Origin of the sequence: Stenotrophomonas sp., from assembly GCF_032103445.1 — a bacterium.
Lineage (GTDB): Bacteria > Pseudomonadota > Gammaproteobacteria > Xanthomonadales > Xanthomonadaceae > Stenotrophomonas.
Genome location: NZ_DAMDFR010000024.1, coordinates 1 through 57,671, shown reverse-complemented (window position 1 = coordinate 57,671; position 57,671 = coordinate 1). Strand labels below are relative to the sequence as shown.

The following is a 57,671-nucleotide window of genomic DNA, read 5'->3' as shown; positions in this document are numbered from 1 at the left end:
TACTCGTACCTGTCCAGTCCGCTGACGCTGTTCCTGGATCCGGACACAGGCGGGGTCACCGCGCGCGCACTGTTCCGCGAGGTCTACGGCTACTGGCGCACGCTGCCGCCCGAGCGGCGGCCGAAGCTGTACCTGCACGGCCTGAGCCTGGGCGCGCTCAATTCGGAACGCTCGTTCGAGATGTTCGAGCTGCTCGGCGAACCATTCGATGGCGCGGTCTGGAGCGGACCTCCGTTCGCCGCCAGCAAGTGGGCCGGGCTGACCCGCTCGCGCAATCCCGGTTCGCCGGTGTGGCTGCCGCAGTTCCAGGACGGCTCGTTCGTCCGCTTCATGAACCAGGACGGCAGCTCCACCCCGCCCGGCACGCCGTGGGGCCCGATGCGCGTGGTCTACCTGCAGTACGGCAGCGACGCGGTGACGTTCTTCGACCGTCACGGCTTGTTCCGCGAACCGGAACTGCTCGATGCCCCGCGCCCGCCGGACGTATCCCCGGCGATGCGCTGGTATCCGGTCGTGACGATGATGCAGATGGCAATGGATACTTCGCTGTCGATGAGCGCACCAATGGGTTTCGGCCACGTCTACGCGCCATCGCACTACATCAACGCCTGGCTGGAAGTCACCGGCATCGACGACTGGTCGCCCGAAGACGTGGCCCGCCTGCAGCGCCACCTGGATGAGCGCCGGGCCGAAGAGCTGTCCAAGGATGGCGGCGAGGAGACCGTGGACGGCTGAACGTCGACGGTCTTGCGTGGACCGGCACCCTCAGTACATCCCGACCATGTTGAGGAACCAGCCCTCGTGGTCGTAGTCGAAGTCGGTCAGGTCGTCGCTGAACTCGGTGAAGTTGTAGCCGGCGCCGATGCGGAAGTTCTTGCCGATGTCGCGGTCCAGTCCGACCAGCCAGCCCTGCCGCGTGCCGCCGGCCTGCACGTCCAGCCAGCGGTATTCGGCCAGCGCGTGCCAGGCGTAGACCACCTCGTAGCGCAGCTGTAGCGCGGCGAAGTCGGTGGCCGAGTCGAACCACGGCCCGCTGCCGCGTCCGTAGCGCACCTCGCCCTCGCGCCGGGCGAGCTTGCCGGCCACTTCCCAATGCTGGTCGTGGCGGTAGACGCCTTCCACCGACAGCACCTGGGTTTTCTGGTCGTAGTCCTGCTCGCGCTGGCCCAGGCTGGAGAGGTCGTACAGGTAGGTGTAGCGGCCGAACATTTCCCAGCGCGCGCTATCCCACGGCCGCCAGGCGAAGCCGGCGTTGCCTTCGATGAAGCGCGCGTTCGCCAGGCGGTCGCGATGGTCGTCGGTGTCGGCGTAGTTCAGCCGGCCGGCGATGCGGAAGCGGGTATAGGAAGTTCAACCGCCCTTTTTTGCGAGTCTGGCGGGTAGGAAGCGGCCGCGCAAGCGCCGCTTTGGGCACAGATCGGGCACAGATCGGGGGTTCATGCGTGGGTTTTCGACATCGCGGGGCCGCGCAGCGGCTCAGTGCGTAGCCATTTCTCACCGAATCCCTAGGTAGCTGAAGCGATCGCCAGGCCGCTGAGCCTGAGGGAGCTTTTAGCGGCAGCAAGTCCTTCAGCGCGTGCTGGCTCAGCTTTGCTCCGCCCTCAGCATGCTACCTTTAGCGCCAGTCCCTTATGGGACGCCTATCTAAAACAGGCGGTGACTATGCCTCTAATGTTGCTGGACCCAGAACGCGGTGTGATGCTCGAGCTTCCGCTGGAAGCTGGTCTGCTGGAGTCGCTTCAGGAGCGACGCCCCCCCTCAATTGAGTAGCAAGCTGCTTTGGAGTCCAATCCCCAACGAGAAGGAGATTGGACGTGAAAAAGCGTTTCAGCGAAGAGCAGATCATCGGCTTCTTGCGTGAGGCCGAGGCCGGGCTGCCGGTCAAGGAGCTGTGCCGTCGGCACGGCTTCAGCGAGGCGTCGTACTACCTGTGGCGCAGCAAGTTCGGCGGCATGAATGTGTCGGAGGCCAAGCGCCTGAAGGAACTGGAGACCGAGAACGCGCGGTTGAAGAAGCTGTTGGCCGAGCAGGTCCTCGAGAACGAGGTGATCAAGGACGTGCTGCGAAAAAAATGGTGAGCGCACCCGCCCGACGCGAGCAGGTGCGCTACATGGCAAGAAAAGGACTCAGCGAGCGGCGCGCTCTGCGCGTGGTCGGCATGAGTGCCAGCGCACTGCGCTACACGCCTCGTCCGGACCGCAATGTAGAACTGCGGGCGCAGATCCAGGCCTTGGCGCATCGGCACAAGCGCTACGGGGTGGGCATGATCTACCTCAAGCTGCGGCAAGGCGGCCAGGTCGTGAACTACAAGCGCGTCGAGCGGCTGTATCAGCAGGCGAAACTGCAGGTGCGGCGGCGCAAGCGCAAGAAGGTGCCCCTGGGCGAACGGCAACCACTGATTCGTCCGGTTGCGGCCAACGAGGTGTGGTCGATGGACTTTATCTTCGATCGCACAGCCGACGGCCGTGTCATCAAGTGTCTGGTGATTGTGGATGACGCCAGCCACGAGGCGGTGGCAATCGAGGTCGAGCGTGCGATTTCGGGCCACGGCGTCAGCCGCGTGCTGGACCGCCTGGCACTCAGCCGTGGCCTGCCGAAGGTGATCCGGACCGATAACGGCAAGGAATTCTGCGGCAAGGCAATGGTGGCCTGGGCGCACGAACGTGGCGTGTCGCTGCGTCTGATCCAGCCGGGCAAGCCGAATCAGAACGCTTACGTTGAATCGTTCAACGGACGCCTGCGCGACGAATGCCTCAACGAACACTGGTTCCCGACACTGCTGCACGCGCGCACCGAGATCGAGCGCTGGCGGCGGGAGTACAACGAAGAGCGGCCGAAGAAATCGCTCGGCGGGCTAACGCCTGCCGCCTATGCCCAACAGCTGGCGGTGAAACCGCTACGATAAAGCCGGGCTCCAAACAGCTCCGCTACTGAAAGCGGGGGGACGTCGGGAGCAGTGTTCGAGAGCGGATCCGGTCAAGCTTCAGCGACTCGCCAATCGGGTTGCGCAGGCTGTCGGTCCGGTCGTTGACATGTACTTGGACTATGACTTGAGGCCACCGTCCCAGGCGCAGATCCAGTACGCGGTTGCCATTGCGCGACGAGAGGGGCTCGAGATCCCGGCCGACGTGCTGAAGAAAAAGGTTGCGATGGGCAAGTTCCTTGACCAGCACGCCAAAGGTGGTGCCCGAAGCGGTAAGTAAGCGCTTGCCTCTGCGCGCTGCTAGGATTGCTACCTATGTAGAAAAAGGCGGTCGCTTTCGGCTCGAAATCCGTCTTTTACAACAAAAACCTCTCTCAATGTATAAATGCGAGTTTCAATGATCAAGAAAAAGCCTTTAGATACAGGAACTTGCGATGGTTTCGCGTTGAGAGCGCTGCGATCTGTGGGTTCACAACCGTTCTGATCGCTGTAACGGAAGCTGTCTTCTGACGAAGCCCCGGATTGCCCTGTGCACTCCGGGGTTTTTTGCTTCATGGCTGCCGAACTTCCGGTGCTGCCAGTTGGGGTGAGACGTAACAGCTTGCAGGGTGTTGCTCATCAGGCAACGATTGTTGCCTGATGAGCAACATCATGCCCTGATCTTCTGCTCGGTGGCAGGCGGCGCAGAAGTGTCTGGCAGCGACATTGATCTGCTGGTACTCGGGGCCACGGGATTCGCTGATCTGGCGCGGGCTGTCCATCCGGTCCAGGAACTTCTGCGGCGCGACATCAATCCGGTCTTGTACGCTCGAGAAGAATTCTTGAGAAGGCTGCAGGCGGGCGACACGTTTGCACGCGAGTTGCTCTCCAAGCCCAAGCTTCTCGTCGTAGGGGACATGGATGACGTTGGAAAACTTGCTGGCAATCCGTCAGCTGCTGGAAGACCAGGCTGACGACAGCGCTACAACCAGGGGGCAGCGTGCCTATTAGGACCGTCGATGATTACAACCAGGCGATGCGGCGGCTGTCGGTCTGGTTCGATGATCCGCCAGAGCTAGGAAGCGATGAAGGCAACGCGTTCGAAGCGTTGCTGATACGGGTCACGGAGTACGAAAGCGAGCAATTTCCGATCTGAGGTGGCTGGCGGCGCAGCCACGCAGGGCGTGGCTCTACGAGGGGGATGCATTCCGAGGCCGAGGCATGGTGCCCCCCATGCATTTTTGTGCGCTGCGTCTTTCATTGGATCGATTTAGTGCCGTATGGTGCAATCGATTGCATTGCAGTGAATCGTTGCGTTTGATACCGGTTGGGAGGCCGGTGGGCGAATGTCCATTGATTCGAGCGGGCCAACAGCGACACCTGGGTTCACGCGGCGCGAGGCGCTGCGCATGGCGGTCGCCGGAGGTATAGGCCTTGCCGCTGCCAGAGTGCTGCCCGCGTCTGCGGCCGATGCCCCATTGAAGGGCAACCTGAAGCACTCGGTCGCCCGCTGGACCTTCCCGAAGCTGTCCGTTGCCGAGCTCTGCCAGACGGTCAAGGGCATCGGCTTCGCTGCCATCGATCTGGTCGGGCCGGAAGACTGGCCCACCCTGAACGCGCACGGCGTGGACAGCTCGATGTGCAACGGCGCGGAGCTGGGGCTGACCAAGGGCTTCGCCGGCCGCGAGTTCCACGACCAGCTGGTTGAGCGCTATACGCGGCACATTGATCTGGTGGCCGATGCCGGTTACCGGAACCTGATCTGCTTCTCCGGCAACCGCAACGGCATGGATCCCCAGCAAGGCTTGGCCAATGCCGAAGCCGGCCTGAAGCGCATCCTCGGCCATGCCGAGAAGCGCGGCGTGGTGTTAGTAATGGAGCTGCTGAACTCCCGCGTCGACCACCCCGACTATCTGTGCGACCACTCCGCGTGGGGCGTGGAGCTGTGCCAGCGGCTCGGCTCGAACAACTTCGGTCTGCTGTACGACATCTACCACATGCAGATCATGGAGGGCGACATCATCGCCACCATCGGCAGGCACCATGCCTGCTTCAAGCACTACCACACGGCGGGCGTGCCGGGCCGACATGAGATCGGCGACCAGCAGGAGCTCAACTATCCCGCCATCTGTCGCGCAATCCGCGACACCGGTTTCGATGGGTATCTGGCGCAGGAATTCATTCCTACGGCACCCGATCCCGTCGGTTCGCTGCGCGAGGCAATCCGCCTCTGCGATGTTTGAAATGATATCCACCCAGGTGAAGTAGACCCATGGCAGACAATCATTACGACGCCATCGTTGTTGGCTCGGGAATCAGTGGCGGTTGGGCGGCAAAGGAACTGACCGAAAAAGGTCTCAAAGTGTTGATGCTTGAACGTGGCCGCAACATCGAGCACGTCAAGGATTACGTCAATGCGATGAAGGAGGCGTGGGACTTCCCGCACCGTAATCGCCCCACCCAGGCGATGAAGGCCGACTTCCCGGTGCTGATGCGCGACTACGGCCTGGTCGAGAACCTTGAAGGCATGTGGGCCGATGAAAAAGACTCGCCCTACATCGAGACCAAGCGCTTCGACTGGTTCCGCGGCTATCACGTCGGTGGCCGCTCGCTGTTGTGGGGCCGGCAGAGCTATCGCTTCTCCGATCTGGACTTCGAGGCGAACAAGAAGGACGGCATCGCCACCGACTGGCCGATCCGTTACGCCGACATCTCGCCGTGGTATGACTACGTTGAGAAGTTCGCCGGCATCGCCGGTACCCGCGAAGGGCTGGACGTGCTGCCCGATGGCGAGTTCCTGCCGCCGATCCCGTTGAACATCGTCGAGAAAGACGTGGCCGCGCGGATCAAGAAAGCCTTTGGCGGCACCCGGCACATGATTCACTCGCGCACCGCCAACATCACCCAGCCGATGCCGGAGCAGGGGCGGGTCAACTGCCAGTACCGCAACAAGTGCATCCTCGGCTGCCCCTTCGGGGCCTACTTCTCGACCCAGGCGGCAACGCTGCCGGCGGCGATGAAGACCGGCAACCTGACCCTGCGGCCGTTCTCCATCGTCAAGGAAGTGCTGTACGACAAGGACCGCAAGCGCGCACGCGGCGTGGAAGTCATCGACGCCGAAACCGGCGAGACCTACCAGTACACCGCCAAGGTCATTTTCCTCAATGCCTCGTCGTTCAACTCGACCTGGATGCTGATGAACTCGGCCACCGATGTCTGGGAAGGCGGGTTGGGGTCTTCGTCCGGTGAGCTGGGCCACAACGTGATGGACCATCACTTCGGGGCCGGTGCCTCCGGTCGCGTCGAAGGCTACGACGACAAGTACTACTTTGGCCGTCGCCCCTGCGGGTTCTATGTTCCGCGCTTCCGCAACGTCACCGCGGATGACAAACGTGGCTATCGACGTGGCTTCGGTTACCAGGGCGGTGCCAGCCGCAACGGCTGGTCGCGCGAGATCGCCGAGATGAACATCGGTGCCGACCTGAAGGAAGCGCTGACCGTGCCGGGCGATTGGCGCATCGGCATGACCGGCTTCGGTGAAATGCTGCCGCACCACGACAACACCATCCGCCTGGACAAGGACAAGAAGGACAAATGGGGCCTGCCGGTGCTGGCGATGGATGTCTCGATGCGATCAAACGAGCTGGCGATGCGCAAGGACATGGCCACCGATGCCGCCGAGATGCTGGAGGCCGCTGGGGTAAAGGACGTGCAGACGTTCGACAACGACTACGCGCCGGGCAAGGGCATTCACGAGATGGGCACCGCACGCATGGGGCGTGATCGCAAGAGCTCCGTCCTGAACCAGCACAACCAGGTCTGGGATGCGCCAAATGTCTACGTGACCGACGGGGCGTGCATGACCTCCAGTGCCTGCGTGAATCCGTCACTGACCTACATGGCGTTGACCGCCCGCGCCGCCGATCACGCGGTGCGCGAACTGAAAGCGGGGAACCTGTAATGGACCGTCGCGAACTTCTGAAAATGATCGTCGCCGCCACCGGTGCGGCCATGATCGGTCTGCCGGCGCTGGCCAGCGGACAGGGTCCGGCGGCGGGTACAAAGGCCGCGTTCTCGGCCGCCGACATCGCCCTGATGGACGAGATCGCCGACACCATCCTGCCGCGGACCAAGACGCCCGGGGCCAAGGACACCGGCATCGGTGCCTTCATGGCGACCTTCGTGGCCGACTGCTACACCGCCCAGCAGCAGGCGACGTTCCGCGCTGGGCTGGCCGACATCGACAAACGGGCAGGCGGGCGGTTTGTCTCGCTCACCCCGCAGGCCCGCACTGAGTTACTGCGCGCCGTGGATGCGGACGCGAAGAAGCACGCCGCCAACGCCGCCAACGCCGGTCCACGCAATGCGGAATCGGCGGAAGCGAAGGCGCACTACTTCACCATGCTAAAACAGCTGACCATCTTCGGCTTCTTCACCTCGAAGATCGGTGCGACCGAAGTGCTGCAGTACGTCGCCGTGCCGGGCCGCTACGACGGCGATCTGGCATATGTGGCCGGCACGCCTGCATGGGGAACCAGCTGAGCGGTACCCGATTCGTCCATTGACTCGATCAGGAACACCATGACCCGACCCTTTCTGATGGCGGCCTGCCTGCTGGCGGCCGCCCCTGCTTTGGCTGCGACCAAAGGCGACCCCGCGCGCGATCCAGCGACGACCGAAGCCTGGACGCCCGAACCTGCCATCGTGGCCACGCCCCCGGGCGGTGCGCCGTCTGACGCGATTGTGCTGTTTGATGGCAAGGACACGTCCGCGTGGGAGGCGGAGCAGGGCGGTCGCGTGCCCTGGACAGTGGCCGATGGCGCGATGACCGTGGTGCCCGGCAGCAAGGGCATCCGCACCCGCGAGAAGTTCTGCGACATCCAGTTGCACGTCGAGTGGCGCAGCCCAACGGAAACGAAGGGCTTTGAAGGCCAGGACCGGGGCAACAGCGGCATCTTCCTGCAGGAGCTCTACGAGCTGCAGGTGCTCGACAGTTACAAGAATCCCACCTATGCCAACGGCCAAGCCGGGTCGATCTACAAGCAGGCCATGCCCCTGGCGAATGCCTCGCGCGCTCCGGGCGAGTGGCAGACCTACGACGTCATCTGGAAGGCCCCGCGCTTCTCGCCGGGCGGCGGCCTGATCTCACCGGCGCGCATCACCGTGCTGCACAACGGCGTGCTGGTACAGAACGACACCGTGGTGTCCGGCAAGACCGAGTACATTGGTGCCCCCTCGTACGCTCCTCACGACTGCGCGCCCCTGTACCTGCAGGAACACGCCTCCAAGGTCAGCTACCGCAACATCTGGCTCCGCAAGCTCTAACCCTGCCAACCCGGACAACGATCTCACCCAATTGCTGATCACCCGTAGAGCCACGCCCTGCGTGGCTTCGCGGTGCCAGAAGACTACTTCGCCAGATAGCTGGCGATATCGCTGACTTCCTGCTCGGAAAGCTGCGCAAACGGCGGCATCAACCCACCGCCCTTCTTGATCTTGTCCTTGATCTGCGCCGCATCCAGCCGCTTGGCAACATCCGTAAGCGCAGGAAACGTCGGCGGCACGCCCGCCCGATTCGCCCCATGGCAAGCCACGCAGTGCACGCTATATAGCTTCTGCCCCGCCGCCGGATCCTCCTTGGACCAAGCAGCCGGTGCCAACATCGAGCCACACAGCGCTACAGCAGACATCAGAATCACTTTCACAACACAAACTCCTTCGCTTGCTAGCGCTTTGCGCGGGCGGGCAGGGTGGTGGTCAGGTGTTCACGCAGGTACTCGGCCCCGGTGTTGATGATGGTGGCCGGGTCACGCGGCTGGTCATGCTCGACGATATACCACTGCACCCTGGCATCCGCTGCGGCCGGCAGGATCACGCTCCAGTCGAGCACGCCCTGGCCAACGGCAGCGAATCCGCCTTCGTCCTTGTTCTGCCCCTTGGGAGCGTTGTCCTTGGCGTGCACGGCGAACATGCGACCGTTGAACTTCTTCAGCATCACCGCCGGGTCATAGCCCGCGCGTGCCACCCAGGCCAGGTCCAGCTCGGTCTGCAGGTCAGGCCCGGCCGCGGCGAACAGCAGTTCCAGCCCAGTTTTGCCGTCATAGTCGACCAGCTCGAAGTCGTGGTTGTGGTAGGCCAGGTGCATGCCCTGGGCCTTCACCTTTGCGGCGAGCTGGCCGAGTTCCTTGCCCAGCGCGGTCCATCCGGCCGCATCCTTCGGGCGGTCATTCTCGTTCAGATACGGCACGACCAGGGTGGTATTGCCGATCGCGCGGTTGAAGGCGATTGCGCCGTCGAGGTCCTTACGCAGGTCGGCCAGTTGCGTATGCGATGAAATGGCCTTGATCGAATAGCGGTCCAGCAACTGCTTGAGTTCAGCGGCGCTGACGTTCTGCGTGCCCACGGTCTCCACCGCATGCACGCCGGCATCGTGGACGATCTTCAACTGCTGGTCGAGCGAGCCGGCATTGCGCAGCGTGTACATCTGCACCGCGATGGGTTTCTGCGCGCTGGTGACGTCGGCGGCGAAAACGGGCAGGGCGGCAAGCAACAGCAGCGCGAGGGTGGTGGTCCGGCGTGTACGGGTCTTCATCAAGCACTCCTGCAGGAATTCAGCTGATGGCGGTCCAGGCACGAGACCCGGCCGAGGCGATGACACGATCAACAATCAGCGCCGAACGCGCGCCGTCTTCAAAGGTGGGCAGGCCCTCGGGCCGTTCGCCTTCAATGGCGCGATACGTATCGGCTACGAACGCCTCGAAGCAGGTCCCGTAGCCCTGCGCGTGACCCGGCGGGAACACCGCCAGCCGGCGTTGCTCGGCACTGCCTGCGCCCGGCCCGCGCACGAAGGTCTCCTCGCGCTGGTCGGGGTGCCCGATCCACAGGCGCTCGGCGTCTTCCTGGTTGAAGGCCACACTGGCCTTGGCCCCATCGATCTCGAACCAGAGCCGGTTGTGGCGTCCGGCCGAGACCTGGCTGACAGTCAGCGAGGCCAGCGTGCCGGCGCCGGTTTTGAACATGGCGGCGGCGACGTCCTCGCTGGCGACCGCCTGTTTCGCGCCGCCCGCGGCAGGGGCGGTGAAACTCTGCCCGGAAATGGCACCGCGCTCGGCAATCACCGTGGCGAACGCCGCGCTGACGTCGACGAAGCGCTCGCCGCCGACCCATTCCACCAGGTCGCACCAGTGCGAACCGATGTCGGCGAACACGCGCGAGGTGCCGCCCAATGCGGGGTCCACCCGCCAGTTGTTACTGGCAGGGTCCAGCAACCAGTCCTGCAGGTAGCTGCCGTGAATCAGATGCAGTGGGCCCAGCTCGCCCTGCGCGATACGCGCACGGGCTTCGCGGACCACCGGGTGGTAGCGGTAGACGAAGGGTACGGTGGCCACCAACCCGGTCGAGCGGGCCAGCGCGGCCAATGCCTGGGCGTCGTCGAGGGTGGTGGCCAGCGGCTTCTCGCAGATCACATGCTTGCCCGCTTCCAGCGCGGCCTGGGCCATCGCGCGGTGCAGGTGATTGGGCGTGCACACGTGCACAACCTGGACCTGCGGATCGGCGATCACTTCCTCGATATCGCGATAACCGTGCGGCACATTCCACGCCTGCGCCACCTCGCGCGCGCGCTCCGGCGAGGAGGCGACCACGCCGCGCACCTCCGCTCCGGTCAGCAGCGCGGCGCGGCGATGCACCGCACCGATCATGCCGGTGCCGATGATGGCGATTCCAAGCTTGGGCATCGGGTTGCGTCCTCAGGGGGTGGTGGAGGTGGCGGCCACGACCGGGCGGTCGCGGAACAACAGCAGGAAGGCGATCAGCACCAGCAGCGCGACGCCGGCCGGGAACAGCCATATCTTTTCCCAGTCCGGACCGGCGGCGGTGGTGTAGTGCTCGACCACCGCGCCGGACAGGAAGGTGCCGATCAACATGCCGACGCCATACGTGGCCAGGGTGATGAAGCCCTGCGCACTGCTGCGCGCATCCGGACCGGCGTGCGCGTCGGTGTAGATCTGCCCGGTGACGAAGAAGAAGTCGTAGCAGATGCCGTGCAGCACGATGCCGATCACCAGCAGGGAGAACGCGCTGCCGGCATCGCCATAGGCAAACATCACATAGCGCACCACCCACGCGGCCATGCCGACGGCAAGCATGGTTTTCACGCCCAGCCGCACGAACAGGAAGGGCATTGCCAGCATCAGCAGCACTTCAGAGACCTGACCCAGCGACTGCAGGCCAGCCGCGCCGCGCACGCCCAGGTCGTTGAGATACGGATTGGTGAAGTTGTAGTAGAACGCCAGCGGAATGCAGATGGCGATGGAGGCCAGGAAGAACACCAGGTACGAGCGCGACTTCAGCAGCCGCAGCGAGTCCAGCCCGAGAATCTTGCCCAGCCCGGCATCGCGCTGCTGCGCCAGCGGCGGGGTGTGCGGCAGCGAGAACGCATACAGGCCCAGCAGCAGCGACGCCAGCGCGGCCATCTGGAAGGTCAGCTCCAGCCGATGCGCCTGCTCCCAGCCCAGCCAGCCGATCAGCACGCCGGCCACGATCCAGCCGACGCTGCCGGCCACCCGCACCAGCGGGAACTGCTTCTCCGGCGACTGCATATGCCGCATCGCCACGCTGTTGGCCAGCGCCAGCGTCGGCATGAACAGCAGCATGTAGCCCATGACACAGGCGAAGAACGTCTTGAAATCCGTCGCCGTGGATGCAAACCACATCAGCACGGCACCGGCCAGGTGCAGCACCCCGAGAATGCGCTGTGCAGCGAAGTAGCGATCCGCAATCAGGCCGACCAGGAACGGGGCCACGATCGCACCGATAGACTGGCTCAGAAACGCCGTGGCCACCTGACTGGCACTGGCCTGGAGGGGCCCCTGCACCAGATACGTACCCAGGGTGACGAACCAGGCTCCCCAGATGAAGAACTGCAGAAACATCATCGCGCCCAAGCGCGACATGGTGTGCGTCATGGCTACCCCTCCCAGGGCGGTAATGGCTCAGATTCCCAGCATGTGGCGCAGTGATTCACGGTCAGTGCCGCTGTCGGCGAAGTCGTCGAAGGCGCGTTCGGTGACCCGGATGAGATGGTCACGGATGAACGCAGCACCCTCGCGCGCGCCGTCTTCTGGATGCTTCAGGCAGCACTCCCACTCCAGCACTGCCCAGCCCGGGAAGTCGTACTGCGCGAACTTCGAGAAGATCGCCTTGAAGTCGATCTGGCCGTCGCCCAGCGAACGGAATCGCCCGGGACGATCAATCCAGTCCTGGTAGCCGCCATAGACGCCACTGCGCGCGCTGGGGCGATACTCCGCGTCCTTGACGTGGAAAATGCCGATGCGCGCGTGATAGCGGTCGATGAAGCCCAGATAGTCCATCTGCTGCAGCAGCAGATGGCTGGGGTCGTACAGAATCTTGGCGCGGGGATGGTGATCGACCACCTCGAGGAAGCGCTCGAAGGTGGCACCGTCATGCAGGTCCTCGCCCGGGTGGATCTCGAAGCAGAGGTCCACGCCGCACTCATCGAACGTGTCCAGAATCGGCCGCCAGCGCCGCCCCAGCTCGGCGAAGGCTTCGTCCACCAGACCGGGCGGGCGTTGCGGCCAGGGATAGAAGTAGGGCCAGGCCAACGCGCCGGAGAAAGTCGCGTGTGCGGTCAGGCCGAGGCGCTGGCTGGCCTTGGCAGCCAGTTTCAGCTGCTCCACTGCCCAGGCCTGACGCGCCGCTGGATCGCCACGCTTGTCTTCCGGCGCAAATCCGTCGAACAGACTGTCATAGGCGGGATGCACCGCGACCAGCTGGCCCTGCAGGTGGGTGGACAGTTCGGTGATCTGCACGCCATGCCCGGCCAGCATGCCGGCGATGTCGTCGCAGTACGTCTGGCTGCGTGCTGCTTCGGCCAGATCGAACAGGTGAGGGGCGCTGGTCGGCACTTGTACGCCAGAATAGCCCAGCCCCGCGGCCCATCCGGCCAGCGTGTCGAGCCGATCAAAAGGAGCTGTGTCGCCGATGAACTGTGCCAGGAACAGGGCCGGGCCCTTGAGCGTCTTCAACGTGTTTCGCCCTCGATGCAATCGATTGCATTATCCTAGCAGCGCCTTCCGCAAGACCTGTTGTGCACTGCACAGCGGGCCGACGAACTGACCGCATGGCCACCATCTACGACATTGCAAAGCACGTGGGCGTCTCGGCGGGCACTGTGTCGCGGGCGCTCTCCCGGCCAGACAAGGTGCTGCCGGCCACGCGCGCGCGCATCGAGCAGGCGGTCGCCGCGCTGGGCTACGTGCCCAACACGGTGGCCAGGAACCTCAAGACCCAACGCAGCGGCAAGATCCTGGTTACCGTGCCGGACATCGCCAACCCATTCTTCGCCCAGATCCTGCAGGGCGCGGAGGACGCCGCCCAGGCGGTGGGCTACGCGGTGCTGCTGGGGGATACCCAGCATCTGCCCGAGCGCGAAGAGCGCTACGCGCAGATGCTCCGGCGCAACGAGGCTGACGGCCTGATCGTGCTGGGGCACAGGCTGCCGCCGACGGCGCGCGAGATCGTGCAGCAGCTCGGGGACGCTGCGCCGGTGGTGAATGGCTGCGAGTTCGACCCTGCCGTGGGGATTCCCAGTGTGCATATCGACAATGCCGCTGCAGCAGGCGCTGTGATGGAGCACCTGTATGGACTGGGGCATGAGCGGATCGCCGTGGTTGGCGGGCCAACGGACAACCCTTTGCATCAGCAGCGTCTGGAAGGCGTGCGACGTGTCGCCAAGGCGCGCAAGCGTGTGCGCAGTCTGAGCATTGCACCGGGTGACTTTTCCCTTGAGTCGGGCCACGCGGCAACGCGTGCATTGCTGGACGGCGCACCCGCACCGACCGCGATCTTCTGTTTCAGCGACCAGATGGCGCTGGGGGCGATGGCGGCCTGCCGGGAACTCGGCATCCGTGTGCCGGATGACGTGTCCATTGTCGGCTTCGATGACCTGGCGTCGTCCCGTTACCTCACGCCGCCGCTGACGACGGTCCGGCAGCCCATGCGGGAGATCGGCGTCCGTGCGGTCAACCTGCTGCTCGCCCTCATTGATCGGGTGGACGTGCCGCTGCAGCAGACGCTGGATTTCAGCCTGATGGTGCGCGGATCAACAGGTGTTCCGCGCGCTGGGTGAAACGGCACGCCTGCTGAGCGCGGTTCTCCTGTGAGCGAGATGATGGAAGATGACATCATCTCGCTGAAATATTTGGCGTATGTTGGCGCGATCAGCTAACTCTAGCAATGCCCTAATTCGCATTAATCGAAAAACTCAAACGTACCAACCTCCTTGATATCTAGAACAAACTTTCCAGACATCACGTTGACAGTGCCAACTACATCAACTTCTGCCAGCGTGTTGCATAGATATGAGGCACCGCGATCGGAACAAATTCTTTTCCTTTCGGCGTAGAACCTTGCGACGGACTCTGAGTCTCCACGCCTTCCAATATCGATAATGCGTCTTCCCTGGCTACAGGTTGAATCTTCCAGAACCTCTTCATGTCTTCCATCTGAAACATAGCGGGCCCTGACTTCAACATCGGTTCCATTATAGGCATCAAGATCCGCGACAAGTTGGCAAAGAGAGATGCCCCTGCCGCTAGGACTCGTTGCACCGACATGCGCCGATGGTATGCAGCCAGACAAAACCAGTGCAGCAGAGAGAGCAGCCAGGCGAACGGTTCGCAATTTCATTTCTTTGGCTCCGGTGTCTTCTGACGATCCTCCCAGTTCTTGACTGAGCCGTCCACTCCTCTTGCCTGTTCCTTCTTGCTGATTTTGATATCAAGTCCCTTTCCGATCGTCGCTTCCATTTCATACGCATTGGTCTCAGTCGCGCGAACCTCGGCGCTCGTACCCGCCGGCCCGCCTCTCTCCATTGCATCGAGGTCATGGCGCGCTTCGTGCCCAATCGCCATCGCGCCCGTTGCGGAGCTATCCATCTTCTCGGTGTCAATCGTAGTCGTTCCGCTCTGATCTGTACGCGCAGCAGCGTCGCCCTCCAGTTTTCCAGGCTTGTAGTGCGGACCTTTTGACCCTTCCGTACCGATGTATCTCAATACTTGATCGACTTTGCGCTGCTCTGATCGATCGCGAAGATTAGATCTCGACTCCCGTAGCCTCTCTACGTAACCTTTTACTGCCCCGCAAATAGAGGCATCACAGCTGTATCTTCCATCTGGGTCACTGAATCGGTACGGATTACTGTTGGCGTAGCGATACCGATTGAACTGGCCCACCGGGCCGCTGTAGGCCGCCACCGGATCGACAGACAGAAACCTTCCAGTGTCCGGGTCGTAGTACCGCTGCTGCATATAGGTGAGTCCACTATGAGGGTCAGCCGTATGGCCGGCGTAACCAAGCCCAGGCGGTGTGGAGCCAGCCAGCACTTCGCCATACGCAGAATAGTCGGTACGTGAAATGATCTGGCCTGCCTGGTTGGTCACCACCACGGCGGATCCAAGCGCGTCGGAATGGAGATACTCCACTCGCTGTGCCGCATGCATCGGTGACGTTTGGCAAAAGGCCAGCAAGGCCGATGCAATAGATAGAAGTTGTTTGCGGTTCATGCAGACTCAGCCTCCACCATTGGCCATTACCCAGCTGGAGCAGCCCGATGGGCTGCACGCCCGAACGTAGTAGTAAGCAAGCACGATGGGATCGCCGCGCGTGTGATTCCATATCCTTACCAGCGTCATCGGCAGCGTCTCGAACTGCTCATGGTCCGAGCCGATGAAGACCATCTTGAGTTCGTAGGAGGTTGCGCCTTCAGAAGCGGTCCAGCGTAGTGCCGATATCTGATCCCAGTCCAGGCGCTCCACTTTGAGTGTGACGCTTGCGGGGGGCGGTGGCGGAGGCAGGGCGGAAACGGGTACGACAAACGGGCTGCTCGCCGGGCCGCACCCGGTTGCATTGCAGGCACTCACTCGATATTCGTAAGTTCCAACCGCCTTTCCCGTAGTGCCCCACGCGGTGGCGGCGGTCGACTGCACGACGCTCCAACCCAGTCCGGCATGTTCCTCCAGCTGATACCGGGTTGCACCTGCCACCGAGGTCCACGTCAGGTCGATCTGCCCTGTGCTGGAAACCGGCCCGGACAATACAGGTGCAGCCGAAGGTGCCGGCGTGGGCTCAGGATCGCCCCCGCTCGTATCGTCAATCACCCGCGCTATCGCCATGCCGTTGATCGCGATGTAGTTTCTCTGCGTGTTGTCGGCCAGGCTGCGCTGATATCTCAGTCGGCCATCTTGGCCATACAGGCTCAGCTCCGTTTCTCCGTTGTCGAGTTCGCTGGCGACACGACGCCCATAACCATCATAACGATAGGTCGCACCTGCCGACGTACGCAGGCGATTGCCGTAGTCGAACTCGAACGTCTCGCCGCTGCGCTGGGTGAGGTTGCCCTGGGGGTCATAGACGAACGCTGCAATCGTTCCGCCGTCGGGGCCGCGAACATTGGTCAGCCGATTGTGATCGTCGTAAAGATAGGTTTGATCGTTCCATTCGCCAGCAACCAAGCGCCCGGAAGCGGTGCGGTTGTCCAGCGCATCGTAGGTGAATCGCTCTTGCAGCCGTCCATGCACGTTCACGTGGACGAGCCGATCCAGCCCGTCGTACTGCATGTCTCGATCGTTCTGGAAGGTGCCCGTTCCCGGGATGCCGTCCCTGAACGAGATGGGATTGCCAGCACCGTCATAGGTCGCTGTCACGTCGAGTACGCCGGCGTCCAATGTCCGCGAGCGTAGTCCCCGTGCATTCACTTCCAATGTGCGAACGATGCCGTTTCCGTACGTGAACTGTTTGATGCTGCCGTCAGGGTGATAGGTGACATTGGTGGCGAAACTGCCGGCGCGACTCGCCTGGCCCATGGCGTTGGGGGCGTAGTCCACTTCCAGTCCTCCTGGAAACCGCTCTGTGGCCAGGTGCCCGTTCGGAGTGTACGCATAGGCCATGCTCCAACTGACGCCTTGGGGGGCATCCAATTGTTCCCGGGAGACGAGGCGGCGCGAATTGTACTCGTACGTATTGGTGACGTGGGTGGTTCCCCCGTCGTTGGCGGTGACGATGGTCTGTGGCAGTCCGTCCGGCGTGTAGTCGAATGTCTGATCGCCATTGCCGTCCGGGAAAAGCAACGTCCTAAGCCTTCCAAGCGTGTCGTAGGTGCGGGTGATTGCACGACCGGAAGCGGCGGCAACGTCGCGATTGCAGTCTGTGGATGATGGTGCATCCACGCCCGAGGCGCTTCGGACGAGGTTTCCCGCACCGTCGTACTCTGTAACGGTTGCGCCCGATTCGGGTTCAATCTGCTTGCATAACAGCTGGTATGCGTCATAGACGTAGAAGCGCTGCAGCGCCACCGTTCCATCGCTGCTGGAACGCCCAATGGCGAGTGTCTTGCCGAAAACATCACGGCTGATGTGGGTCGCAGTTCCCTCGGGAAGCTCCATTGAAATGGGATATTCGTAGGTGGGCTCCCCAAACTGCTGGAAGCGGGAAAGCGTCACCTGTCCCCGCGGATCAGTCGTTCTCACGATGCCGGTCTGCAGATAATCAACGACGGTAACGAGGGCGCCAAGCTCGCTGTCCTGCACGGTGCCGGTAGCGCGCCCGAGCACGTCGAAGCTTTTGCCAATCCCAAGAGGCGCGGCGGGGTTGCTGCTTGGATAGGACGAGAAGATCTCCCTGCCGTCATGGTCATAGCCGCGACGAGTGAAGCGCTGCGTTGTGGATTGATCTGCCGCGTCAAACTCCTGCGTCACAACTGGCCGCCAGAGTGCGTCGAAATAGGTCACTCTGCGTGCGTCGCCACGGGAGACGGTCTGCCGCCAATGACCGGGTGCGAGCGTCATCTCCTCGGCGGCTACCTGCTCGAACTGCGAATGCAGCGAACTCCAGGTGGTCGTACTGTCAGCGGGATAATCTACTCGGGTGAGGCGCCCCATTGCGTCATGCCCATAGGTGGTTGTGAATCCACTCTGGTCTGTGACTGCGACGATTCTTCCGTTGTCGTCAACCTGTGCTGATGTTGTCGTTCCGTCGGGATATCCGATCTGCTGCGGAATGCCGCGCTTCCATTCGCCCAGGATGGTGGCATTGCCATTGCCATCTCGGGCGATCATCAAGGTTCCATCGGCCCGGTATTCCAACTGTTGCACCAAGCGTCCAAAAATGCGCAGCTGAACGAGTCGTCCGCGGTCAAAGGTGCGGTTCTCCGAAGTTACGCCATTGATCGTGACAGAGTCCGCATGCCCGAGGATCCAGTTCTCGAAGTCATCTTGGTAGTGGGTAACCTCATGGCGACTGGTGGACTGCGCGCACACTGGGCCGGCAGACAGGAGGCCTACCGCTACGGCCAAACTGGAAAATGCCAAGCATGTGCTCTTCATGACATCCATCCTGGATTCAAATGGGGGATTGCGCATGGCAGCCGCTGCGGGTCCATCAGGGAACGCGTTCCTTTGTTACATCGACGGGTCTTGCAAACACATCAAATGCATTGACGCGTTGGATGTAGGTGTTCCCGTCCTGCTCGATGGTTGTCTGTCGAAGCGGGCGGGGGTACGTATTGGCGATACTGTCGCCTTGATACTGAAGGCTCTTTCCCACGGGGGTCGGGAATGGCTGGCCGGACGTGGCCAGCTCGTATGTGTACCGCTCGGTTCTGATGGGCTGCCCAGGCGTAGCGCCAACTTCGACTTTGAGCAGCTTGCCTTCGTTGTACCTGTGGCTGTTTCCATGGGTGTAGCGCGCCCATCTTTCACCCGGTCCGGTCACATCGGTGGAGACGGTTCCTGCGCAGTCGTCGGCTACGCAGACGGGGTCGCCGGTGGATGAGAGCGCTGTGGCCCAGGAGCCGACGGGCACAGGCTGCGGCGCAAGTGCGGCCAGTGAGGGCAGCTGTGCCTTTGTAAAGGCGTTGTTGTAGTTGTATGTCCACGCAAGCGTTGGCAGGCCTGGACCGCTGATCTGCTTGTTGACAAGACTAATGGTCCAGTACATCCGGACGAAATCCGAGTACGTGCCAACTTCATCGACCCCAATCAGTTCTTCCCCGGTTGAAACGCAGCGCTTGGGAACGTTGCTGCGACCATGCAGGCGATAGTCCACCCAAAATTGGGCGGTGGCACCGGAGGGGTGTGTCATGGTCGCCGTGGCGGGCTCGGAGGCATCGGCAACCGGAGCGTACATGGGGTAGCTGCATGTTGCATCCGATGCCATCAGTGGCGGCCACATGGCGCGGAACTGCGCCATGTCGAGGTTCCACCTTGAGCCGTCCGGAAGCTCCACGGAGGAAAGTCCGGTTGCCGGTCCTACGCCAGGGAGGTAGGTGTACGTCCACGTCCGATTGTTGACGGTGGCTGCGATGATTCGCCCGCCTGCGTCGCTTGCGACGTCAATCCTGCGGCCATCATTGCTCTCAATGCGTTCCAGTCTGACGCGGTCTTCTGGCCCGTTACTGTAGGTGTAAGTGACCCAGTTGCCGAACCGGTCCTCGACACGGGTGGCATACAGCGAATGGCGCCGGCGACTGAGTGAGGTGGCTATCACGAGCTCCGGCTGCCCACCGACATACCAAGGTACGTATTTCTCCAGTTGGGTTTCCGGCTCCACCGCCATCCAATCAAACCAATAGCGGTTGCCATCAGGCGTGACTGCCTGGAAGCCTTCGCCGCTGGCATTCTTGATGCTGGGCAGGCAAGAAAACCAGCTGAAGTTGCTTGTGACCCATGTATATGGGCCGCCGGTGCTGGGTCGTGCCGTGGCTGCCGACGGTTCCAGCAACTCTCCGCCGCCGGGCATGTCTGCATTGATGCCGTACCAGAAGTCACCGGGAAAGTAGGTCAAGTCGATGGGCTCCGGCTCGCGCGGACCTGAGCATCGTTGGTTCGCCCACCCATGCATTGAATGTGTTAGCGGCCCCCAATACTCCTGGCCAAGGACGGCGCTCACCCGGGGCGTATCAAGCGTCCAGTCCGCAAACGGCGCTTCACCTTGCAGCTGGGGATCGCGCATTTCAAAGCGGCGTGATAATGCAACAGGTAGAGGCGAATTACCCTTGAGTTCGATGTCGGTAACGGAGAACGAGAGTCTGCCCGTGTAGAGGTCGACGGTGTCTCCAAACAGATCGGTGCCTAGGGACGAGAATGTCTCTGCGCCCTTGATGTGGACCGAGTAGTCGTCCCAGGGAGCCTGCTGTGCCTGCGCCGGGCAGGCCGCAATCAGAAGTGTCCACAACGAGGTTGCCAGAAAACGTCGGCTCGCAATCGTGCCGCATCCAACACCTGATTCGTCCATGAGTCGCGCATTCCCTGCGTTGCTGTTGGCCACGAAGGTAGCGGGCAAATGGACGGTGGAACGTGGAGTGGGTCACAGATTCAGCATGGTGCAATGCAGTGGCTCGACGCTGTCCCGGCGTGTCTCGGGGGCAAAGCCATTCCTCAGCAGTGGTCAAGGTCAATCCCACGTCCGAGTCGGTGCAAGCGCGGTACACCTGCTGCTCGCTCTCATTGATCGGGTGGACGTGCCGCTGCAGCAGACGCTGGAATATGAGTTGATGCTACGAGGCTCGACAGCGGGCCCAGCATCGGCAGGAACAACGCTGAAATCCCCACGTTGAAGAGAAGGTGAGCCAACGCCACGGCCATGCCCGGGTCGTTGGCGAATGCCACCACCGCGCGCGAGAATGGTGCCAGGAATGGAAGCAGTATCAGGGCGCCCACGGTGTTGAACAGCAGGTTTGCCAACGCAGTGGCGCGTGCCACCGCCCCCATGGTCAGGCTGACGATCAACGCCGTGGTGGTCGAACCGACATTGGCCCCGACCACCATCGGAATGGCGGCTTCTGCGGGCAGCACGCCCTGCTGCACCAGCATGATGGCTACGCCGGTGGTCACACTGCTGGATTGCACCAGTGCGGTGATCAGAACACCGCTCAGCACGCCCAGCCACGGCGCAGTGGCAGCGGACAGTCCGTTGCTGAGCCATGGTTGGTCGCGTAGCGGCTGGACCTGAGCGGCCATCAGGTCGAGCGCGAACAGAATCAGGCCCAGATAGAACACAGGCTTGCCCGCCGCGCGCAGCCGCAGTGGCAGCGCGGATGCCAGTGCGCCCAGCACGATCAGCAAGGGACCCAGTCCGCCGAGCTTGAACGACACCAGCCAGGCCGTGGCGGTGGTGCCCACGTTGGCCCCCAGCAGTACGGCGAGGCTCGCCCGGAACGACAGCAGCGACGCATCCACCAGTGCCACGGTCAACGCGGTGACCGCGCTGCTGGATTGCACCACGGCGGTGGCCAGTGCGCCCACAATGAAGCCGCTCCAGCGATGGGCAGTAAGCCGCTGCAACGACGTGCGCAGCACTGATTCGCCACCGCTGCGCAGCTGCAGGGTGAAGCCTTGCAGTCCATACAGAAACAACACCACGGCGGCCACGAGGGCGACGACTGCAGAGAGGCTGCTCATACGGAACCGGGCTGAGGGCGGACTTGTGATCGTGGCGCAGCGCCGTCGTGAATTGCCAATTGCGACTGAAAGTACGGCGTTTCGGCACGTCTCAGCGTGCCGATTGCGACATTCGAAAGGCCCCGGCCGGTGCTGGAGATCATTCGCGGGCGCTGTTGCGTTATGGTGGGGCGCGTAGACCGTCAGATCGAAATGGATGTCACCCATCATGTCCAAATCTCACAATGGACGCCGTCGTCGCCTGTTGCTGGCGGCGGTATCCGGCACCGTGCTGCTGGCTGCCTGCGCGCCGCGCAGATCAGTGCAGGAGCCTGAGCGGGCACCGGCTCCTTCGTTGCAGCCGGTCAGCACCTCTGCTGCGGCAACAGTGTTTCTGACCCTGAGCAGTCCCTCGCGCACCCCTGAGGCGCTGGAACACATGGTCAACGCCATTCTGTTGCCGGCCTCGGCACCGGCACGCATTGCGCGCGCCTATGGTCCGGTCGAAATGGTGGTGCAGCTGTGGTGCGCGCTTGAGCCGGATTCGCTTGCGCACTACGGACTATCGCCGGAGCAGGGCGTGGCACTGCTGGCCGACGCTGTCGGCGGTACCGTCGCGCCGATGCCCGGACGCCACGCGCTCCCAGCCTGGGCGTTGCATCGTCCGGATGCCATCCGCATGGTTGAAGCAGGCACGATCTCGATTGCGCTTCCCGGCCATCCGTACGCGCCTTTGTTTGCACTGGGCAGCTTTGAGTACGCGAAGGGGCCACCGGCGTGGGCGAATCAGGCCAGTATCACCGTGCTGCTGCAATCGCAGCGCCGCTTGTATCCGGGTTTCGAAGCGGAATGCACGCGTCTGCTGCAGACTTCCTGCGCGTCCCTGCCAGAAGACGTCGAGGTCCAGATCGGTACAGTGGTCGGGGCAATGGCAGATGCGTCAAGTGTTTATGTGCAGCTCGGACCTTTCCAACCAGGAGAGTAGGAATCGGCAGTGCCCTTATGCAGCGCTTATGATGTGCGACATTGTGAGCATCAAAGGATAGGACATCCCGTGCGTTTTACTGTTTCTGTAGTCCTGGCAACCGCCCTGGTGGGGAGTCCTGTAATGGCCGTTGCGGCCGATTCGGTGTACGCATCGCTGCAGCGGATCCAGCATGACGATGCGCCGCAGTCCGGCGTGGAATCGGTGACGTTTCACCGGGTCAAGGCGGATGCCGCTGCGAACGGCGGTCGCTCCGTTACGGTCCGCCCGTTGTGGGCCGAGTATCAGGTGATGGGCCATGGCAAGCATCGGGTCACCGACCTCGATCAGCGCGAGCCGGGCGCGCAGCCCATGCTGGACGCTTTGGCGTCCGGATTCCGCACCACGGTGTCGGCCAAGGACGAAGCCAGTGTGTTGGAGCCAGTGAACACGCGCCTCTGGGAGCAGGCGCTGACGGAGATGCCGGACGCAACGCAGTGGCAGCTTTCCGGCGAACATGTGCTGGCCATGCTGCCGCAGCACGTGCCGGAACAGTGGCAGGTCGGCCAGACCCATCGTCGTACCGCACAGTCGCATGCGCATGGCACCGTGGCGGTGGAGCAGAAGGTGGTTTCATTGACCCCGACGGTGGCGGTGCTGGAGTTCACCGTGAGTGGCAAGGCGCTGAAGGGAACCGGGCGACAGGCGGTGCGTCGCAGCGACGGCATGCCGGTGGAAACTCGTACAACGCTGCATCGTGATGCGGCGCGGGGTTTTCCGGCGACCACCGAAACCAGCCACGTCGCCGATCTGGCCTACGAACCGTTCCTGGAGCCGGTGACCGCCGAGCAGTATCGCCAGCAGGTGGCGTCGGTCACCGACGAGCTCGCGCGGCCGCCGTACAGTGCACCCAGCGGACGTCCTGAGGACTACTCGGCCTCCAAAGAAGTGGAGGGCCAGCTGGATGCCTGGATGGTGTCGGCGGACGCGCTGCCAGCCTTCGAGAAAAGCCTGCGCTTTGCGCTGCTGCCGGATCGGGATTCCGCTCGCACCCAGCTGGCGATCGGTGCGGAGGCTCGGTTGGGCCCGCCTTCTCCCGTGTCCTCCGTACTCGAACCCACCCTGACCGTGCGCCCGCGCTCGGTGACCCTGCTCGGGCGCGACGGCAAGCCGCTGCCGGAGCTGGAGGCGGTGCGGATCCTGTCTTCGATGCAGATGGAAGGGCGCCACAAGGTCGCCGAAACCTCGCCGTCCTTCCCGTTCCGCCTGCCGTTGAACACCACCGAGCAGCAGCGACAAGCGCTGGATCGCATCCGAATGACCGTGGATGTCGAGGTCCACCACTGGGTGGGCACGGAGGTCATCAAACCCGGCGAGGCATCCAAGGTGAACCCCGCAGTGCGCGTGTCCATGCCGGCACCGCATCGGATCACGCTGCAGAATGAGCGCGTCCAGCCTGCAGCACCGGACGGCATCTGGACCAGCGTGGTGCCGCTGGATGCGGAGGGGAAGGAGATTCCGACCCGACATCTGGGCGTGGGCCCGTTCCAGAAGAAGGTGGGCGACAGCGAACTTCCGCTGGTCTGGGAGTTCCGCACCCAGCCGTACTGGAATGAGATCGCCGCTGAGCGGCCTGTTGCCGCGCTGCAGTTGCGGCACTATGGTTGGGAAACGCTGCGCCGGGAGTGGGAGTTCCGGCGGGTGGGGAAGGATGGGAAGCTGCTGGAGTGAAGGCTGGCGTAACAGTAAGCTGAGTCTGGCAAACGGAGGAGGCAGGCATGGATACCCCGGTAAAGGTCATTCTCGTGGTCACTTACGCGCTCAGCGCGTACTTCCTGTTTCGCCTGCACACGCGCCCGGGCCACTGGCTGGAGAAAGGCGCGCTCACCGTGGTGGTGCTGGTGCCGTTCCTGGGCTGGATCGCGTATCTGTTCCTCTCGGAGAATGTGCCGCCGCAGCACGAAGACCTGAAGAACACCGGGCCACGCGGGTTCTACACTGATCGTATGATCACGCGCACACGCCCAGGGCCGGAAGAGCAGGACGCTGACACGGACAATCGACGATGAAGCACTTTTCAAATGCCTGGGGGCCCGGATTCGATCCGGCGTCGCGGGATGAGCGCATCTTATAAGCGTGGCGCATAAGTGCATTCAGGTTGAGTGCCCTTATCGCCGGGCGGCGATGGGCGCAGACTGGTGGTCTTCCCCACACCAGGAGCATGAACCATGAAGACACGCACACTCGGCCGCAATGGTCCGCAGGTATCAGCGCTGGGCTTTGGCTGCATGGGCCTGAGCTTTGCCTACGGCCAAGGTCTGGAACGACCTGCTGCGGTCAGTTTGATCCGCGACGCCATCGAGCGCGGCGTCACCCTGTTCGACACCGCTGAAGCCTACGGCACCCTCAACGAGCAGATGCTGGGCGAAGCTGTGGCGCCGTTCCGCGACAAGGTGGTGATTGCCACCAAGTTCGGTTTCAAGGACGGCAATGCACAGGCCGGCGTGGACAGCAGCCCGGCCAACATCCGCAAGGTCGCCGAGCAGTCGCTGCGCAACCTTGGTACGGAGCGCATCGACCTGTTCTACCAGCACCGCGTGGATCCGACGGTGCCGATGGAAGATGTTGCTGGCACCGTGCGTGACCTGATTGCCGAGGGCAAGGTCGGGCACTTCGGACTTTCGGAAGCCGGTGTGGATTCCATCCGCCGTGCGCACGCGGTGCAGCCGGTGGCGGCGCTGCAGAGCGAGTACTCGCTGTGGTGGCGTGCGCCGGAGCAGGACGTGCTGCCGGTCTGCGAGGAGCTGGGCATTGGCTTTGTGCCGTTCAGCCCCTTGGGGCGCGGCTTCCTCACGGGCAAGATCGATGCCAGCACCACGTTTGAGCGCGGTGATTTCCGCGCCAACAATCCGCGATTCTCGGTGGAGGCGCGTACTGCGAACCAGCAGCTGGTGGATGCAATTGCGCAGATTGCGGAAACGCGCAAGGCGACGCCGGCGCAGATTGCCCTGGCGTGGTTGCTGTCGCGCAAGCCGTGGATCGTGCCGATTCCGGGAACGACCAAGCTGCATCGGCTGGAGGAGAACCTGGGGGCGGTGGAAGTGGATCTGAGCGCGGATGAGTTGGCGCGCATTGGTGTGGCGCTGGAGCAGATCCAGATCGTGGGCGATCGATATCCGGCGGATCTGGCGGCGCGCGTGGGCCGTTGATCCAGGATCCCGTAGAGCCACGCCCTGCGTGGCTTCGCGGTCTGTGGCACGGTCGAAGCCACGCAGGGCGTGGCTCTACGGGGTTTCGCGGATGTCCCGTGGTTGAATTGTTATGGTGGTCAGGTCCCTCGCACCGCAGGAGCCCCACGATCATGCCCGTCCGCATCACCGCACTGACCGCCGCCCTCCTTGCTTCGGGCTGCGCGCAGCAGCCCGCCGCAACCGCTGCAACGCCGTCTCCACCCAACCCGGCCACCCACGCCTTCGACCTCATCCACGAAGCGCCGTCGAAGTACTTCACCGACGCCACCGCCACCCACGTGCCGATGGCTCCACAACTGCACGCCACCGATTCGGTGTTCGTCGACGTGGACAACGACGGCCATCTGGATGTGGTGGTTTCAGTGGAGCACGGCGTCAACCGACTGTACCGCAATGACGGCACCGGCAAGCTGACCTACATCCCCGATGCCTTCGGCACCACCGCGCGCGACAACGAACACGTGCGCGCGGCCGACTTCAACGGCGACGGCAACATCGACGTGGTCTTCGTCGCCGAAGCCGACAAACAGCACCAGCTGTTCTTCGGCGACGGCAAAGGCGGCTTCACCGATGTCAGCGACCGCCTGCCGGCGCACAGCCAGGGCAATGGGTTGGCGGTGGGTGACCTCAACGGTGACGGTCATCCGGACATCTTCATCGGCAGCACCGGTGAGAGTCCGCAGGGACCGCAACCAGCACGCAACCTGCTGTTCCTCAATGATCCCGCCCGCCCGGGTCACTTCATCGATGCCAGCGCGACCCATCTGCCGGCAGGCGATGACCAGACCGAGGGCGTCGCACTGGCCGACATGAACGATGACGGCCATCTGGACGTGCTGCTGGCCAGCCCAAGCCATCCCAACCGCTTGTTGCTCAACGATGGGACCGGCCGCTTTACCAATGCCTCTGACCGTCTGGATCTTCGCGTGCCGATGGAGACGCGCGAGGTGCACGTGGCCGACATGACCGGCGACGGCAAGCCCGACATCCTGTTCTTCAACATCACCAGCAACAACGGTGGCTGGGAAAAGGATCCGCAGACCCGCCTGCTGGTCAACGACGGCAATGGACGCTTCGTGGATGAAACTGAAAAACGCCTGCCCAAGCATACGTTCTCAAGCTGGGCTGGCATGGTGGTCGATTTCAACGACGATGGCGCTCCAGACCTTCTTGTCGGCGCAATCCAGGTGCCGGGCTTCGTGCCGCTGCAACTGCGCGCGTGGCAGAACGACGGTGCCGGCAACTTCACCGACGTGACGCTGGACGCGGTGCCGGGCATCACCGTCGGCCGCAGCTGGAGCATGGGGCAGGGAGATCTGAACGGCGACGGCCGGACCGACGTGCTGGTGGGCGGCTGGGGCACCCAGGCCCGGCTGCTGCTGTCGCGCTGACCAGTACAAATACTGGAAGTGGCTGCGTAGAACCTACCTTGGCCCGAGTACGGTGCGGGGCGATGCTGTCCAGACCGCACGGATCGGAGGTAGGTGTCATGCGCCAGTGGATACTGCTGTTGCTGTGTACCGGCCTGGTTGCCGGCTGTGGTTCGCGGGATGAGGCGCAGGCACCCGCGGTAACGCCAGAGCCCGCGGCGCAGACACCGCCGCCTGCGACCCCGGCTGCGACGCCTGCACCGGCAGCACCTGCGGTTGCACCCAAGCCGGCACCGCCGGTCCTCACCGCCGATGGGGCCCAGGTGGTGTCGCCAGACAACTTCATCCGCGCCGAATCCGACCGCTACATCGCCGATTTCGCCAAGGAATCAGGCGGACTCGGCAAGCTGCTGCATCGGCGCGAGCCCGCATCGATCGACAAGCAGACCGTCATCCGCCTCAACCGCGACACGTTGTACAGCTCGGCGGCGTTCGATCTGGACGCCGGCCCGGTGACCATCACGCTGCCCGACGCAGGTGATCGCTTCCAGTCACTGATGGTGGTCAATCAGGATCACTACACCTGGACCGAGTACGGGGCCGGCCCGCATACCTTTGACCGGCAGAAGGCCGGCACGCGCTATGTGATCGCCGGCATCCGCACGCTGGTCAATCCGGCAGATCCGGCGGATGTCGAGGCCGTGCACAAGCTGCAGGACGCCATTACCGTGTCCCAGCCCGTCGGGCCGGGCACCTTGGATCTTCCCCGCTGGGACAAGGCGAGCCAGGACAAGGTGCGTGACGCGCTGCTGGCACTGGCGGCAACTTCGTCGGCCTTCACGCATGCGTTCGGGCAGAAGGACCAGGTCGATCCGGTGGCGCATCTGATGGCGACGGCGGCCGGGTGGGGTGGCAATCCGGACAAGGACGCCACCTACGTTGGGGTGGCCCCAGCCAGGAACGACGGCAAGACCGTGTATCGGCTGCGGGTGAAAGATGTGCCGGTGGATGCGTTCTGGTCGGTGAGCGTCTACAACGCCAAGGGCTACTTCGAGAAGAACGCGCTGAACGCGTACTCGCTGAACAACCTCACTGCGGTGAAGGATCCCGATGGGGCGGTGACGATCCAGTTCGGCGGCTGCGACGGGAAGATTCCGAACTGCCTGCCGACGGTGCCGGGCTGGAACTACACCGTGCGGATGTACCGGCCGCAGCAGGCGATTCTGGATGGCAGCTGGACGTTCCCGGCGGCAGAACCCGTGTAGGGACACGCCATGCGTGTCCTCTTGGTGCCGGCGATTGCGTGGACACGCATGGCGTGTCCCTACGAACGTTTTCTGTCGTAATACCGCGCCACGCTCTGCTGCAGATCTTCCAGCGCGCCCTCCGGCAGCCACAGCTGGCGTGAGCCACGGGTCATCGCGGTATACGCCGCACGTACCGGGTTGTGCGCATAGCGGCGCGCAAACCCGGTGCGGAAGCAGCACGGGGCCATGGCGACCTGGGCGAACTCGGTGTTCTTGCTGTGCTCGACCAGCATCAACAGCAACGCTGCCTGCGAATGCGGCTGCAGGCGTTCGCACAGCGCATCGAAATGCGCACGGTTGTAGCCGCGCATGAACAGACGCGGCAGCTGGGGCAGCTGCTGCTCGTCCCACTCGGCCAGCAGCTCCTCCCAACGCCGGCTGCTGCCACCGTGGGTGGTCAGTTCACGGTAAGCATCTGCGGCGCGGTCCACCTCGCGCGCGAGCTGACGCAGGGATTCGGGATGAATACCGAACGCGGCTCCGGCAGCGGAAAGCCGCTGTGCTTCTTCCAGCAGCCGCCAGGTGCTGCCGTATACCTGCGTGCCTTCAGTGGGCACCTCGTCCCAGCGCGTGTAGGTGGCTGCCACGGTGGCATGTGCGCTGGCCCCACTGAACGGCTGCTGGTACACGCCGGTCGCGTCCAGGGCGAGCGTGTCGTTGACGAGTTGCTCGATATAGCGACCCTGGCGCACGGACTGGTTGATCTCCAATGCCATGCCGGTGGCAAATCGCGGTGCGCGCCCGATCAGGCGCTGATTGGGATCGCCGAGGCTGATCACCGCGCCTTCGTAACCCGACAGCAACTGCTTCCAGGCCGGGCTGAGGTCGTGGGCTTCGTCGATCAACAGCGTGCCCCAGCGGGCGGGAATACGGGCATCGTGCTGCGCCAGCCACTTGCCGATATGGTCCGGGGTCAGGCTGAGCAGGCCACCCTTCTGCAGGGTTGGGTTGAACATGCAGCGCCAGACGTGCTCGGCAGCAGCGATGAAGGGCGAAGCATCCAGCATGGCGTAGGGCACCGCGCGCAGGAAATGGCGCGCTTCGAGCTGCGCGGAGGTGGAACGGCACCAGCTGGCGATGCCGTCGAAGGCGATGCGCAGCACGCTGCTGGCGGGGGTGCGGCCAATCGGCTGCAGCCCGATGCGGCTCACGATCTCGGCAAACGACAAGCGACTGACCTGATAGGCCGGTGCGAAGTCGGTGCTGAGCACGCCACGACGATGCGCATCGGCCGCTACCTGGTTGGCGAACGCGATCTGCGACAGCAGCGCTACCGATGCCTGCGTGCCCAGCCGCTCACGGAACGCCTGCACCTGGCTGGGACGCGGTGCCAGATAGGTGAAATGTCGGGTCGCTCCGGCCAGCAGCTGCAGCACCAGATGCGTCTTGCCGGCACCGGCATAGGCATCCAGGTCGATATGCTCGTCATCGTTGGCCACGATGGCGCGCAAGGCGCGGGCCTGGTCGTCGGTGTAGTCGTGGTCGCGCTCGATGTAGATCGGCGCATGCTCGCCGCTGGCGATCGTCTCGCTGGTTTCCTCATAGGCCGCTTCGGTATAGAAGCGCACCGTGTGCGGCGTCAGGGTGCTGTCGCATGCCTGTTGGAACGCCACGGCATCGAACACGTCGACTGCCGCATGCTGATCGAGCACGGAGGCCGGAGCCAGCACGCGGTCCTGCGCGGCCAATGCCTGCTGCCACGCCTGCAGCGTGGAAGGCAGGCCGGCGCGCAGCCCGGCCAGTTGCGCCGGCACCGCGTCGGGCTGTGCGGCGAACAACGCGCAGGCCTGCTCCAGCATCGTGCTCAACGCCCCTTCCGGCTGGCGGCTGCGCAGGCACAGCGCTGCGGCGAACAACCCGGCACGTTCCAGTGCACTGGCCGGAATCGACCCGTCTTCCAGATACGACGCCACCGCCTCCTGTGAGAGCGGCAGCACGTAGGCAACAGACGGAAATGCAGACATCAGCAGGGCGGATTCCATCGTGCAGGGAAGCACGTTGCGTGACCCCGCATGATAACGCAGCGCCAGCAGGCCCTCCGGCGCTGCCAGTGCTTCAGAATCGGGACGCTCAGCGTTGGCCCACGGTCTCGAGCGGGGCGGACGCCGTCGCCTTCATCGTGCGCCACCACGGACGCCCAGGGTGCGGTGCGTCCAGGTCCAGTCGCTCACCCATTTCCGGCGTGGACAGCGCGATGCCGCGCTGCGCCGCCAGCGCACTGACCTGTTCGAAGGGGTCATCCCAGGTGTGCATGGCCAGGTCGAACGTGCCGTTGTGGATCGGCACCAGCCAGCGCGCCCGCAGGTCCTGGTGGGCCTGCACGGTCTGGCTGGGCTGCATGTGCACGTAGGGCCACTTGGCGTCATACGCACCGGTTTCAATGAAGGCGACATCGAACGGTCCGTAGCGTTCGCCGATGTCCTTGAAGCCGGCGAAGTAGCCGGTGTCACCGCTGAAATACACGCGCAGCGCGTCATCAATGATCACCCACGAGCCCCACAGGGTGCGGTTGCTGTCGCGCAGGCCGCGTCCGGAGAAGTGCTGGGTTGGAGTGAAGGCCAGGCGCAGGCCATCCACCTCGGTTTCCTGCCACCAGTCAAACTGGCGCACCTTGTCTGCCGGCACGCCCCAGTGGGTGAGGCGGTCGCCGACACCCAGCGGCACCAGAAACACGTCGGCCCGGTTGGCCAGGTATTTCACCGTGGCGCGGTCCAGATGGTCGTAATGGTCGTGCGAGAGCAGCACGCCGCGGATCGGCGGAAGATCCTTCAGCGCGATCGGCGGCGCATGGAAGCGCTTCGGCCCGATCCACTGGAACGGCGAGGCACGCTCGGAGAACACCGGATCGGTCAGCCACCAGCCGCCGCGCAGCTTGATCAGCAGAGTGGAGTGACCCAGCCGGTACACGCTGCGGTCCGGGGCCTTGGCCAGCGCCTCCGGGGTCAGCACGCGCACCGGTGGCGAACTGACCGGCACGGTGCCGTCCGGGCGGTTGAAGAAGAAGTCCCAGAACAGCTTCAGCGTGGTGCCCAGCGATTCTTTCGGCTTGGGCGCGGCATTGTGGAACTGGTCGTCGAACTGCTGCGGCGACTGCGGGTAGGAGGTGATAGGCACGGTAACGGTCATCCCGATCAGAACGGTGAGGGCGGAGACAACAACAAGCACACGAACGGTGCGGCTCTTGAGATGAGTGCGTAGGCGCTCATTTATGCGGGCAAATAACGTCATCGCTGGATGCCTTTCCAGAACAGGTCGAAGCCGGCCTGCTGCAGCGACTGCCGCTGCTCAGGCTGGGCGGTGATGGCATCCAGAGTGGTGTCCAGCAGGTTGACCAGTACCCGGCCGAGGTAGAACGGGAGCCGGTCCGGGTCGATGTGCGCGGCCAACTTGCGCTGCAGCGCCTGCAGCATGCCGCCGAACAAGCCTTCGCAGTGCAGGCGGGTGCTGTCGCTGATGCGGTCGGAGACTTTCAGCTGGCGCAAAGCCTTGGCGTCATCCGGGTACTGCAGGCCCCAGCGAACGAGCGCATCCCACACGTGCTGAAGCTGTTCCTGCGCACTGGCCTCGGCCGGAAACGCATCCCCGATGTTGGCCGCCAGCCGCATCTCCAGGCGCACGAACAGGGCGTTGAGCAGCACGTCCTTGTTCTCGAAATAGGTGAACACGGTGCCCTCGGCGACCTTGGCTGCCTTGGCGATCTGCGCGGTCGACGCGGCCACGCCCTGTGCCGCCACCAGGCGGCCGGCGGCGGTCAGGATCGCATCGCGTTTTTCGTCGCTGAGGGGGCGGGCCATACCGGATCATTGAATGAGTGGTTGCTCATTTATAGGCCCGGTGCCGGCCCGGCGCAAGGGGCCGGACCGGGGTGCCCGGGCTGCCGTTCAGCCAGCCCGGGACGGTGCGCCTCAGTTGGTGCGCAGGGTTTCCAGCTCCTTCAGCCGCTTCAGGGCGTCCTGCTGCTGCAGCAGGCTGTAGTTGATGCCGCTGGGGTTGAGCGAGCTGCCAGCCTGGTAGGGGTAGTCGGTGAAGTCGGAGAAGAACGCCTTGATCTGCGCCTGGATGGGGACCAGCAGCCACATCTGCTGGGCCAGGAAGCCGGTGGCCCCACCGCCTTCCTCCATGCCGCGCTCATACGGGTCCATGCGCAGGTTGGAGATGGTCGCCCACGAGGTCACCTTGCGCGAGGCGGTGGCGATGTTGCCGTGGCTGGCCACCGCGAAGCTGACCTTCCAGTCCGCATAGCGCACCGCATTGAGGTTGCCGCCCTGGTCGAAGTAGTACAGCGCCTGGCGCGGGCCAGCATCGACCTTGCCCTTGAAATAGGGGCCGAAGTCGTAGCCGTCCAGGTGCACCTTGAAGGTCTTCTTGCCGACTTTGTAGCCCTTCTTCATCTTGCCAACCACATCGTCCACGCCGGCGGCGGCGCACAGGGTAGGGAACCAGTCGATCAGCGAGATGATGTCGTTGTAGGCCGTACCCGGCTCAATCACCCCGGGCCAGCGCGCCATCATCGGAATGCGCATGCCGCCTTCCCAGGTGGTGCCTTTCTCACCGCGGAACGGGGTCATCGCACCGTCCGGCCACAGGGCGATTTCCGCGCCGTTGTCGGTGGTGTAGACCACGATGGTGTTGTCGGCAATGCCCAGTTCGTCCAGCTGATCGAGCAGCTGCCCGACATGGCCATCATGTTCGACCATGCCGTCCGCATGCAGTCCCTTACCGCTGATCCCGTCAGATTCCGGCTTGAGGTGGGTGAACACGTGCATGCGGGTGGTGTTGAACCAGACGAAGAACGGCTTGTCGTCCTCCACCGCGTCGCTGATGAAGGTCTGCGCAGCCTCCAGGAACTCCTCGTCCACGGTCGGCATGCGTTCCTTGTTCAGCGGTCCCGTGTCCTGGATCTTGCCGCCGGCTTTGGAGTGGATAACCCCGCGCGGGCCAAACTTCTTTTTGAACGCCGGATCCTTCGGATAGAAGTAGCCCTCGGGTTCCTCTTCGGCGTTGAGGTGATACAGGTTGCCGAAGAACTCGTCGAAGCCGTGGTTGGTCGGCAGGTGCTGGTCCTGGTCGCCCAGGTGGTTCTTGCCGAACTGGCCGGTCGCATAGCCTTCGGCTCCCAGCACGTCGGCAATGGTCGGCATCCAGTCGGCAATCCCGTGCGGGTCGCCGGGCATGCCAATGGTGAGCAGGCCGGTGCGGAACGGTTCCTGGCCCAGAATGAACGAGGCGCGGCCGGCGGTGCAGCTTTGCTGCCCGTAGGAATCGGTGAAAAGGGCGCCTTCGTTGGCAATACGGTCGATGTTGGGGGTCTGGTACCCCATCAGGCCGCGGGTGTAGGCGCTGATCTGCGGAATGCCGATGTCATCGCCGAAGATCACCAGAATGTTGGGGCGGGGGGCCTTCGCCGGCTTTGCAGGCTTGGCGGTTTTGGCCGCTTTGGTTGCCATGAGGGGTCTGCCTTCTTCGCGGGGTGAGTGCCGCCCATGCTGGCGGCCCCGCAGCGGGGGCGCATCGGTAAACCCCGGTGTTTTTCCCAGTATTTTTTCGGTGTCGCGAAGGGGGCGCCGAGTTGTGTTCGGCGGCTGGGCGGTCTATAACGCCAACGGACTTCCATGGTGGAAAAGACATGGCAACGAGCGGCACCCGCAAGGCCTCGCGTTCATCAAGTTCTGCGCCCGCTGCGGGCAAGGTACGCCTGCTGACGGGCGACAATCCGCAGATCGCCAAGGGGGAGGGCGATGGTCCTGTCCAAGCGTATCTAAACGCCATCCCCGGTTGGAAGCAGGCGCGTGCCCGGCAACTGGATGCGCTGATCACGGCCAACGTGCCGAAGGTGCGCAAGGCAGTGAAGTGGAACTCACCGTGGTATGGCGTCGAGGGGCAGGGCTGGTTCCTGTCCTTTCACTGCATCAGCAAGTATTTGAAGGTGGCGTTCTTCAAGGGCACGTCGCTGGATCCCTTGCCGCCGGTGGAATCGAAACAGCAGGAGGTGCGCTACCTGCATGTGTTCGAGGATGAACCGTTGGACGAGGCGCAGTTCGTTGCCTGGGTGAAGCAGGCCAGCAAACTACCCGGCGCGTAGAGCCACGCCCTGCGTGGCTTCGACCCTATCTGGCACCGCGATGACACGCATGGCGTGTCACTACGAGGAGCAGCTGATGAGTACACGAATCCCCGAGATCACCAACAAGATCGAAAGTCTGGACGACTGGCGCGGCACCACCCTGGCTCACGTGCGTGACCTCATCCACGCCGCCGTCCCCGACGTGCTGGAAGAGGTCAAATGGCGCGGCGTTCCTGTGTGGTCGCACGGCGGCATCCTGTGCACCGGCGAGTCGTACAAGAAGGCCGTGAAACTGACGTTCGCCAAAGGCGCGTCGCTGCCGGACCCCAAGGGCCTGTTCAACGCCAGCCTGGACGGCAATACCCGTCGCGCCATCGACCTGCATGAAGGCGACACGCTGGATGCCACCGCGTTCAAGGCCCTGATCCGAGCAGCAGCGAAGCACAACCAGAAATGATGGGTTGTTCGGATGCCGCGTTGACACGCATGGCGTGTCACTACAGGTCGCCCGACCCCCCAAATCCGGGCGACCAAGGGTCGTAGTGACACGCCATGCGTGTCAAAGCCATGATCCTGCGCACGTACCCACGCCCAAGGTAGCGCCAACGACCAGATTCCGCTAAACATGCACGCTGGCCCATTCATCGGCCATCCTCCCCCCGGATCTGGAACTGCCTGTGCTGAGTGTTGTCGGTTTGCTGCTTGCGTTGTACGTGGTGTGGCGTGTCATCTGGCCCCTGAAGCTGTCCCTGTCACTGCGCGGCCCGTTGGGGCTGCTGGTCATCGCCCTGGCGCTGCACCACCGGATCGTGGCCCGCTTCGCCGGCACCATGGCCTCGCCGGAAATCCCCAAAGCCGTCATCGCCGTACTGGCTACCGGCTTCACTGCGCTGTTGCTGCTGGCACTGTTCCTGATCGTGCTGGACGTCGCCCTGCTGGTGGCGCGCCTGCTGCGCGCTCCGCGTGCGGTAAACGCGCTGCGACGCCCGTGGCTGCGCCCCTCGGTCGGCCTGTTTGCCCTGCTGCTGTCGGCCTATGGCATCAGCCAGGGCATGGCGGTACCGAAGGTGCGCCACATCGATGTGGCCATTGAAGATCTGCCCACCGCGTTCGATGGTTACCGCGTGCTGCAGCTCACCGACATCCACGCCAGCCGCCTGCTCACTGGCGAGTGGGTGGCGAAGGTGGTCGCTGAAAGCAACGCGCAGCAACCTGATCTGGTGGTGATCACCGGTGATCTGGTGGATGGCAGTGTGGCCGCACGCGCCAACGACGTGCGCCCACTGGGTGAGTTGAAAGCACCCGACGGCGTCATCGCCATCACCGGCAACCATGAGTACTACGGCCAGTACGCGCAGTGGATGCCGGCCCTCCGCACGCTGGGCATGCAGGTGCTGGAAAACAGCCACACCGTGATCCGTCGCGACGGTGCGCAGCTCACCATCGCCGGCGTCACCGACCCGGTCGCCGCACGCTATGGCTTGCCCATGCCCGATCTGGACAAGGCCCTGGCCGGTGCCGATCCGACCGCGCCGGTGATCCTGCTCGACCACCGTCCGACCCTGGCGCGTGCCAATGCCGCCAAGGGCGTCGCGCTGCAGTTGTCCGGGCATACCCACGGCGGGCACATCGTCGGCATGGACCAGCTGGTGAAGCGCGCCAATGGGGGCTTCGTGTCCGGGGGGTATGCGGTGGACGGCATGTCCCTGTATGTGAGCAACGGGGCCGGGTTGTGGCCGGGCTTTGCAGCGCGTATTGGCGTGCCGTCGGAGATCACCGTGTTCACCCTGCGGCGGCGGGTGGCCCCCGCAGGCGAGTGACGGTTACCGCGCAGCCACGCAGGGCGTGGCTCTACGGAATCCCGACCATCCTGCGTGGCCGCAGGAACTCAGCCCACCACGCGTAGAGCCACGCCCTGCGTGGCTGCACCGGACGCCCCGGTCAACTCCGGTGCCAGCGCATGCGCCACGGCCATGCGCAGCAGGGCGGGGCTGATATAGCGGCGGTGGGTGCGGTCGATCATCGCCATGTAGAAGCGCCCGAACGCATTGTGCGTGCGCACCCGGGTGCCCAGCGAAACCCGCACCTGGCCATCATCCAGCCGCTCCACCCGCACGCAGGAACGGAACCGCAGGTGGCGATCGTCCGCGCCCAGCAGCACTTCCGCACTGCGGTCTTCGCTGTCCACCTGCTGGCCCAGCACCGGGAAACGGCCGGCAAACACCTGGCTGCGGTCTTCCGACAGAAGCGACGACACCGGGCATCCCAGCGGCGACGTGCGCAGCCGCAATGGGGCCACCAGCACGTTGCGCACGGCCATCAGCTGGCCCACGCCCGCCGGCGGATTGAGCATGAATCCGTCCAGCACCGTTTCCAGCGTACGACGCGCCGAGCGGCCCGCCAGCGCGTTGGCGGGCAGGGTCAGCGATACGTAGTCCTGATGGTGCCAGCCTTCGGACAGCTGCGGCTGCAGCAGCGAATCCGGCGGTGCGCTGCGGTGGTGGGTGATCGGGTGATGCTGCGGCTGGCGACTGACATAGCCGCGGATCGGGCGCAGCCCATGCAGCGCGGTACGCAGGCGGCCGATCGGGTCACGGGTGGCGGCGCACAGCCGGCCGGCCCAGGAACGCGCCGGTGCATGCAGCGACAGGCTCACGCTGGGCACGCGGTGCGGGTCGGTCTGCGCCAGCAGCGCCTGCAGGTGCGGCGGTAGCGTGTCGGTCAGGCTGGGAATGTCGGCGTTGTCGGCTTCCACCCGCGCGCGCTGCGCCGCGCTGAGCGGGCCGGTGTGATCGTTGGCATGGCACGACAAGGCGAACAGAGCCGGATGCGGCGCGCGCTTTGAGACGAACTGATGCCAGGTACCGCTGCCGAAGCGCACCGTGAACAGGCAGTCCGGCGGAACATCGATGAAGCGCAGGGCATGCAGGAACGCGGCGGGGTCAGCGTCCAGCTGCGCATCCGATGCAGTGGAAAAGCGCAGCTGCGCGCCGCCGCTGCCGGACACCGCGGTGAACATGCGCGGACCGGCGTGGCGGTGGAACGGATGGCCCTGCGGCCCCACCGCGAATGAGTACAGCGAGGACGGATCCTGCTGCGCCATGTGCATGCCGCCCAGCCGCGCCGATGGCTCGTCGAGCGCGTCGATGAAACTCGGATGCGCGGATTGGCGCACGCCCGCGTCGCGCACAAGCTGGTCGCCGGCTCCGATCCCCAGCTGGGTGATCAGGGTGACTTCGACCGGGCTGCCGCCGCCCTGGGAGGGCAGGCTGATGCCAGGGAATGAACGGTCCATGCGGGTCACTCCGGGCATGCTGGCCTCCTCAGCCTTCGGCAGGGGTCTTGCGGGAACGGGCGCGGGCGCGGCTTTCGCGCTGCAGGGGGCCGCCCACCGGGCACACTTCTGCGGCCCAGCTGAACAGCGTGTTGGTCAGGCGCTCGGGCACCTGGCGGAAGTAGACGAACTGGCCACGCTTCTCGCGCTCGATCAGCCCGGCTTCCTCGAGGATGCGCAGGTGGCTGGACAGCGCCGGCTTGCTGAAATCAAAGCGTTCGCCCAGCTCGCCCGCGCTCAGCTCGCCCCCACTGAGGTAGGCCAGGATCTGGCGGCGGGCACTGGAGGCAAGGGCTTCGAAGATACGGTCCACGGCTGTCTGTTAACTAATTCGTTAATTAACTATGAGCCGGTCTGCGCCGCGTTGTCAAGTGCCGCGCCGGCCGCCTGCACCTCCCGCTCGACCACCTCGAAGTGCGCCTCGGGAAAGCGTGCGCGCAGGCTGCCGACCGAGATGTGGCACGAAGCGCAGATCCGCCGTGAAGAGAACAGGCGCAGAGAGGTCACCCGGGCCGGGTCCAGCGTGCCTTCGTTGATGTGGCGCTCGATGCGGTAGTAGAGATTGCGCTCGGCGTCCAGGTGGCGGGCATTGCGTTCATGGAACAACTGTCCATCCAGATCCTCGACATGCAACGAGTGATTCGGCACCACGCTGCTGACGTCGCCCTGGGCGATGGAGGTCACACTGGGCTGCGCATCGATGTAGCGCGCACGCGGTGTGGTCACGGTCCTGCCGTCGACCTGCCAGCCGGCCGGCGCGTGCCTGCGCTCGAGATTCGCCAGCGGCAGCAGGCTGCGGCCCTTGCGTTGGCCCGACGTGGCATGGAACAGCAGCGGCACAGGATCGTCTTTCAGGGTTACTTCCGCGATGGCCAGCGTCTTGGCCGCGCCGCGTCGCGGCGTAAGAAAGCGTGCTTCCAGGGTGTCATCCAGCGTGGCGAACACCGCCGCCGGGGCCGCGCCCGGTGGATTCAGCAGATCGCGCAGTGCATCAACAATCCAGGTGTCGTCGGCACGGGGGGCACGCCAGTGCGCCGGGCCGATCTGTTCACGCAGCGCCTGCACATAGCGGCAATTGGATTGGGCGCACGACATCACCGCCTGCGCCGGCAGGTTGTGGAAGGTGTAAGGACTGTTGGCGCGAACCTCCTGCAGCAGGCGTCCCAGATCATCCAGCTGTTCCAGCTGCCGCTGCAGTTGACTGCCGAACCGGTCGACCAGCGCCGCACCGCTGAGCTGGCATTGCTGGCTGTAGTGGAATGCCCCCCACCAGGCGGTCTTGACGGCATCGTTCTGTGCCGGCGGGAAGCCCCGCTGTTCCAGTGGCCAGAACTCCAGCGCCATTCCGGCGCTGGCGTCCGCATCGGTGGGCAATCCGGCCAGATAGAAGCGACCGGGCGCGACCCGGGTGATGAGCACGCGGCTGCCGTCGCCGGCGCGCCCGATCACCGCGCCCTGGGTGATGCGCAGCAGGTGATCCGGGTAGGGATTGTGCAGCTCTATCCGCACCAGCTGTGATTCGCCGCCGAGGATGGTCGCGCGGATGCGTGCGCGCAGCGCTGGCGCAGTGCGGCTGCTGTCGCGCGCAAACCGGTAGGCGGACCCGCTGACGGTCTGCTGCCAGTACTCGCCATCCACGATGAAGCGCCGCCCGGCAGCGGTGATCGGCTCGTCCGATGCGATCTGCATGCCGGCAAACCAGGTCACTTCGCCGGGGGTGTCGTAGGCGGGTGAGGGCGTGAACTCAAACAGCGTGATGGTCTCGCCGGTGCAGCGCCCGGGATTCACCTGGCGGCGCACCCGGGTGCAGCGGCCCGCCACATCCGTCCAGGTGAACGTTTCGCCTTCCAGCAGACTCCGGTCCAGCGCAAAGGTGGACCGGAGGGCCTCGGCCAGCTGTGGGGTGTGCGCCAACCGGGACTCCAGGGCCGGCACATGCTCAAGCAACCACAGTGCGCTGCGGCGACCCAGCTGCACTACGCCGTGCCCCAGGTCATGCAGCAGCCGCAGCCCACTCTGGGTCGCGAGGTCTTCGCCCAGATGCAGCAGCGCCACACCTGCGTCCTGCAGCAACGCACGCACGCTCAGCTCACCGGCGCGTGCCACCAGTTCGCTGGAGCTGCGCAGGAAACGCGCGACACCGGCTTCCGGCAGCAGCAGTGAGACGGCATCGAGCGTGCAGTCGACGACAGCGGCGGCGGTGTCATCGGTCGCCAGGTCGCGGGCGCAGCCATAGAAGGGCACCGCAAACCGGGCCAACGCATCGGCCACCGCCGCCTCCAGCTGGTCGAGCCTTTCTTCTCCAGTGAGGCGGGCCAATTCGGCGTCGCGGGTGCGGGTGAAGAAGTCGCCGTACATCAGCTCGGCCATCGCCTGCAGCAACCCGCTGTCGATGTCGCTGCTGTTCGCGCTGTGGTGATGCGGGCTTCCGACGACGCAGGACGGCACATCCAGAAACCGCAGCTGTTCCGGAGCGATCCGATCCGGTACCGCACCTGAGGCGAAACTGTGGTGTGGATACAGCACGCCACTGTGCCACTGTCCGTCGATGCGCCGGTCACCACGCTGCAGGCATGCCGCATATCCCGACGCGGGAATGACAGCGAAATAGACCGGCATGACGGCCGTGCCGTCGGTGTCGTTGTGCATGCAGCGCAGCAGCACACCATGGGAAGCACCGGGAACCAGTAATGGGGTCACGGTGCCGCGCTCAAGGCGCTGCCGGTCTAGCGAGGGCAGACCGTCCATCGCCCGCGCCAGCAGCACGGCCAGAGCATCGGTCATCTGCTGCCGGTAGAGCGCGTAGCGCTGGTCGAACAGCTGCGCGATGGAGGGGTGCCCCGCCAACTCCACCGCACCGCCGACCAGCAGGTCCTGCAGCGAGTCCGCCACCAGCGACTCCCTCACCGAGCGCAGCGCCGCACCGAACACCAGCGAAATGCCGTCGAGGCCGGCATCCCGCGCCGTGCGACGGATCACCCCGCCTGCGCTCAGCACCGCATCGGGAATCTGATCAAGCGTCTGGTTCCAATACCGTTCCGGGATACCGGCGTCGCGCAGCTGGCGAGCCGCCAGCGGTCGCCGTTGCGGTGCTGGCTGCAACAGTTGCGTGGCGGCAGCTGCCAGCATGGCCTGTCGCTCGCGCAGGAAATCCAGTGCATCGCGCGTCTGCTCGGCGGTTGCCGCCGAAGGGCCGTCCAGCAGCCGCACGCGATGATGGGTCGCGGCATACAGCAGTGCCGGACGCACCATCGCCCGCAGCAGCGCGGTGCGGTGCGCCTCGTCGGGACCGACGTGGGCGGACAACCGGCCTGGCAGCTCGGCCAAGGTCGCGACGCCCATTGCTGCTGCCGAATCCGGTGCGGCCGCTTCGCACAGCGCCGTGGCCTGCAGAAAAGACACGCTGCGCAGCGAACGGCCGTAGTCCAGATCGTCCGGCAGATCCGGAACCACCCACTCGGGCCGACCCGCGTGGCGTGCCAGCAGCCACCACAGCATCGCGCGCGCCAGTGCTGACGGCACTGCCGGCAGGTGCTGCTGCAGTTGTTCACGCGTGGTCTGCATGAGCTGGCCGCGCGAACGTTCATCATCCAGGCCTGTCACGATGCGCGACACCGCGTTCTGGCCGATGCCATGGTCGAGCATCCAGCGTGCCACCACCTGCTGTGCCTTCGCCGCAGCGGTGCCGTTGCCGTGCAGCTGGCGGGCCGCCCGCTGGAAGCTGCCGGTGCTGGCGAGCAGGTCCCATGCCTGCCAGGGTGGAAGCGCCGGGTCGAGCTGTTCGATCAGCTCGATACCCGCGTCGCGCAGCACCGCGCTCAGTGACAGGTCGGTCGCGTTGCCCTGCAACCGGGGCAACGGGAACTGCAGCGGCAACGGCACGGCGGGCTCCACGGGTGCGGCAGGAGCCAGCAGCACCGCTGCATGCGACAGACAGGCCTGCGCTGTCAGCAGCGGATATCCCAGCCGCAGCTTGACCGCCAGTGACAGCACCGGCGACGGGGCCTGGCGCGCCTGCTCAAGCCGCGTATCGCGTGCAACATCGCCTACGTGGTGCTGCACCGCGCGGTGCAGCAGGGTCAGCGCCAGCGAGGCGGGGAGTCCATCACTGTCGAACAGGAAACGATTGCCAGCAGCCGCTGGGCCAAGTATGTCGGCCATGCGCTGCTGCCCGGTCGTGCTTTCCAGCCACGCGATAAGCCGCTGCGGAGCCTGGTGCCAGAGCCGCCAACGCGCCGCGCCCTCGGCGGGGATCTGCAAGGCCGCTTCCAGCAGCGCCTGCAGCCCGGGCCGTTCGTCGCGTTCGAACAACGCGGCTGCCTGGGCCGGCGACAGCCGCGTGATCCACTCGCCACGCAGCATGCCTGGCACCGTGCGCAGGCCCAGCTCCCGCTGCCACGCCAGCAGCGCCGATGTGCGCGCGTCGTCTGGCAACGGGGCCTCGGCCAGGCGGATGAAGAACAACCGGTTGACCACGTTGTCGACCCGTGTGCGGGGCAACGCCAGCACGCGCGCGATCAGGGCCTGTGTGGTGTTGCTGTTATACAACCGCTCGATGGTGATCTCCAGATCGTCCTGATCGGGAAAGCCGGAGTGCGGCAGTACGTGCTGCAGCACTGCTGCCAGTGCGGTGTGGTTGCCGGGCAGGGCTGCACAGACGGAAGCAGCCAGGGTGGTGGCATTGCGCTGCTGCACCTGCCGGTGCAGACGGACCATGCGCAGAAACTGCTGCATGCTGCGGCGTGCACGCGTGTGCAGGCCGAGGGGCTCGCAGGGGCTTTCCAGCTGCTCGACAGCACGGTGCAGCGGCAGGATCAGGCCGCGCAGCTGCATGCGCAGGTTGAGGCTGTCGTCGGTGGCATCGACCAGCGCACCTCGTTGCATGAACTGCGCCAGCTGACGGGCGAGCCGGTGCCAGGCCACCTGCAGACAGGTGGTGGCATCCAGTACCGCGTTTTCCTGCGCGAACTGCGCACAGTGCTGCTGCCAATGGGTTGCGTTGACGGGAGGCAGCGCCTGCGGGTCGTAGTCCGGCTGGATCCTCTCGAGCATGGGATTGGCCAGGCTGAACACCACGCCGGCCAAGGTCAGGGTCGGGCGATCAGCCGCCGGTGCAGGGTGGGCGAACCAGCCGCTGCTGCGGAACTGCGGGCTGCCATACGGCCACGCCACCACGTCGTCGGGGCGGAAGTCCGGATCCCAGGCCTCCGCAATGGCCTGCGCGCAGGTCAGCGGGGGCGCGTACGTAGTGGTGGAGGGCGTTGCCAACCATCGGGCGGTGTCTCCGATACTGACACTGGCCCGCACGGAATCACTTGATACAACGGAACGGAAGTAGCTGTCCATGCTGCTCATCCAACGTGCCGCCTGACGCAGATCCGGGTCGCCGGGCGTGCGCGGTTGGATGCGCGCGTACACCCTGCTCAGCGCAAGCGTCAGCAGGTAGACACGGGTCGTGGCACTGGCGCGGTCCACCAGCCGCCGTGCCAGCAGGGGCAGCTCGACGTCCTGCAACGCTGCGGCCAGCTGTGCATCGCCGCGTTCGAACAGCGCACTGACGGCGACATCCGGGTCCCGACGCTCGCTCGCCGTGACCCCCGCCTTGCGCAGCAGCGCATCCATGGCGACGTTGAAGTCCGACGCACCGCGTCCGCAGACCCCGAGCCAACGCGCGCTGACCACCGCGGTGAAGCGCGAGGCGACGGTAGTGCGGGCTTCCTCCGGGCGCAGACCGCTGCTGCGGTCGGCCACAAAGGGAGGGCCAGCCGGGATGGCAACCACACCGCCACCGATGGGAATACTGAAGCCGCGAGCGGGCGAGCCCTCGCAGGTGAGCGCACCTGCGCGACTGCCCGCTGGCAGTGGCCACGGTGCAGCGCTCGCATTGGCGGATGAAGCAAGCGCGCGCGGTGCAGGTCGGCTGCTGGCCGGCTGCGCCCCCTGCACCGGAACAGCGGGCAGCACGAGCAGGCTGCTCAGCAGCAGGGCACGCCGAGGTGCAGGTGCTGCAATCTGTGGTGGACCGGGCGAGTAGTCGTAACCTGCCTGATCGGCCACCCGCAGCAACTGATGGACCAAAGGATCTGCATCGATGCGGAGGCTGACAGGTGAGCGAAGGTGGGTCTGTTCCAGCACGGCCTCCAATCCGCCGCTGCCATGCCGATGTGCACGGACGACGTCGAGGGCCACCAGCGGTTCCCACAGCCCGGGCTCCTGTCGATTCAGTCGCCGTGCCCGCGCGAGGCAGTCGCTGAGCATCGGCCCGGTCAGTGGCAGCGCCCAGGTGTCGCGCCATAGCCGCTGCAGGTCCGCGCACGCGTCGCGGCGGTGTACCGGCCCGGATTCGCCGCGTGCCGCTCGAAGCGACGGCCAGCACAGGCCAGCCTCCACCGGCAGATCGGACAGGCGCTGACGCCAGCAGGACGGCGGCAGCGACCAGGGCCGCAGCAGGGTAAGGTACAACCCGCGCAACAGCGGCCCGGGGTGGTTGTGCAGATGCGCGCGCAACCGGGCGCGCTCGCCGATGTAGGCGGTCTCCCAGACCTCGCGTGGGTCGCGCAGCGCCTGCAGCACCAGTGCGCTCCATTCGGCGGGCACCGGTTCGGTGCGCTGCAGCTGGGCCAGCAGGGGGGCTGCCAGGCACTGCGCCAGGTCGGTGCCGCCAAACCCACCGGTAATGAGCGCGAGCACCAGCGTCTGGTCGATGTGCGCGGCGGCCAGCGCGTCCTGGAGTTGCGGCCACACGGACGCCGGTACGCCGAGGCTGGGCACGTGCAGGCCCGACGCATGGTTGTGCAGGTGCTGCAGGTGCATGGCTGACGATGCCGCCATACGAGGGCTGAGGCTGTGCGGTGCGGTGGCGAACGGCGGGGACGGGATGACGGACCGGAGTGGCTGCATGGTCCAAGACACTGCCCGCGCAGGTGAGGGCGGTCGAGAGCCGGAACCGTCACCGTCCCGTCATCTGCATCGCCTACCGTGCTGCACACTTCAGGGGCGAGGCGACACAGGTGGCCGAACAGGCAAGACGGCGCCTGGCACGCATGTTCGAGGATCACGCGCCGGTGCTGCGCGGATTCTTCGTGCGCCGTGGCGCGCGCCAGGACGCGGAAGACCTGGTGCAGGAAACCTACCTGCGCCTGCTGCGTGCGCATGAGGGCGCAGGCGAGCCCATTGCCAATCCCGAGGCGTACCTGTTCACCGTCGCGCAGAACCTGGTGCGTGAGCAGGCCGCCCGGCGGCGCTGGTCCACGCTGCCCATCGATGAGATCGAACAGCTGGGCTCCGGCCTGGCCAGCGGGGAATGCGTGGAAGACGCCGCCGAACGCGAACAGCGCCGCCAGCATCTGCAGACGTTGCTGGCCAGCCTGCCCGAGCACACGCGCGCGGTACTGGTGATGCAGTATCGCGACGGACTGAGCTACAAGCAGATTGCCGAACGGCTCGGCGTGTCGCCGCATATGGTCAAGAAACATGTGGTGCGCGGTCTGTCGGTGTGCCGCCGGGCGATGGCGGAACCGGTGGCACTGCGATGAGCGAGCCTACCGAGCATCCGTCGGCGCTGACCCAGACCGCAGCCCACTGGCATGCCCTGCAGCGGCAGGGCACGGTGAGTGCTGCCCAGCAGCGCGCCTTCATGCAGTGGCTGGTGGCGTCGCCCGAGCACCTGCGCGAGTACATGGCGATCAGCGAGGTGGCGGGCGCGTTGGGCGACGCGCTGCGTGACATGCCAATCGACCTCGACGCGTTGGTTGCCGCGCCAGCCGCAGCAGCGAACACGCACAATGTGGTGCAGCTCTCCCCGCGCCGAAGCACCGCGGCAGCCGTGCCGGCAAGGCGGCGTCGCTGGCTGCCACGCGTTGCCGTGGCGGCCAGCATCGCGCTGGCGGTGGGGTGGGGAACCACCTTGGCGCTGCCCCGAACCGACCACTTCGTGGCTGAGCACGGCGCGCCGCGCCAGATCACGCTGCAGGATGGCTCCGTGGTGCACCTTGATGCGGAAAGCGAGGTGTCCGTGCGGATCACGCTGTTGTCGCGCCGGGTGGAGCTTGAGCGTGGCCAGGCCAGTTTCGTGGTCGCGCCGGACCGGCGGCCGTTCGCGGTGCATGCGGCGGGTCTGCAGGTGACCGACATCGGCACCACGTTCGATGTCTCGCTGCTGCGCGAACAGGCGCGTATCGGCGTCAGCGAAGGCCGCGTGCACGTGCGTGGCGATGGCGGGCGAGGGCGCATGCTGGCGGATCTGGGTGTGGGTCAGGCCGCCCAGGTGGACTATCGCGACCAGCGCGTACAGATCAGCAATGAAGACGCGGCCAGCATGACCGCGTGGTGGCACGGGCGCGCGGTGTTCCGCGACGAACCGCTGCGCGACGTTGCTGACCGCTTCAATCGCCGCAACGCGGTGCGCCTGCATGTCAGCGATGAAGCCGGCGCGCTGCGCCTCACCGGCAATCTGCGCGTGGATGACCTGGCCTCGTTGCGTGCGTTCCTGGACCAGCAGCCCGCGCTGATCACCGAGCGTCGTGCCGATGGCATCCATGTGCGCGTGCGTTCCCGCAGCACGGCGGCGCTGTAAGAAAAAATTCATTGAAAAAGCGGTGCCCGATCCGCGCGCTGCGCACTCGTAGTTGGGGAAAGCAGGAACAACCCCGTTCCGCGACCACCGCCATTCCCTCACTGGATCCCACGATGCGCCGCACACTGTTCCTTTCCATTGCCCTTGCCCTGCAGGTCACCGCCACGGCGGCCGCCGCCGAACCGGCCCGCGTGGCCAGCGAGGCGATTGCCTCGCAGCCGCTGGACGCCGCGCTCAACGCACTGTCGCGCCAGACCGGCCTGCAGTTCGTCTACAACGCGCAGAGTGCGGGCAATCCGCGCACCCCCGGCGTGCCGGCCGGCCTCAGCGCCGATGCTGCGCTGAGCCGTCTGCTTGCCGGCACTGGTCTGCGTTATCGCTACCTCAATGCCACCACCGTGACCATCGAGGCGCAGGACAGCACATCGCCGGCACCGACTTCCAGCGCGGTGGCACCTGCCGGCATTGCGGTGGCAGCCAACGCGCCGCAGCCGGTAGACGTTGCGGCACCGGCCGGTGGAGCAGGGCCGCAGAATCTGGAAACCATCCAGGTCACCGGCAGCTACAGCCGCAGCCTGGAGCAGGCGGTGGACATCAAGCGTGCCACCGTGGGTTTCTCTGACTCGATTGTCGCCACCGACGTGGCCGATTTTCCGGAACAGAACCTGGCCGAAGCACTGCAGCGCGTCCCCGGTGTGACCATTGAACGCAGCAAGGGCCTGGGCACCAAGGTCAACGTGCGTGGCCTGCCGTCCGAATACACCCACGTGTCGATCAACGACCTGGCCACGGCCTCGGGCAGCGGCGGTCGTGACGTGGAATTCGACATGTTCGCCTCGGAGATCATCCAGCAGGTGACCGTGCAGAAATCCCCGACCGCAGCAGACGAGGAGGGCGGCATTGCCGGCTCGGTGAAGATTTCCACCGCGCGCCCGTTCGATTACAACGAGCGCAAGCTGGTGTTCTCCGCCGAAGGTGCGCACAACAGCATCTCCGAGGAAGTCGATCCGCGCTTTGCGTTCCTCGCTGCCGATACCTGGGGCGACTGGGGCGCACTGGTGTCGTACTCGCAGTCCAAGCGCACCAACCGCACCGACTCCACCTCGGGCATCAATTTTCGTCCGTCCTCGCGCTTCCTGACCGCGTCGGGCACCCGCGGCACCCAGGCCCAGTCGGTGCTGCTGCGCGACGCCGGGGTCAACATCACCAACCGCAACGATTCGGATCAGACCAATCGCGTGGTGTTCCAGGACAAGGTCGGCGACCGCGTCTACCTGAACGAGCAGGACAAGTGGGGTGCCACGGGCTCGCTGCAGTACAAGCCCAGCAACAACTTCAGCCTGACCTTCGATGCCATGGTCGGTGGCTACGACAGCACCGAGGATGAGTACGACGCGGCCGCCTACTCGGCGTCCAGCCGCAGCACCTTCGACACCATCCACGAGTACGATGCCGATACCCTGTCCCAGTACGGCATGGTGGTGCTGCGTGATGTGTCCTACACCGCCACCCAGCACGAAATGCTGAGCAAGGAGCGGATCAACAAGACCGACTACGGCCAGTACAGCATGGCCTTGGACTGGAAGGGCGACAGCTGGTACGTCGACGCGCTGGTGGGCTATTCGGGCGCAGAGAAGACCTCGGACTACTCGAACCTCAAGCACGTGGCCTATGCGCCGTCGCGTACGCGCTGGACCGGCGACAGCGGCGAGACGATTCCCAGCAGTGCGCCGGGCAGCATCGACATGTACAACGCCTCGGACAAATACCTGTTTGAAGCCTATGAAACCACGCTGGAAAAGGTGAAGGACGACAAGTACGCCGCCCAGGTCAACGTGACCCGTCTGCTGGACCTGGCGTTCCTGCCGGCGCTGCACACGGTGAAGTTCGGTGCGCGCTACACCGACCGCTCCAAGGAGCGTCAGTATGGCGAGGCCAAGATCACCGGTCCGACCGCCGGCAGTGCCGCCTGGGTGAACACCCGCACCCTGGCCGACAGCCCGTTGCAGTCGATCAGCGACATCGTTCCGGGCGGCAGCTATTCGCACAAGGGCCTGGATTGGGAGCAGGTCTCCAACGAGTACGCGCGCGGTGCGTTCCGTTACGACGGCTTCTACACCCCGTTCGACCCGGGCCAGTTCTACCAGGTTGATGAGAAGGTGATGAGCTTCTACGCCATGACCGACTTCGCCTTCGACATCGGCAGCGTGCCGTTCACCGTCAATGCCGGTGCCCGCTACGTGGACACCAAGGTCGACTCGTTCGGCTTCCACCCGATCCAGCGTCCGGACGGCAGCACCGGCTACACCGACACGCCGGTCTCCAAGGATGGCAGCTACGATGACCTGCTGCCCAGCTTCAACATGACCGCCGAACTGTCGCCCGGCCTGTTGCTGCGTGCTGCCGCCTCGAAGGTGATGATGCGCCCGGCACTGAACGACGTGGCCTACAAGCGTACCGCCAGCTGGAGCTCGTACCGCTTCACCGACGGCAACCCGGCGCTGAAGCCGACCTACGCCAAGCAGTGGGAAGTGGGCGTGGAGAAGTACCTGGACAACGGCGCGCTGTTCGCAGCCAGCTATTTCCGCAAGAACATCGACGGCGTGGTGATCAACTCGCTGACCGGCATGGTCGAGGACGTGGCCGTGTACAACGCCAATGGCAGCCTCAACGGCATCTACGACTTCGACGTGTACCAGCCGGTCAATGCCAAGGGCTCCTATGAAGTCGACGGTATCGAGCTGGTCGCGCAGATGCCGTTGGGCATGTTCACCCCGTGGCTGGAAGGGTTCGGCATCAATGCCAACTACACCATGCTCGACAGCTCGCTGGCCGGCGAGTCCGACCTCGGCATCAAGACCCCGATGCCGGGCCTGTCGGAGAAGACCTGGAACTTCACCGCGTACTACGAGAACGAGCGCTTCGACGCCCGCGTCTCGTACAACCACAAGGACGAGTACGTCGAGTCGATCGGCTACAACCTGTACCCGATCTACCGCGATGCCTACGGCCAGATGGACGTCTCCATCGGCTACCGCATCACCGACAACATCAAGATCAGCTTGAAGGGCATCAACCTCACCAACGAGATCACCAGCGGCTACACCATGGATCCGTCGTTCCCGACGATGTACGAAGCGTCGGGTCGCCGTATCAGCCTGGGCCTGCGCGCCGACTTCTGATCCACCGTTCCAGTGTGGGTGGCGCGCGGATCGGAGAGGGTCCGCGCGTCGCCTGCACGCTTTGTGAGGTATGACGATGAAAACCCTTCTTGCGCTGGCGCTGCTGGCCGCTTCCGGGCCGGCCCTGGCCGCCACCCCCGATTCCGATTCCGATGCCGGTCGCCAATGGCTGGCCGGCGACCACCACGTCCACAGCGAATGGAGCGTGGAGTGGGACCGCAGCACCACCCCGCCCACCCCGATCCGCGGGGGCGACTCTTCCTACAGCCGCAGCCGCAATGCGGCCCAGGCCAAGGCGTTTGGCCTGCGCTGGATGGTTCATACCGATCACGGTGGCCCCGGTCATTCCGTGGTGACCCGCGACCACGCCTATCCGGCCCTGGTACAGGCCCGGGTCGATGTGCCTGACGTGATCCAATTCAACGGCATGGAATTTGACGTGCCGGCCGGTGAGCATGCCTCGCTGATCATCGCGCCGGGCCCGGATGAGCGTGACCAGCTGGTCACTGCCGAGCGTGACTACAGCCGCAGCGAACCGCTGCAGGGCAGTCGCGATACGCAGCAGGAGATGCTGGCCGCACTGGGTTACTTGAGAGGGCTGCAACCGCAGCCGTTGATGCTGATCAACCACCCGTCACGTACCGCCACCGGCGTGGGTGTCTGGGGCAAAGTCACCCCCGAAGAGCTGCGCAGCTGGCACGCGGCCGCGCCGCAGGTGCTGGTTGGCATGGAAGGAGCCCCGGGCCACCAGGGCATCCGCAGTGAGCGCGGCCTCTACAGGAACAAGGCCGCACCGACCTTCGGCGGCTTCGACCAGATGACCGCGCAGGTGGGCGGCATCTGGGACCAGATGCTGGCCGACGGGCTGCGCTTCTGGATCACCGCCAGCTCGGACTCGCACGTCAACGTGCGCGACGGCGGCCGCGATTACGACCCGGGCGAGTACAGCAAGACGTACGCCTGGGCTCGGCCGGAGGCCGATGACATCCTGGACAGCCTGCGCCATGGCCGCACGTTCGCGGTGACCGGTGACCTGGTCGATCGGGTGGAACTGTCGGTGGGCGACGGCACCCGTTCGGCCACGCTCGGCGAGACGCTGCCGGTGTCGGCCGATGGCACGCTGCAGGTAAAACTTCGCGTGCGCCAGCCGAACGTCCCCAACGCGAATGGCGACCGACCGGCGCTGAAGCTGATCGAGCTGGTGGTGGGGGGCAAGGATGCTGACGGCGCGTTGAAGATGCAGTCGCGCCACTTTGCCGCCAGCGACTGGCAGCGTGACGGCGACTGGATCAGCGTTACGTGGACGCTGCCGGTACCGACAAAGGGCGGCTTCGTTCGCGCCCGTGGTAACAATACCGGTGAGCGCGTCGCCCTGGCCGACGTGCCGGGCGAAGATCCGTGGCAGGACCTCTGGTTCCATTCCAATCCGGTGTTCGTCGAGGTGCGGTGAGGCGTGTGAAAGGCAGCGCGTGAGCCGTGCACGGCACGGTCACGCGTCTGCACCGACCCTGAGCGCGTTGATCGACCCTTTGTGGAGCGCGCATGACCACGCTGACCCTGCCCGAGCTGGCGAAGAAGATGGCCCACATCGACTTCTGCCTGCTGCATACGCACGCTGACGACCGTGAGATTGCCGCGCGTCCGATGAGCAACAACGGCGACGTCGAATACGACGGCGACAGCTGGTTCTTTACGCTGGAGTCGGCAGACATGGTCGGTGAGATCATGCGCGAGCCGAAGGTGGCGCTCTCATTTACCGGAAGCAAATCGCTGATCACGCTCGGCAAGCCACCGCTGTTCGTGTCGGTGCAGGGCCGGGGCATGGTGATCCGCAGCAAGACGCTGATGGAGGAACACTGGGTGAGCGATCTGACGCGCTGGTTCGAGCAGGGCGTCGACACCCCGGGCCTGGTGCTGATCCGGGTCAGCGCGGTGCGCATCCATTACTGGGACGGCGAAGACGAGGGTGAGATCCTGCGTTGAGCGCAGCCCCGCACACGCGTTCAATGGTCATCGCCGGGTTGTCCACGGTGGTGGAGTGGTACGACTTCACGCTTTATCTGTACCTGGCCACGGTGTTGTCGCGGGTGTTTTTTGGCGGTGGCGAGGAAGCGCTGCTGGTCACCCTGGCCGGGTTTGCGGTGTCCTACCTGATGCGCCCGCTCGGCGCGTTGTGCTTCGGCAGCCTGGGCGACCGTATCGGTCGGCGCTGGATGCTGCTGGCCTCCATGATCCTGATGACGGCGGCGATGCTGGCTACCGCGCTGCTGCCGACATTTGCCAGCATCGGCGTGAGCGCCGGCGTGTTGTTGTTGCTGCTGCGCTGTGTGATGGCGTTTTCGGTGGGCGGAGAGTACACCGGTGTGGTCGCGTACCTGCTGGAAAGTGCCCCCGTGCGCCGGCGCGGTCTGGTGACGTCGCTGGCGTCCGCAGCCAGCGAGATCGGCGCGCTGCTGGCCGTCGGCGTCTCCGCGCTGACCGTGGCCCTGTTGAGCGACGCACAGCTGGCGGCATGGGGCTGGCGCATTCCGTTCTTCGTCGGCGCGGCCTTGGCTGGGGTGATTCTGGTGGCGCGCTCCACCCTGCATGAGTCGCCCGAGTTCATCCGCCAACGCGAGTTCGGCACCGTGCCGAAGACACCGATCCGCGATACCTGGCGGCATCATCGCGCTGCGGTGGTGCGCACGTTCGCGGTGTCCGCGCTTGGGTCGATCACCTACTACGTGGGGATTACCTATGTGCCCGCGTTCCTGGGGTCGATGAGCGAGGTCAGCGAGGCGACCGCCTTGTGGCTGTCCACCGTGGCGGCGGTGGCGGTGATCGTCGTTACGCCGTTGTTCGGGGCCCTGTCAGATCGGGTCGGACGGCGGCCGTTGCTGATCGCGCTTGCGGTGCTGTCAGCATTGCTGCCGTTGGGCATGTTCGCGCTGATGGGCGAGGGTGGCGTGGTGCAGATCGCGCTAGGAGCCGTGGTGCTCGCTGCGCTGGCTGGTGGCGTCAGCGCAGTGGCTGCGCCGGCCACGGCCGAGCAGTTCCCGGGAGAAGGGCGATTGAGTGGGCTCGCGCTGGGGGTCACCGTGGCGACCGCGTTCTTTGGTGGGGCGACGCCCTTGCTGGCTGAACTGCTGGTGCGCCATACCGGTTGGGCGGGAGCGCCCGGCGCAATGATCGCGCTGATTGCGGTGGTGGTGTTGCCGGCGATCTGGACCCTGCGCGAAACCCGACCGACGCGCGACACCTACGCGTAGGGACACGCCATGCGTGTCCTCGGGGTACCTGGCCGTGCGATGGACACGCATGGCGTGTCCCTACGGGGCATCTGGTCGTGCGATGGACACGCATGACGTGTCCGTACCGGGTGATTCGGGGTGGGTCGAAGCCACGCAGGGCGTGGCTCTACGAGATTCAGCGGCCGCCTTCCGTCGGCAACGGGGCCGGCACGTTCAAAAGCCCCCCCGCCGCCACATACGCCGCCAGCGCCTGCCCCTGGCTCAACAGATGCCGCTCCATGGTCCGCCCGGCTGCCTCTGCATCGCGCTGCCGGAAGCAGTCCATCAGCTCCCGATGCTCGGCCAGCGATTGCGCGGTCCGTCCCGGAGCCAGTAGCTGGCGGCCGCGGTGCATCTTCAGAATGCGATGCAGGTCATGCGTGATCCGGATCAGCCACGGGTTGCCCGCGTAGTGCTGCACCGTCTCGTGGATCAGATAGTTGTTGCGGTAGTACTCGGCGATGTTGCCTTCCGCCGCCGCCGCTTCCATCGCCGCATGCAGCGCTTCCAGCTGCTGCACGCCTGCGTCGTCGATGTTCTTCACCGCCTCGTGCGCGCAACGTCCTTCCAGCATCGCCATCACCGGGAACAGCTGGTTCAAATCTTCCAGCGTCAAACGCGTAACCCGCGCGCCGCGTCCCGCATCGATCTGGACCAGGCCTTCCGCTGCCAGCAGCTTCAGCGCCTCGCGCAGCGGGGTGCGGCTGATCGTGAGTTCCTCGCACAGGGCGGGTTCGTCGATCCATTCACCCGGGGGAAGCCGGTAGTCGTAGATCCGTTCGCGCACGTGCTCGGCCACCTCTTCGTAGAGGGGGGCCTTTTTTTTGGGTGAGCGCGGGGCGGGGGCGATGGCCATGGGGGAATTGTAGTGGGTTGGCGGGTTGTCGGTTGGAGTGTCAAATCCGCCGTTGTTCTGGGGTCATGCGTTACCAGACGTGGGCAGGTTCAGGGCCGTCGTCTGTCGACCGACGCTACCGGGGCCACGAGTTTTTGATCTTTGTTGGCCGCCGACCCTCTGTCTGGGGCGTGCCGGGGTGGGTTTGCGGGACACTCGGCGCCATGGATGGCGTCCGAGTAGCCTCCATGGATGGATTCACGGCGTGTCCCGCAAACCCACCCCGGCACGCCCAAACACGGAAGCCAGTGGCCGCCGGTTGTTCGCGCGAATCCAACAGGAGCCGGGCAAGCCCGGCTCTACGTTGAGTCACATCCAGCCCGGGACGACGAACAGCAGCCAGGCCAGCAGCGGGCCGAACGCCACCACTAGGCCGCTGTAGATCAGGAACTGGCGGAACAGGGATTCGCGCTCTTCCTTGGCCGCCGATGCCACCACCAGGGCACCGTTGGTCGAGAACGGGCTCACGTCCACGATGGTGGAAGACACCGCCAGCGCGCAGATCACCCCCGCCGCGCCCAGGTGACCCTGCATCAGGAACGGCACCGCCAGCGGAATCGTCGCACCCAGCACCGCCGCCGACGAGGCGAACGCCGACACAATGCCACCCACGTAGCAGACCAGCAGCGCGCCCAGCAGCGGAATGCCGATGTTCGACACCCCGTTGCCGATGAAGTCCACCGCGCCCGCCTTCTCCAGCACGCCCACGTAAGTCACCACGCCGCAGATCAACAGCACCGTCGACCAGCTGATGCCATCCACCGCACCCTTCTGGCTCTTCGGCGACAGCAAGGCCAGCGCCACCGCCACCGTGATCGACACCAGACCCACGTTGAGGTTGTAGATCAACGCCGCCACGCCCAGCCCGACCAGCCCCACCAGCGTGAACAGGCGTTCGCGGGTGACGCCCACTGCTTCCAGCGCATCCGGATCGTTGGACAGCGTGCCACCGCCCGCCGAGACCAATGCACCATGGCCTTCAATCGCGAACTGCCGCGACGACGCCTGCGGACCACCGGCCAGTGCCAGTTCGCCACCCGCCACCGTGACCGAACCCCGACGCATCAGTGCAATGCCACCGAAGGCGAAGAAGCAGATCACCGACATCATGAAGTTGAAGCCCAGGCTGGTCAGGAACACCGCCATCTCGGTCACTTCCAGCCCCGCCTTCTGCACCACCCCGTTGGTGATGCTGCCGTACACGCTGATCGGCGAGAACCCGCCCGCCTGCGCGCCATGGATCACCAGCAGACCCATCAGCAGCGGATTGATCTTGTATTGCTTGGCAAAGCGCAGTGCCACCGGACCGATGATCGCCACCGCCGCCGGACCCAGTGCGCCGAATGCCGTCAGCAGCGCCGTGACCACGAACATCACCCACGGAATCGCCACGATGCGTCCGCGTACCGCCCGCACTGCCCAGTGCACCAGCAGGTCGATGGTGCCGTTCTTCTGTGCGATCGCGAACAGGTAGGTGATGCCGACCAGGGTCAGGAACAGATCGCCCGGGAAGCCGGCCAGCACCGCCTTGCCCTCCATGCCGACGAAGATGCCCCCGATGATGAAGGCCAATGCGAACGCCACCGCACCCATGTTGATCGGCAGGGCCGTAGCGATGATGAACATGATCACCAGACCGATGATCGTTGCGACTTGTGGACTCATGCGCCCTCCCAGACACCTGACTCGCGTACAGCACGGATGGGGGACCGCCATCCACGGGTAACGATTGCCGGGCAAGCCCGGCACTACACGGCCTGCCTGGCTACATGCGCTCCAGGGCGCGATGCACCCAGGCCGCCGCACCGTCCAGGTGCTGGAACTCTTCCACCGCGCGCACTTCGCAGCACGGGTAAGCCGAAGCCACCATGCGTGCCAGGGCCGTGCCCGGACCCAGCTGCAGGAAGACCCGCGCGCCGCGTTCGAAGGCCTGGCGCATCACCTGTGCCCACTCGATGGTCCGTGACAGCTGCGCAGCCAGGCTGTGCTGCGCCTCGGCAGCGTCACGCACCAGGCGCGCATCAATGCCCGCGAGCAGCGGCAGGTGTGGTGCCGTCAATCCGGCCTGGGCCAGTGCACTCGCAAAGCCACTGCTGGCGTCCGTCAGCAACGGCGTGTGCGCCGGCACATGCACCGGCAGCGGACGAATCTCCGCATGCAGCGCACCCGCCTGCGCGGCCAGTGCCTGCAGCGCCGGCCTGCGCCCACCCACGATGAAATGGTCGCTGCCGTTGGCAATGGCAATGTAGGCCCCGTGTGCTGCGCACAGCGGTTGCAGGGCATCACGGGTCAGCCCCAGCACCGCCTGCATGCCGCTGTCCGGCGGGCTGGCCTCGTCCATCAGCCGCGCACGCTGCGCGGCGAGTTGCAGGCAACCGGCCGTATCGATGCTGCCGGCAACGGCATGCGCGGCCAGCTCTCCAATGCTGTAGCCGGCGACCAGCAGCGGCACCGGCAGCGCCTCGCGCAGCGCCTGCCACTGCGCCAGCGTGGCCGCACACAGCAGCGGCTGTGCCTGCGCATTGTCGAAGCGATCGTCTGCGCCTGCGGACTCCACCACGTCGCGCCCCAGTACCGCGCTCGCGGCGGCCATGACCTCGCGTGCAGCGGGGTAGGGACGCGCACGCTCGAACATCGCCGCGTGCTGCGCGCCTTGACCGGGGCAGAGCAGGGCCAGGCTCATGCGCCCTCCTGCTGCAGCAGGAACCAGGCGCAGGCCAGCAGGTCGGCGCTGCCACCCGGACTGAGGCGACGGGCCACGAACCCGGCGTCGATGCGGGCCAGGCGCGGCCGCCAGTCGGCACTGTGCGCGCCGCCTGCGTGCAGGAATGCCGCCGCTTCGGCCTTGGCCCAGGCCAGCCCGGCCGCACCGCCACGGTGCAGCAGGTTCAGATCATCCACCACCGTCACCAGCTGCATCAGTGTGTGGCACAGCGCGGCCTCGCGCGGCAGGCCTGCACCCAGCGCGTCGCGCAGTGCAGGCACGGCCAGTTCGCGCAGCAGCGGGAAACCCTCTGCGGCCTGTTCGCGCACGCCGGGGACGCGGTGTTGCGCACGTGCGCGCTGTCCCGGGCTGTCAGCGTTCAGCGGAGCCTGGATGAGGTCGTCAGCCCAATCCTTCACCTGCAGGCAGACCTGCTCGGCCGAAAGCGCCGTGCCGCTGTGCGCGCGGCCGCGCGCGGCTGCAGCCACCAGCAGCCCAAGGCTGAAGATCGCGCCACGGTGCGTGTTCACGCCGTTCGTGGCGCGCAGCATCGCCGCCTCTGCAGCAATGCCCAGCGTGCGCAACGCCTCGAACGGCGCATCCTGTGCACCGGCGCAGGCGATCTGGCGGTAGTAGTGGCGCAGCGCGAACAGGCTGCGCAGGAACGTGCCCGCGTCCATATCAGCATGGCTGCCGGCACTGAACGGCGTCACCAGCCCCGGCTTGGGCGCACACGCCAGTTCAGCATGCAGGCTGGCAATGGCCAACCGCCCCAGCCGCGCGGTGTCGACCGGATGCACTGTCCGGCGCAAGGTAACGGCCGGATGCGCAACCCGTAGAGCCGGGCCTTGCCCGGCTGCCGTTCGTAGAGCCGGGCTCTGCCCGGCTGCCGTTCGTAGAGCCGGGCCTTGCCCGGCTGCCGTTGGGGCAGTCCCCACCGAGTTCATGCCCTCACCCCAACACGCTCGAACAGATCCTCGCGTTGCGCCAGCATCGCCCCATCCACGCGCTTCACCAGCACCTGGCGCGCGTCGCTGGCGTACTCGCGCCAGTTCACCGCGCCGCCATCAGGCAGGCACAGCTCGCCATCCACGCGCCTTGCGAAGGTGCCCTCCCAGGCCTGCAGGCCCACGACGAGGTAATCGGCCGCTTCGCGGTCTTCGAGCTGCCACAGCAGGTCGATATCCGAACGGGCGTGCACGTACTCCAACCCGGTCAGCATCTGCCAGGCGAAGGCACCGAACACACGGGCCGGTGCAATCGCGTGCAGCGCCTGCAACGGCAGCGACCACGCGGCGGCCGCACCGCGCAGCGGATGCGCCAGCACCGTCTGCAGCGACAACGGCGGCTGCACCTTCGCCACATCAGCCATCGGCACCCGCAGGGCCAGCCGTTGTTT

General features: G+C 65.1%; 46 protein-coding genes and 1 pseudogene (1 of these 47 running past the window's edge). 24 read left to right on the top strand and 23 right to left on the bottom strand.

Features of this window, described 5'->3' with window-relative positions; genetic code table 11:
- On the top strand, positions 1-735 hold the 3' portion of the coding sequence (locus tag RT551_RS10890) for an alpha/beta-hydrolase family protein (protein WP_149500785.1). It extends 1,011 nt beyond the left edge of the window; the window shows 735 of its 1,746 coding nt (coding positions 1,012-1,746); its start codon lies off the left edge, out of view; it ends in the stop codon at positions 733-735.
- 30 nt (positions 736-765) lie between these two features.
- Here RT551_RS10890 and RT551_RS10885 read toward each other — a convergent pair whose 3' ends face one another.
- Positions 766-1,209: a hypothetical protein gene (locus tag RT551_RS10885; RefSeq protein ID WP_047290313.1), complete on the bottom strand. Its 444-nt coding sequence runs from the start codon at positions 1,207-1,209 to the stop codon at positions 766-768.
- Positions 1,210-1,814: 605 nt separating this feature from the next.
- Between RT551_RS10885 and RT551_RS10880 the strand changes: the two genes are divergently transcribed.
- The 7 genes from RT551_RS10880 (at position 1,815) to RT551_RS10850 (ending at position 8,227) form a co-directional block, all read left to right on the top strand.
- Positions 1,815-2,905 (top strand): IS3 family transposase gene (locus RT551_RS10880; RefSeq protein WP_149500787.1). Its coding sequence is split into 2 segments (ribosomal slippage): positions 1,815-2,073 and positions 2,073-2,905, totalling 1,092 coding nucleotides; the frame shifts between segments, so codons are not numbered across the junction.
- A gap of 133 nt (positions 2,906-3,038) precedes the next feature.
- On the top strand, positions 3,039-3,203 hold the full coding sequence (locus RT551_RS10875) for a hypothetical protein (protein ID WP_282295615.1): 165 nt from the start codon (positions 3,039-3,041) through the stop codon (positions 3,201-3,203).
- Positions 3,204-3,555: 352 nt separating this feature from the next.
- Positions 3,556-3,876, top strand: coding sequence for a nucleotidyltransferase domain-containing protein (locus RT551_RS10870; protein WP_313458472.1), 321 nt, complete (start codon positions 3,556-3,558; stop codon positions 3,874-3,876).
- 372 nt (positions 3,877-4,248) lie between these two features.
- Complete coding sequence (locus RT551_RS10865) at positions 4,249-5,145, top strand: TIM barrel protein (RefSeq protein ID WP_313458470.1); 897 nt, start codon at positions 4,249-4,251, stop codon at positions 5,143-5,145.
- A 29-nt stretch (positions 5,146-5,174) separates the two neighbouring features.
- Positions 5,175-6,863, top strand: a complete 1,689-nt coding sequence (locus RT551_RS10860) for a GMC family oxidoreductase (protein WP_313458468.1) — start codon at positions 5,175-5,177, stop codon at positions 6,861-6,863.
- A complete protein-coding gene (locus tag RT551_RS10855) occupies positions 6,863-7,444 on the top strand; it encodes a gluconate 2-dehydrogenase subunit 3 family protein (protein ID WP_313458466.1) in 582 nt (193 codons plus the stop codon). Before RT551_RS10860 ends, RT551_RS10855 begins: the two co-directional genes overlap by 1 nt.
- 39 nt (positions 7,445-7,483) lie before the next feature.
- Entirely contained in the window at positions 7,484-8,227 is a 744-nt protein-coding gene (locus RT551_RS10850) for a DUF1080 domain-containing protein (RefSeq protein ID WP_313458463.1), read from the top strand.
- Between the two features lie 83 nt (positions 8,228-8,310).
- On the opposite strand, the gene RT551_RS10845 is transcribed toward RT551_RS10850, so the two are convergent.
- From RT551_RS10845 to RT551_RS10825, 5 genes are read right to left on the bottom strand one after another with little or no spacing between them, the layout of a single operon-like run.
- Complete coding sequence (locus tag RT551_RS10845; protein WP_313458461.1) at positions 8,311-8,607, bottom strand: cytochrome c; 297 nt, start codon at positions 8,605-8,607, stop codon at positions 8,311-8,313.
- A gap of 20 nt (positions 8,608-8,627) precedes the next feature.
- A complete protein-coding gene (locus RT551_RS10840; protein ID WP_313458459.1) occupies positions 8,628-9,494 on the bottom strand; it encodes a sugar phosphate isomerase/epimerase in 867 nt (288 codons plus the stop codon).
- Between the two features lie 19 nt (positions 9,495-9,513).
- Positions 9,514-10,638: a Gfo/Idh/MocA family oxidoreductase gene (locus RT551_RS10835; RefSeq protein ID WP_313458457.1), complete on the bottom strand. Its 1,125-nt coding sequence runs from the start codon at positions 10,636-10,638 to the stop codon at positions 9,514-9,516.
- A gap of 12 nt (positions 10,639-10,650) precedes the next feature.
- The gene (locus RT551_RS10830; RefSeq protein WP_313458454.1) at positions 10,651-11,868 is read right to left on the bottom strand and encodes a nucleoside permease; all 1,218 of its coding nucleotides are present in this window, start codon (positions 11,866-11,868) and stop codon (positions 10,651-10,653) included.
- 27 nt (positions 11,869-11,895) lie between these two features.
- A complete protein-coding gene (locus tag RT551_RS10825; protein WP_313458451.1) occupies positions 11,896-12,948 on the bottom strand; it encodes a sugar phosphate isomerase/epimerase family protein in 1,053 nt (350 codons plus the stop codon).
- Between the two features lie 95 nt (positions 12,949-13,043).
- Between RT551_RS10825 and RT551_RS10820 the strand changes: the two genes are divergently transcribed.
- Positions 13,044-14,051, top strand: coding sequence for a LacI family DNA-binding transcriptional regulator (locus tag RT551_RS10820; protein WP_313458448.1), 1,008 nt, complete (start codon positions 13,044-13,046; stop codon positions 14,049-14,051).
- A gap of 122 nt (positions 14,052-14,173) precedes the next feature.
- Here RT551_RS10820 and RT551_RS10815 read toward each other — a convergent pair whose 3' ends face one another.
- From RT551_RS10815 to RT551_RS10795, 5 genes and pseudogenes are all read right to left on the bottom strand, one after another.
- Positions 14,174-14,611 (bottom strand): hypothetical protein, encoded by a 438-nt coding sequence (locus RT551_RS10815; protein WP_313458447.1) that lies wholly within the window; start codon positions 14,609-14,611, stop codon positions 14,174-14,176.
- A complete protein-coding gene (locus RT551_RS10810) occupies positions 14,608-15,486 on the bottom strand; it encodes an RHS repeat-associated core domain-containing protein (RefSeq protein ID WP_313458446.1) in 879 nt (292 codons plus the stop codon). Before RT551_RS10810 ends, RT551_RS10815 begins: the two co-directional genes overlap by 4 nt.
- Positions 15,487-15,492: 6 nt before the next feature.
- On the bottom strand, positions 15,493-18,303 hold the full coding sequence (locus RT551_RS10805) for an RHS repeat protein (protein WP_313458443.1): 2,811 nt from the start codon (positions 18,301-18,303) through the stop codon (positions 15,493-15,495).
- A 55-nt stretch (positions 18,304-18,358) separates the two neighbouring features.
- Positions 18,359-20,212, bottom strand: coding sequence for a hypothetical protein (locus RT551_RS10800; RefSeq protein ID WP_313458440.1), 1,854 nt, complete (start codon positions 20,210-20,212; stop codon positions 18,359-18,361).
- A 323-nt stretch (positions 20,213-20,535) separates the two neighbouring features.
- Positions 20,536-21,378, bottom strand: a pseudogene (locus RT551_RS10795) (Na/Pi symporter); the annotation flags it as partial.
- Positions 21,379-21,586: 208 nt separating this feature from the next.
- On the opposite strand from RT551_RS10795, the gene RT551_RS10790 reads away from it, so the two are divergent.
- From RT551_RS10790 to RT551_RS10765, 6 genes are all read left to right on the top strand, one after another.
- Positions 21,587-22,342 carry a hypothetical protein gene (locus tag RT551_RS10790; RefSeq protein WP_313458438.1) on the top strand — a complete coding sequence of 252 codons (756 nt, stop codon included), beginning with the start codon at positions 21,587-21,589 and terminating at the stop codon, positions 22,340-22,342.
- Positions 22,343-22,465: 123 nt separating this feature from the next.
- Positions 22,466-24,052, top strand: a complete 1,587-nt coding sequence (locus RT551_RS10785; protein ID WP_313458435.1) for a hypothetical protein — start codon at positions 22,466-22,468, stop codon at positions 24,050-24,052.
- Between the two features lie 47 nt (positions 24,053-24,099).
- On the top strand, positions 24,100-24,390 hold the full coding sequence (locus tag RT551_RS10780) for a hypothetical protein (RefSeq protein ID WP_313458432.1): 291 nt from the start codon (positions 24,100-24,102) through the stop codon (positions 24,388-24,390).
- A 159-nt stretch (positions 24,391-24,549) separates the two neighbouring features.
- Positions 24,550-25,530, top strand: coding sequence for an aldo/keto reductase (locus tag RT551_RS10775; protein WP_313458431.1), 981 nt, complete (start codon positions 24,550-24,552; stop codon positions 25,528-25,530).
- A 152-nt stretch (positions 25,531-25,682) separates the two neighbouring features.
- A complete protein-coding gene (locus RT551_RS10770) occupies positions 25,683-26,963 on the top strand; it encodes a VCBS repeat-containing protein (RefSeq protein WP_313458428.1) in 1,281 nt (426 codons plus the stop codon).
- Positions 26,964-27,061: 98 nt separating this feature from the next.
- The gene (locus RT551_RS10765) at positions 27,062-28,207 is read left to right on the top strand and encodes a DUF1254 domain-containing protein (protein WP_313458425.1); all 1,146 of its coding nucleotides are present in this window, start codon (positions 27,062-27,064) and stop codon (positions 28,205-28,207) included.
- Positions 28,208-28,266: 59 nt separating this feature from the next.
- Here the strand turns inward: RT551_RS10765 and RT551_RS10760 are convergent, their stop codons facing one another.
- The 4 genes from RT551_RS10760 to RT551_RS10745 form a co-directional block, all read right to left on the bottom strand.
- The gene (locus tag RT551_RS10760) at positions 28,267-30,213 is read right to left on the bottom strand and encodes a hypothetical protein (protein ID WP_313458422.1); all 1,947 of its coding nucleotides are present in this window, start codon (positions 30,211-30,213) and stop codon (positions 28,267-28,269) included.
- A 106-nt stretch (positions 30,214-30,319) separates the two neighbouring features.
- Positions 30,320-31,375 carry an MBL fold metallo-hydrolase gene (locus RT551_RS10755; RefSeq protein ID WP_313458420.1) on the bottom strand — a complete coding sequence of 352 codons (1,056 nt, stop codon included), beginning with the start codon at positions 31,373-31,375 and terminating at the stop codon, positions 30,320-30,322.
- A gap of 98 nt (positions 31,376-31,473) precedes the next feature.
- Positions 31,474-32,043, bottom strand: coding sequence for a TetR/AcrR family transcriptional regulator (locus RT551_RS10750; RefSeq protein WP_313458418.1), 570 nt, complete (start codon positions 32,041-32,043; stop codon positions 31,474-31,476).
- 111 nt (positions 32,044-32,154) lie between these two features.
- Positions 32,155-33,696, bottom strand: coding sequence for an arylsulfatase (locus tag RT551_RS10745; RefSeq protein ID WP_313458415.1), 1,542 nt, complete (start codon positions 33,694-33,696; stop codon positions 32,155-32,157).
- A gap of 179 nt (positions 33,697-33,875) precedes the next feature.
- Between RT551_RS10745 and RT551_RS10740 the strand changes: the two genes are divergently transcribed.
- The 3 genes from RT551_RS10740 to RT551_RS10730 all read left to right on the top strand — a co-directional run bounded on the left by RT551_RS10740 (position 33,876) and on the right by RT551_RS10730 (position 36,133).
- A complete protein-coding gene (locus RT551_RS10740) occupies positions 33,876-34,331 on the top strand; it encodes a DUF1801 domain-containing protein (RefSeq protein ID WP_313458413.1) in 456 nt (151 codons plus the stop codon).
- Between the two features lie 76 nt (positions 34,332-34,407).
- Complete coding sequence (locus RT551_RS10735; protein WP_313458411.1) at positions 34,408-34,770, top strand: DUF1801 domain-containing protein; 363 nt, start codon at positions 34,408-34,410, stop codon at positions 34,768-34,770.
- Positions 34,771-34,990: 220 nt separating this feature from the next.
- Positions 34,991-36,133, top strand: a complete 1,143-nt coding sequence (locus RT551_RS10730; protein WP_313458409.1) for a metallophosphoesterase — start codon at positions 34,991-34,993, stop codon at positions 36,131-36,133.
- 68 nt (positions 36,134-36,201) lie between these two features.
- On the opposite strand, the gene RT551_RS10725 is transcribed toward RT551_RS10730, so the two are convergent.
- Genes RT551_RS10725 through RT551_RS10715 form a run of 3 tightly spaced genes read right to left on the bottom strand, consistent with a single transcriptional unit; the run spans position 36,202 to position 44,460 of the window.
- The gene (locus tag RT551_RS10725; RefSeq protein ID WP_313458407.1) at positions 36,202-37,626 is read right to left on the bottom strand and encodes a DUF2867 domain-containing protein; all 1,425 of its coding nucleotides are present in this window, start codon (positions 37,624-37,626) and stop codon (positions 36,202-36,204) included.
- A gap of 10 nt (positions 37,627-37,636) precedes the next feature.
- The gene (locus tag RT551_RS10720) at positions 37,637-37,960 is read right to left on the bottom strand and encodes a metalloregulator ArsR/SmtB family transcription factor (RefSeq protein ID WP_311190517.1); all 324 of its coding nucleotides are present in this window, start codon (positions 37,958-37,960) and stop codon (positions 37,637-37,639) included.
- A 29-nt stretch (positions 37,961-37,989) separates the two neighbouring features.
- Positions 37,990-44,460 carry a hypothetical protein gene (locus RT551_RS10715; RefSeq protein WP_313458403.1) on the bottom strand — a complete coding sequence of 2,157 codons (6,471 nt, stop codon included), beginning with the start codon at positions 44,458-44,460 and terminating at the stop codon, positions 37,990-37,992.
- A gap of 197 nt (positions 44,461-44,657) precedes the next feature.
- On the opposite strand from RT551_RS10715, the gene RT551_RS10710 reads away from it, so the two are divergent.
- The 6 genes from RT551_RS10710 to RT551_RS10685 all read left to right on the top strand — a co-directional run bounded on the left by RT551_RS10710 (position 44,658) and on the right by RT551_RS10685 (position 52,652).
- On the top strand, positions 44,658-45,182 hold the full coding sequence (locus RT551_RS10710; protein WP_313458400.1) for a sigma-70 family RNA polymerase sigma factor: 525 nt from the start codon (positions 44,658-44,660) through the stop codon (positions 45,180-45,182).
- A complete protein-coding gene (locus tag RT551_RS10705) occupies positions 45,179-46,222 on the top strand; it encodes a FecR domain-containing protein (RefSeq protein ID WP_313458398.1) in 1,044 nt (347 codons plus the stop codon). The genes RT551_RS10710 and RT551_RS10705 overlap by 4 nt, the downstream gene beginning before the upstream one ends.
- A gap of 113 nt (positions 46,223-46,335) precedes the next feature.
- On the top strand, positions 46,336-49,404 hold the full coding sequence (locus tag RT551_RS10700) for a TonB-dependent receptor (RefSeq protein ID WP_313458396.1): 3,069 nt from the start codon (positions 46,336-46,338) through the stop codon (positions 49,402-49,404).
- Between the two features lie 76 nt (positions 49,405-49,480).
- Positions 49,481-50,854, top strand: coding sequence for a hypothetical protein (locus RT551_RS10695; protein WP_313458394.1), 1,374 nt, complete (start codon positions 49,481-49,483; stop codon positions 50,852-50,854).
- Between the two features lie 92 nt (positions 50,855-50,946).
- Positions 50,947-51,387, top strand: a complete 441-nt coding sequence (locus tag RT551_RS10690) for a pyridoxamine 5'-phosphate oxidase family protein (protein WP_313458392.1) — start codon at positions 50,947-50,949, stop codon at positions 51,385-51,387.
- Positions 51,388-51,410: 23 nt separating this feature from the next.
- Positions 51,411-52,652, top strand: coding sequence for an MFS transporter (locus tag RT551_RS10685; RefSeq protein WP_313458476.1), 1,242 nt, complete (start codon positions 51,411-51,413; stop codon positions 52,650-52,652).
- A gap of 157 nt (positions 52,653-52,809) precedes the next feature.
- Here RT551_RS10685 and RT551_RS10680 read toward each other — a convergent pair whose 3' ends face one another.
- From RT551_RS10680 to mdcG, 5 genes are all read right to left on the bottom strand, one after another.
- Positions 52,810-53,529, bottom strand: coding sequence for a GntR family transcriptional regulator (locus RT551_RS10680; RefSeq protein ID WP_313458389.1), 720 nt, complete (start codon positions 53,527-53,529; stop codon positions 52,810-52,812).
- Positions 53,530-53,877: 348 nt separating this feature from the next.
- Entirely contained in the window at positions 53,878-55,233 is a 1,356-nt protein-coding gene (locus RT551_RS10675) for an SLC13 family permease (protein WP_313458387.1), read from the bottom strand.
- 100 nt (positions 55,234-55,333) lie between these two features.
- Positions 55,334-56,251: a malonate decarboxylase subunit epsilon gene (gene mdcH / locus RT551_RS10670; RefSeq protein ID WP_313458384.1), complete on the bottom strand. Its 918-nt coding sequence runs from the start codon at positions 56,249-56,251 to the stop codon at positions 55,334-55,336.
- The gene (gene mdcB / locus RT551_RS10665) at positions 56,248-57,084 is read right to left on the bottom strand and encodes a triphosphoribosyl-dephospho-CoA synthase MdcB (RefSeq protein WP_313458382.1); all 837 of its coding nucleotides are present in this window, start codon (positions 57,082-57,084) and stop codon (positions 56,248-56,250) included. Before mdcB ends, mdcH begins: the two co-directional genes overlap by 4 nt.
- A 131-nt stretch (positions 57,085-57,215) precedes the next feature.
- On the bottom strand, positions 57,216-57,671 hold a 456-nt coding region (gene mdcG / locus RT551_RS10660; protein ID WP_313458379.1), incomplete at its 5' end, for a malonate decarboxylase holo-[acyl-carrier-protein] synthase.

What these genes read in the sequence shown, in the direction of transcription:
- RT551_RS10755 (WP_313458420.1), bottom strand. Translation starts at nt 31,375, where the DNA reads ATGACCGTTACCGTGCCTATCACCTCCTACCCGCAGTCGCCGCAGCAG.
- RT551_RS10865 (WP_313458470.1), top strand. Translation starts at nt 4,249, where the DNA reads ATGTCCATTGATTCGAGCGGGCCAACAGCGACACCTGGGTTCACGCGG.
- RT551_RS10705 (WP_313458398.1), top strand. Translation starts at nt 45,179, where the DNA reads ATGAGCGAGCCTACCGAGCATCCGTCGGCGCTGACCCAGACCGCAGCC.
- RT551_RS10725 (WP_313458407.1), bottom strand. Translation starts at nt 37,626, where the DNA reads ATGCCCGGAGTGACCCGCATGGACCGTTCATTCCCTGGCATCAGCCTG.
- RT551_RS10810 (WP_313458446.1), bottom strand. Translation starts at nt 15,486, where the DNA reads ATGAACCGCAAACAACTTCTATCTATTGCATCGGCCTTGCTGGCCTTT.
- RT551_RS10850 (WP_313458463.1), top strand. Translation starts at nt 7,484, where the DNA reads ATGACCCGACCCTTTCTGATGGCGGCCTGCCTGCTGGCGGCCGCCCCT.
- RT551_RS10700 (WP_313458396.1), top strand. Translation starts at nt 46,336, where the DNA reads ATGCGCCGCACACTGTTCCTTTCCATTGCCCTTGCCCTGCAGGTCACC.
- mdcH (WP_313458384.1), bottom strand. Translation starts at nt 56,251, where the DNA reads ATGAGCCTGGCCCTGCTCTGCCCCGGTCAAGGCGCGCAGCACGCGGCG.
- RT551_RS10785 (WP_313458435.1), top strand. Translation starts at nt 22,466, where the DNA reads ATGGCCGTTGCGGCCGATTCGGTGTACGCATCGCTGCAGCGGATCCAG.
- RT551_RS10815 (WP_313458447.1), bottom strand. Translation starts at nt 14,611, where the DNA reads ATGAAATTGCGAACCGTTCGCCTGGCTGCTCTCTCTGCTGCACTGGTT.
- RT551_RS10820 (WP_313458448.1), top strand. Translation starts at nt 13,044, where the DNA reads ATGGCCACCATCTACGACATTGCAAAGCACGTGGGCGTCTCGGCGGGC.
- RT551_RS10780 (WP_313458432.1), top strand. Translation starts at nt 24,100, where the DNA reads ATGGATACCCCGGTAAAGGTCATTCTCGTGGTCACTTACGCGCTCAGC.
- RT551_RS10770 (WP_313458428.1), top strand. Translation starts at nt 25,683, where the DNA reads ATGCCCGTCCGCATCACCGCACTGACCGCCGCCCTCCTTGCTTCGGGC.
- RT551_RS10765 (WP_313458425.1), top strand. Translation starts at nt 27,062, where the DNA reads ATGCGCCAGTGGATACTGCTGTTGCTGTGTACCGGCCTGGTTGCCGGC.
- RT551_RS10690 (WP_313458392.1), top strand. Translation starts at nt 50,947, where the DNA reads ATGACCACGCTGACCCTGCCCGAGCTGGCGAAGAAGATGGCCCACATC.
- RT551_RS10800 (WP_313458440.1), bottom strand. Translation starts at nt 20,212, where the DNA reads ATGGACGAATCAGGTGTTGGATGCGGCACGATTGCGAGCCGACGTTTT.
- RT551_RS10830 (WP_313458454.1), bottom strand. Translation starts at nt 11,868, where the DNA reads ATGACGCACACCATGTCGCGCTTGGGCGCGATGATGTTTCTGCAGTTC.
- RT551_RS10695 (WP_313458394.1), top strand. Translation starts at nt 49,481, where the DNA reads ATGAAAACCCTTCTTGCGCTGGCGCTGCTGGCCGCTTCCGGGCCGGCC.
- RT551_RS10805 (WP_313458443.1), bottom strand. Translation starts at nt 18,303, where the DNA reads ATGAAGAGCACATGCTTGGCATTTTCCAGTTTGGCCGTAGCGGTAGGC.
- RT551_RS10885 (WP_047290313.1), bottom strand. Translation starts at nt 1,209, where the DNA reads ATGTTCGGCCGCTACACCTACCTGTACGACCTCTCCAGCCTGGGCCAG.
- RT551_RS10775 (WP_313458431.1), top strand. Translation starts at nt 24,550, where the DNA reads ATGAAGACACGCACACTCGGCCGCAATGGTCCGCAGGTATCAGCGCTG.
- RT551_RS10750 (WP_313458418.1), bottom strand. Translation starts at nt 32,043, where the DNA reads ATGGCCCGCCCCCTCAGCGACGAAAAACGCGATGCGATCCTGACCGCC.
- RT551_RS10675 (WP_313458387.1), bottom strand. Translation starts at nt 55,233, where the DNA reads ATGAGTCCACAAGTCGCAACGATCATCGGTCTGGTGATCATGTTCATC.
- RT551_RS10835 (WP_313458457.1), bottom strand. Translation starts at nt 10,638, where the DNA reads ATGCCCAAGCTTGGAATCGCCATCATCGGCACCGGCATGATCGGTGCG.
- RT551_RS10680 (WP_313458389.1), bottom strand. Translation starts at nt 53,529, where the DNA reads ATGGCCATCGCCCCCGCCCCGCGCTCACCCAAAAAAAAGGCCCCCCTC.
- RT551_RS10855 (WP_313458466.1), top strand. Translation starts at nt 6,863, where the DNA reads ATGGACCGTCGCGAACTTCTGAAAATGATCGTCGCCGCCACCGGTGCG.
- RT551_RS10745 (WP_313458415.1), bottom strand. Translation starts at nt 33,696, where the DNA reads ATGGCAACCAAAGCGGCCAAAACCGCCAAGCCTGCAAAGCCGGCGAAG.
- RT551_RS10685 (WP_313458476.1), top strand. Translation starts at nt 51,411, where the DNA reads ATGGTCATCGCCGGGTTGTCCACGGTGGTGGAGTGGTACGACTTCACG.
- RT551_RS10715 (WP_313458403.1), bottom strand. Translation starts at nt 44,460, where the DNA reads ATGCACCTGCAGCACCTGCACAACCATGCGTCGGGCCTGCACGTGCCC.
- RT551_RS10840 (WP_313458459.1), bottom strand. Translation starts at nt 9,494, where the DNA reads ATGAAGACCCGTACACGCCGGACCACCACCCTCGCGCTGCTGTTGCTT.
- RT551_RS10860 (WP_313458468.1), top strand. Translation starts at nt 5,175, where the DNA reads ATGGCAGACAATCATTACGACGCCATCGTTGTTGGCTCGGGAATCAGT.
- RT551_RS10735 (WP_313458411.1), top strand. Translation starts at nt 34,408, where the DNA reads ATGAGTACACGAATCCCCGAGATCACCAACAAGATCGAAAGTCTGGAC.
- RT551_RS10740 (WP_313458413.1), top strand. Translation starts at nt 33,876, where the DNA reads ATGGCAACGAGCGGCACCCGCAAGGCCTCGCGTTCATCAAGTTCTGCG.
- RT551_RS10790 (WP_313458438.1), top strand. Translation starts at nt 21,587, where the DNA reads ATGTCCAAATCTCACAATGGACGCCGTCGTCGCCTGTTGCTGGCGGCG.
- RT551_RS10760 (WP_313458422.1), bottom strand. Translation starts at nt 30,213, where the DNA reads ATGTCTGCATTTCCGTCTGTTGCCTACGTGCTGCCGCTCTCACAGGAG.